The organism is Nitrospiraceae bacterium, assembly GCA_020632595.1.
In the GTDB taxonomy this organism is placed as follows: domain Bacteria; phylum Nitrospirota; class Nitrospiria; order Nitrospirales; family UBA8639; genus Nitrospira_E.
This window is the reverse complement of the sequence record JACKFF010000007.1, coordinates 1-57,671: the sequence shown is the minus strand read 5'-3', so window position 1 is coordinate 57,671 and position 57,671 is coordinate 1. Positions and strand designations below refer to the sequence as shown.

Sequence of the window (57,671 nt, the reverse complement as noted above, 5' to 3'; positions counted from 1 at the left end):
TGTAATCATTGCTGGAAATATTAGCAGGTTGAAAAACGTGGCGACTCTTTGGTGAACAACCACCAAGACTCAATTAGTGCAGCCAATTCCAGTCCGTCCTTTCCATTGTCCCCCGACCTTTAACCAATAACGGTAAGCCGAGTCTACAGTCATTCCCAGGTAAAGGAGGGCGGCAATGGGTAACACAAACCCATAGGTTGGAGGCAGTGCGTAGAGACGCAACGTGGGTTGAAACGTATACATCATAATAAGCCAAGCAAAGAGCGCCAGCCCTCCCCCCAGAGCATTTCCGTGAAGGGGCCAGGTCAAAGCGGCAAGCGGTGGAAGGAGATAGACAATCACCAAACCCATGACGGTACCCAGAAGCATCAAAGGGGAATATCTCAGTTGGGTGTAGGCGGTCCGTTTTACCATTGTCCAGATGTCATGAAGCCCGACATAAGGACGAATGCTGTGCTCTGAATCCGTAAGACCGACCCAGATCTTTCCTACCCGCTTAATTGCTGCCCCCAAAGCACAATCATCAATCACTTCACCGCGAATGACGGCTATTCCTCCTATCTGTATCAGCGCACGGTTCTTCACGAGGATGCAGCCTCCAGCTGCGCCTCCGACAGTTGAATTGTGATCGTTAATAAGGGGAAAAGGATAGAGTTTTTGAAAAAAATACACAAATGCCGGAATCAGCAGCTTCTCCCAGACATGTTGACAATGCAATCGGACCATGAGCGATACCAGATCAAGCCCCTCGCATTCGGCCTTAGAAACCAGTTCACGCAGATTTCCCCGGCTGTGTTCAATGTCAGCATCCGTCAAATATCGATAGACGGCATGGGGCCAGTGCTTCTCAGCGTACTGCAATCCGGTATGGAGAGCCCAGACTTTTCCCAGCCAACCGGAGGGCCGATTCTCAGCGACTTTCACGGTGAGGTGCGCTCCTGCTGGATGTCTGATAGCAAGCTGACGTGCAATGTCGCCGGTACGGTCCTCGCTTTGATCATCCACCATCACAACATGAAATTCCCCCGGGTAGTCTTGCTCTAAGAGAGAGCGCAGCGTACGTTCAATGACATCCGCTTCATTCCTGGCGGGAACCACTACGACGACGGAAGGCCATGGTGTGGCTTTGAAGGGAATTGGCCCATCCCTCCCAAGTCGCTGATCGGCATACCAGAAGCGACCATGCCCAAACGAGAGGTAAACCCAGGTTGCCAGGGAAAGAGAAGTAAGCAAAAAAAGAGAGAACTCAAGCGGAAAGAAAGGTATAAACCAAAAACTCATAAGTCTCCTTATAGATAAATTTCATACGATCATCAATCATGTGAGTCCCCTCAAGAAGCAGAATTTTATTTGCTTCGATTATGTATCGTCTACTTAAAAAATGTTACAAAAGATCGATGTGCGGTTTCCTCAGCAGCAAGAGTTCATCCATTACCGTAATTTAATATCCCACAACATTCCGTATGTGACAACCGGAAAGACGGCAAGGCCTTCGACCCCATTGTCGGCTTTCAACATGTCATAGCCCAAAGCTCTGAGCCGATCCTCCAGCATCACATAAATAACCTCCTGATCATCAACTACCACCCATTGTTGGCGGCAATCGCCCATCGGAACGGTCTGAATTCCGCTTCGGCAATCTGGCTGAACCCACACCCAAGAAATGAACGTGCTGTCTTTCACATCGAGAAAGAATTTTGTGGAGAATGGGATATTTATTCCAGGGAATCGTGCGTAAGGGCTACAGCTTTGATTTGAGCATGCACTTTCTGGCCTGGATGGAGTTGGAGGGTCGCCAATGATTTTCGGGTAATGGTGGCCAGCAAGGGACAACCGATATCCAATTTGATATCGACAAAGGGTTGACCGGACTCAATGGGTCCGATTTCCAGGACGGTGGCCTCTAACACATTCAGTACACTGGTTTGAAAGGCAGGTGGGCTGGCGACAAGACTGATATCCCGGGCCAGAATTTGCACTCGTAAGGATTCTCCTATGGATGAATGTTGATGAGGCACGGATAATTGACCGCCGGGAAAATTGAGTGTGGTGAGCCCGAATTCCAGATCATGTTCTGCCACACGAGTGTCAATGACGGCACCAATGTGGCTGTCCGGAATAACGCGGCGACTGCCTACTTGAGCAAACACTTCAGCAAGAGGACCGATAGCGGCCACGCTCCCCTCCTTCAGCAGGATGAGAGTCCGGGCGAGTTGCACCACTTCATGCAGCGCATGACTCACATAGATAATGGGAATCCTGAATTCCTTATCCAGCCGTTGAATAAATGTCATGATTTCCCGCTTTCGTTGAACATCAAGGGAGCTGAGCGGTTCATCCATGAGGAGTAGCCGCGGGCTGGTTAATAAAGCACGCCCGATGGCCACACGCTGTTGTTCTCCACCGGACAAGTGGGTTGGCCGGCGCTCCAACAACGAGTCTAAACCCAGAATCTCAACAACCTGATCAAGTGAAATCCGGCGCTCCGATTGCGGTATCCGCTTCCATCCGTACAGTAAGTTCGATCGGACGCTCTGATGAGGAAATAAACGGGGCTCTTGGAACACATAGCCAACCGGCCGTTGGGAGAGTGGAAGAAATATATTGTGGGCTTCATCCTGCCAAACCTGTTCTCCCAGGGCGAGAAATCCATCCGGTGACCGTTCCAATCCTGCTAGACAGCGCAAGAGCGTAGTCTTGCCACATCCGGAAGGACCGAATACGACTGTGATCCCTTCGGCGGGTACACTCGCCTTCACCTGCAGGTGAAACGAGGGAAAGACCACCTCGAACCTGGCTGTCAACTCGCTCATGAGACGTGGATAGGCAAGCGGCGGTTCACCGTATAGACCATAAGCAGGACCAGAAAGGAAAAGACGAGAAGTCCTGCCGACAGGACATGAGCCTGGGTATATTCCAAAACTTCCACATGATCGTAAATCGCAATAGAGAGTACCTTTGTTCTTCCCGGAATATTCCCTCCCACCATCAAGACCACACCAAATTCACCAAGGGTATGAGCGAATCCAAGGACAATCGCCGTGAGATAGCCGCGAGAGGCCATGGGGGAAACAATGGTAAGAAATGTGTCGAGCTTTGAGGCTCTGAGAGACCAGGCCGCCTCTAATGGCTTTCGCCCGATTGCCTCAAACGCGCTATGCAAGGGTTGAACGACGAAAGGAAGTGAATACAACGCGGAAGCAATGACGAGTCCGGTAAATGTGAACGAAAGCGCCGATCCGGTTATCGCCTGCGAGGCGCTCCCGATCCATCCATGTGGACCCAATAAGACCAGTAAATAAAATCCGAGCACGGTGGGCGGCAATACGAGAGGCATGGCAACAATTGCCTCAATGGCCGTCCGGGCTCTGGATCGGGTATGTGCGAGCCACCAGGCAAGCGGGGTTCCAATGATCAGAAGCACAATCACGGTCACCCCGGCCAGACGCAACGTCAGCCAGAGAGGTCCCAAGTCCACCTCAGATAGTGTCATGACTTCCTATGTAGCATTATCGCCTATCGAATGAAAGTATTGTTCTCATATGTTGCCATGTATGGTTATGGCAGCTCATAGCCAAATCGCTTAATAATGGCAAGGCTATTATCTCCTTTAACATACTCCAAGAATGCTCTGGCACCGGCATTGTTCTGTCCACTCACTAACAGGACCGCTTCCTGCTCAATTCCATCGTGGAAGGAAGTTGGCACATCCCATCGGCTGCCGCTCCCGTTAATTTTGGGATCCAATACTTGGGAAAGGGCCACAAATCCGAGTTGAGCATTTCTGGAAAACACAAATTGAAACGCTTGTCCGATGTTTTCCCCCTGAACGATCCGATCCTTGAGGGATTTCCAGAGACCCATCTTCTTGAGTGTTTGTTCCGCAGCCCTGCCATAAGGGGCGGTTTTCGGATTGGCAATGGCCAGATGATCGAAGTGGCCGTCTGATAGAACGTGTGATGCCTCGCCCTGAATCACGTTTGCATTTGGACTCCATAAAGTCAGACGCCCCACAGAGTAAACAAACCGGCTTTCCTTGACTGCCAGACCTTCCTCTTCCAACAATTGTGGCCGCTCAGCATCTGCTGAAAAGAAGACATCGAACGGAGCACCGTTCTTGATTTGTGCATACAGTTTTCCGCTCGATCCGGAACTGACCAGTATCGTGTGACTCGTGTCTGCCTGAAAATTCGTGATAATTTCGTTAAGAGTCGATAAAAAATTCGCGGCAACGGCCACCCTGACTTCCTCCGCGGCGGCGGTCGTTACACATACATAAAATAAGAACATAAAGCCAAAAGTAGGGATTCGGAGAAACATTATCCACCTTTCAAGACATAAGGGCCGCCAGACGGCTCATGATAGAGAACGGGCTGCCCCTGTTTAAGAACTGAGCCTGTTCACAATCTGATCCGCATGGAAAGATAAAAATAATCCGTATCCTTGTTCCCGCCTTGAGGCAGATTGGCCGAAGCAGGAAGGCGGTCGAAATACGACCCCTTAAACCAATGATCGTACCCGGCATCAATATCCAGGTTTTGACTTACGACCCAGGATACCCGTACTTCCAGATCATGTCCTAAATAATTTCCTGCCCCTCCTGTGGGATCTTGTAAAAGAATCCCTCCATTCACGGCACTGCCTTGAGCTAAGTACCAGAACCGCTGCTTGATTTGCATGGTCAAGCTTTCGGCAGGCTTCATCACCAACCGCCAGCCGGGAGAACTGATGTTGGATCGGAGAAATGGTCCGAATATTCCTGTAGGCATCAAATCCCATCGTCGGGCCCCAAACAATGGATCAAAGGTTCCATTCTGACTTCCTCCCGGGGTGCGGGTTCCGCTTGCATAGGAATACTGAACAAGAAATTGAGGCGTCCAGGGCGCATCAAACGTATAGCCAACTTGCACATTGGGATTATAGGCAAAATGATCGACCTGCCCTAATTGTCCCACTTGAATGGCTCCCTCCAATTCATAATCGAATTCACTGACTGCAGGATTCTTCAACAGCCGAAATCCGTACGTCCCATAGGTACGATGAAGATTGGCATTTTGCTGTCGTTGATCGTTGAGACCGTAATAAAAAGCATTGATATTCATCCAGGGGATTTGAAGGTTTTCCAGATACGCGCCCCAAAATAAAAACTTCTTATTCTGCTCGTCGAGTTGAACCTCGTCCCGGATAACCGGTTCGGTGATAAAAGCGCGGAGTCGCCATGTATCCGGTTTTCCAATCTGCCAATGGACACCGTCAAAGGCATTCGTGGTATTGCGAAAGTCATTGCGGGCAACGTACCGACGGCCGCCCATGTCCAGAGTCATGCGACCGAAATGCAGGTCGGTTCGCAACCCACTTCCTGCAACATTATCTACGGTCAATGATCCGAATAACTGTAAAATATCCCATTCATCGACTGTGGTATTATTGACAAAACCCCCAATTTGGGCACCGTATTCCCGAGAATCCTGTCCCTCAAAAAGAAACCGGAAAGGACCATTACCCAATCCGAAGCGCACTCTGGACCGGAGGAGCCACTGAGAATCCGTTCGCCCCCCTCCAATTTTTGCAGTAGATCTCCACGGATGACTGACACTTTCAAAGCGCGTGCGATTTTCAATCCCCAAATCAACGAAATCCGGCAGGCCCAACGCCGACTTCAGATACCGATTCCATTGAGTCTCTTTATCTTGGATAAGGACGGCATCAGCCGTTTCCCTCCAGTTTCTTCCGTTCTGTGCTTCTGCCCGATCCTTAATCCGTGTAAAAAACTCTCCATACGGCGAACCCTTTTCAACGGCTAAGGAGGAGGAACTCGAAGAGACGGGCTTAGCCGCCAAAACCGAAGTGGAATTAATCAGCATAGCCATTCCCAATCCCAATCCAGCCATCATCAAGACATTCACATTACTTGCCTTTTTCTGATCACGACACATTCTTCCTGGACGTTTAACTGACCAAAAAGTGTTCCCCCAAAAATTTTGGGTTTAATGTAATTTTAAAATGTATTTATGTCAAGTTAAAGATACATCATTCCGGGAACCCCAAAAGACCTCCTGGCTGGTGGAATATTGTTACACAGGGGAACACATCTCGAGGAATTTTAGGAACGGGAGAAAAACCAAAGAGAGCCCGTTACTTGTGAAAGCAAAGGAGACCTATTCGAACGATTGTCCCCCTTCTTCGATAGTGTGCCAGCCTGTAATTGTCAGGATGAGTTCGTTGACAGATCCGGTCGGGACATCCTGAGAGACACATCCCCTTTGGGAATCGGGATATTCGCTGCATATCCTCAGCAACGCAGCAGACCTATCGCCGTGCGAGACAATTACGACCGGCTTTTCCGGGGATTATTCAGCCTGCTTTTTAAAGCCAGCCTTAGCATGAAATTTTCCATCTGCGAGAGACTCTCATCCTTCATGGCGTGAACCCTGTCCTAAAGCCCACTGCTTCATGAATAGCCCTTGAATGACACCCCATAAAAAAAATTGGGTGTATGAGCAGAAGAATTTTCACCGTTGATCGAAGAGGCTTTCTTGAAGGAAGCTGATCTAGGTGCGGGTGTTGAGGGGTATCTCCTTAGAAACCGGAATAATTTTTGTACCTGGCCTAATTTCGTCAGTTCCCCTAAACACAACGAGATCATCCGATTGGAGAGCGCCAAACACTTCAACCATGAAGCCACTCTTTGCTCCCTTTCGAACGGGGATCCATTCCACCAGGTTTTCTTTGACCAACAGCACAAAAACGTTTTCCGTCGTGGTGACAACGGCCGTGGCCGGAACAAACAATGTGGGAGTGGATCGGCGAATCGGCCAGCGGACCTCTGGGAACATCCCTGCAGCCAACCGCATAGTCGGATTGTCGACGTCCATTTCCACGGGCATAGATCGGGTTTTAGGATCGACCGATTGAGAAATACGAGACACCACTCCCTGAAAAATTTCCTCCGGATAGGCCGGCACGCTAAATGGCACGGTTGCCCCTTTATCAATTGACCCGGCATAGGTTTCCGGAACCGGAACGATCAATCGCAAGTGCACAATTTGCTCTAACCGTAATAATGATGAGGCGCGGCCGCCTGCGGCGTCAGGCCCCACAACCGCTCCCGGATGAATATTCCGTTGTGTGATCACACCATCGAATGGCGCCGTCACCCGCAAATATTTTTCCATTTCTTGTAAGGATTGGAGACGAGCTGTCAGGGCTTCCTGATGGTGCTGGGCCAATTCCACATCGTTTCCAGCCACGATACCTGGTGTAGAGGCCGCAGCTTGAAGACGGGTATACGTGATGTTTGCCGCACGAAGTTGAGCTTCCGCTTCCCTCATCTGCGCTTGCAACTCTGGGGCGCGTAATTGGATGAGAATATCCCCTTTCTTGACTTTTGCACCACGATCCACGTTGACGGATTCCACGATTCCCACGATTTTTGGTGAAAGGTCGACACTCAAAAAAGGAAGCAATTCTCCCGGCAAGGGTATCGTCTCTTGCAAATATTGGCTGGAAACGGCCACCACTTCGATTGAAACCGGTTGAGTACTGCCCGCAGGAATTCCTGATATTTCCAGGGAATGAGTTGAGGAAGAAGAAACCGTGGGGTCCTGAGGAACATGCCTTTCGTTGCTCAGAACCATCACACCTGCCGCAATAAGTCCCAGCAACACCAGCCCGATTCCGATCATCTTGCCTGACATAGCAACTCCCGGCTAATTGGGAACGGTGACGTCCGATGGTTCATAGTGAATACTTGATGGATCGTCGGGATCTAATGACGGAGACTGGATGCCTCCCCGCTTTTCCAGAATCGCATACGCGGCAGGCAAGATCAGCAAACTGGAGACGGTGGCGAACAACAATCCTCCAATCACTGCCTGTCCGAGAGGGGCCACCTGTTCCCCTCCTTCCATGATCCCCAATGCCATCGGCAACATGCCAACCATCATAGCCAATCCCGTCATGAGAATCGGACGAGCCCGGCTTTGTGCCCCTTCGCGAGCAGCTTCGAATGAGGAGTGTCCCCGTTTCCGATATTGTTCGGCAAACGACACCAAAAGAATCGCATTCGCCACAGCCACCCCCGTGGCCATAATCGCCCCCAAAAACGACTGAATATTCAGTGTGGTTCCGAAAAATGTCAGCCCAAGCACAACTCCCATCAATACGGCAGGCGTCGTCAGCAACACCACCAAGGCGCTTCGCCAGGATTGAAAGTTTGCGGCTAAGAGCAGGAAGATGGTCAGTAATGCCAGGGCTAATCCCAGTTGGAGGTTGACGAACATTTCCCTCATAGGGGCGATTTGCCCTCGAACGTCCACCCGAACCCCTTTCGGAGGCGGGCCGACCCGATTTAACGCGGCCTCAATATGTTCCGCTGCCCGTCCTAAATCTTTTCCCGTCACATTAGCCACAATCGTAACCATTCGTTGCATGTTATACCGTGCATACTCTCCAATAGAAGTTCCAGGAATGACCTCCGCTACGTCACGAAGCAACGGCCCCCGCCCGCCTTCTAACTTCACCGGAAGATTCAGCATATCCTGCACGGACTGAAATTCCGATTGGGGAATTTCCACCTGCACCTGATAGGCTCTTCCAGATTTGGGATCACGCCAATAAATCGGTTCCACAAAACGGGTTGAGGAAGTCGCCGAGACCACCGCCCTGGCCACCTCACCGGCCGTTACACCAAGCTGGCCCCCTCGCACTCGATCCACGTGCACTGCCAGGGTGGGATAATCCAAGGGTTGTCCGAAGCGCAGATCTCGGATGGCAGATAGATGCGAGAGTTCCTCTCGCACTCGTTCCCCATACGCCCGGTTAGCCTCCATATTCGGTCCGCTCATCGCGATTTCAATCGGGGTTGGAGATCCCATGCTCATGACCTGCGTGACAATATCGCCGCTCTCAAAGGTATAACGTGTCCCGGGAAAACGCTTGGGTAACAATTCTCTCAATCGTTCTTTCACCTGCTCCAGGGAAACATCGGAACCCCGTTTCAGCGCCACCAACAATACCGCTTCATGAGGTCCGCTGCTCCACATATACAAGGTATTCACCGGGTAACTAGACGGATGAACTCCCACAAACCCCAGACTGATATTAATCCGTTCCGGGCCGATTTCCTGTTTGATTGTCTCCAGAATTTCCTTCGTCAACACTTCCGTCCGTTCGACACGGGTTCCATTCGGAGCCAAAATTCGTAATTGAAAGTGTCCGGTATCGACCCGAGGAAAGATATCCAATCCCAGCCTGGCACCTACAACTACCACGGTCGCCATACTGAGCAGCAAATAGCCGACGAGGACCAGTCCCTTATGGCTCAATGTCCAGTTCAAGGCATTGCTGTACCAGGCAGGGATGGTCGGACCTTCTCTCCCCTCGGCCTTGGGATGCCCACCCAACAGCCACACAGCCAAGACGGGCACTAAAGTCGTGGAAAGGACGTAGGAGGCCGCCATGGCAAAGCCCACTGCCAATGCCAATGGCACAAACAAGGCTTTCGCTACTCCACTCATAAAAAAGGACGGAAGAAACACCGCTAAAATACTCAGCATAGCCAGGAGAAGAGGCACCACCACTTCACCACGTGAATCCTTAACGGCCCTCCCCAAGCTCTTCCCACGAGACAAATGGGCATGCACATTTTCAATCGTGACCGTGGATTCATCCACCAAAATACCCACTGCCAGGGCCAAGCCCCCTAACGTCATAATATTAATGGTCTGCCCTGCTGCCCACAAAGCCACAACGGCGGATAAGAGGGCAAATGGAATGGTCATCACAACTATCACCGAACTCCGCCAACTCCGGAGAAATATCCACACCACTAATCCCGTCAAGACCGCTCCCAGGGCACTTTCCACGACGACGGCCTTTACCGCATTCGTAACATAGGTTGATTGATCAAATTCAAAACTAATCTGAATATCGTCAGGCACCGCATCCCGAAAAGTCGGGAGTGAGGCTTTAATGCGATTCACCACAGCCATGGTGGAGGCATCGGCCCGCTTAGTGACCGGGATGTAGACCGTGCGTCGCCCGTTCACCATGGCATAACTGGTGACAATGTCCTCCCCGTCTTCCACGGTTCCCACGTCTTTCAAAAAGACCGTGGGCCCTGACCCCAAACGTATAGGCAGTTGCTCCAATTCTGCGATGTTTTCGACGACAGAATTCACAGGGGTTAGATAGGACAAATCTCCTATGCGGACATTGCCTGCCGGCATGAGCATATTACCCGTTCGCACAGCCTGAACCACTTCCTCTGGAGACATTCCAAATGCCCGCAACCGTTCCGGGTTCACCTTAATCACGATGGTTCGAGCCGTCCCTCCAAATGGCGGAGGGGCAGACACACCAGGAACTGCGGAAAACATCGGGCGCACTCTGAACAACGCCAGATCTTGAATGTCTTTCAGACTGCGTGAATCGCTCTGAAAAACCAAATACCCAACCGGCACACTCCCGGCATCAAATCTCGAAATAAAGGGTGGCACCGTGCCCGGAGGCATAAACGCACGGGATCGATTTACATAGGCAACGGTCTGCGCCAAGGCCTGATCCATATCCGTATCCGGATAAAAAAACAATTTCATCAATGCAGCACCCTGGATGGATTTGGATTCGACATGCTCGATGCCGGTAATATAGAGAAAATGATATTCATAGAACGAGACCAGATAGGCCTCCATTTGGGCCGGGTCCATGCCTCCATAGGGTTGGGCAACGTAAATGGCTGGCAGACCCAAATTCGGAAAGATGTCGATGGCCATCCGTTTGACCACCAGATAGGAAAATAAGGCCATGGCCGCGACCAGCACCATAATGGTCACGGGTCGCCGGAGGGCAAAGAGAAGGAGCTTCATTTAACGGCCAGGTGACGAAGAAGACGGGCGCGCAAGCCGTAAAAATTCTGATAGCTCGCCCTGAACTCCTGAAAAGGCCAACAAGGCTTTCCACACACCGAGACGCGCCCGCGCATCATCCACTTCTGCCTGAACCACAAGCCGCTGCGCCTCAGCCACATCCACGACTGTGGCCAGACCGGCTTTAAATTGCGCGGCCGCTTGGGATTCCGTCAGGCGAGCGGCTTGGAATTGGATGGGCGTGTTTTCGGCAATGCGCTTGGTACTCTCCATGAGCGATCGAGCTTTTACCTGCTGCGCGGTCAGTTCTTGAATCACTCGATCGTAGCGGGCCATTTCGGCCAGATTGCGATAATGCTCTTGTTGCTTTTGTGCGCGGATGGTCGAAGAATCCAAAAGGGAAAAGGTCGCCGTCAGGCCGACCGACCAATTCGGCACATCCGGCAATAACCCTTCTCCTCCACCACCTCGATTGCCCTGGTTGTCCCATCCGCTACCACGGCCGAAAAAGGCGCTTTGCAAGTTGAATTTTGGCACCCAGGCATGGGCTAAGGCCTCCTCCCTCATTTTCGGAATATCGGCTGCGGCTTTTTGGACTAAAGCTAAGGGGTGCTGTGCTGGATCCTTCTTATCGGAAACTGATCCTTGAGGGAAACGGCTCAACACGGGATCTTTGATTGAAATTTGCGTGCCGGCCATTCCCAGCACTTGTGATAATGTGGCCATTCGTGATCGTTCAACCTGCTCTGCTTCCAATAGGTGAGTGCGTGCCACCGCCGTCTCGGCTTGTGCACGGGATCCGTCAACTCCTGCCCGCAACTGATTACGGACGAGAACCTCGACGGTCTTAGCGAAGACAACCCGGCGTTCCAAATTGGCTTGTAGGGCCTGGCGAGACTCCTGGGCCATGATGACATCGATATAGGCGTCTCCAACAGCCAATGCCACTTCAAGCTGGGTAAGAGTGATAAAGGCTTTCGAATGACGCTCCATGGTCTGGGCGGCACTCACCTGGGCCGACCGCAAACCAAAGTCAAAGGGTTCCCATTCCAGCAGAATGCCGGCGGCACTGCCCCAGCTACTACTATAGGAACTTCGTCCTAGATCAGGACCGGAAATCGGTTGAAAAAAAGAATTCGGGAAAAACATCCCGGAAACATTATTAAAGGTCGAGCGAGTCCCTTGAACGCCAATTTCCACCCGAGGAAGATAACTGGTCTCCGCGAGATCAATGCCCGACTGGGCTTCTTTTTGCTTGGCAAGCGATTCCCGCACGGCAGGATAATGTTCCAAAGCATATTCAATAGCTTGAAGCAAGCTATATTGAAAGGAGGGCTGTTCGGGCTGTTTGGCATGACCAGCTTCTGTCCCCAAAGAACAACACAAAAAGAACACTGACCCAAAAATTGTGATCAGATTCAACTGATTCTCTCGTCCTTTCAGAGAATGTTCATTGACGGTATAAGTGTTTAGGAATGGCTAAAGTGAGGCCTCAATTGCATCTTGCCCCCTCCAGGGTCAACCCGGAACTCATCCCATAGTGGCTTCACTGAGGGTTTCTTCCACCCCAGTCCGTCAATCCCGTGGTCCCTTCAGGACTTCCACGGTCAATTCTCGTATTTGCTTCCGGGCTTGAGCCAATGCCTGCCGGCCAGCCCTGGTGATGACATAGATCCTCCGCCGGCGACCCGATTGAAGCTTCAGATGACATTGGAGATATCCTGCCGCTTCCAGCCCGTGCAAGGTTGGATACAGCGTCCCCGGACTCAGCTGGTACCCATGACTGCCTAATTCCTGCGCCAAATCGACACCGGAGACCGGTTCCTCGGCAGCATGGTGCAAAATATGAATTTTCACAAACCCGAGAAAAAACTGACGAACCATGTCCCGGGTCGGTACCTGATTTTTTGGTGACATAACAAATTTTAGAATAAAATTTTATTATCGATATTAGATATCGAAAACCGATAATATGGAACCAGATTAAATATGTCAATATTTTTGACCTCTTGGATGCAGCTTCATCTCTTCGGAGGGAAACCATTTCGGATCTTAGGATTCGAGACATGTAGACTTACTGCAAAAATCATATACCTGATTCATCCACCTTCTCCGTCTAAACCATTTGCTGAATCCGGCCATATTTCTTATTCCAACTCCGTCAATTAAGGTGCACATCACGATGCTGTTTCTCTGCTTCGAATCGTCTTAACATGGACAAAAGTCAACATTCATCCTTATTCCCATTTTGGCTGGCCTTTCGTTACTGGCTGTTGTTGGGCTTTATCAACTTTGGAGGACCGGCCGGACAAATCGCGCTGATGCACCGGGATCTGATGGAACGCCGCGGTTGGATTTCCGAGTCACGGTTCCTCCATGCCCTGAATTTTTGCATGCTGCTTCCTGGTCCGGAAGCCCAACAATTGGCCATCTACATCGGTTGGTTGCTCCATGGAACGCGGGGAGGCATCGTAGCCGGAGTGTGCTTCGTGCTCCCTTCGGTTTTTGTTCTGCTCGCATTATCGTATGTCTATGCCGCATACGGTTCAATCTCCATAGTTGCCGGCTTGTTCGCGGGGTTAAAACCGGTGGTTGTCGCCATTGTCATGGAAGCTGGATTCAAAATCGGAAAACGCGCTTTGATTGGCCCACCCCACCTCTGGACAGCAGGGATCGCCTTTCTTGCCATCTTTATCTTTAAAATTCCTTTTCCCCTCATCGTCGTGATTGCCGGGCTTGTGGGTTGGAGAGTCGCTCGAGCAAGACCTGAAATTTTTTCCTCATCTGAGACGAAACGGTATGGGGATAAGCATAAAAGGGAACTCGATCATAGTGCGCCTCAAAAACGAATCACTCCCTTACATCAAACCTCCCCGAAACGGATTATTTTTGTATTCCTTGGACTATGGCTTATCCCCTTTCTGGCCCTCATTATGCTATCGAATCCGAACAATCTCTTTTTACAAATCTATCTCTATTTTACCCAGGCAGCCTTTGTCACCTTTGGAGGGGCCTATGCAGTATTGGCCTATGTCAGCCAATCCGCCATCGATACCTATGGATGGCTCACGCACGGCCAAATGATGGATGGATTTGCGCTGGCGGAAACAACCCCTGGTCCTTTAATCATGGTTCTTCAATTTGTCGGGTTCATGGCGGGCTGGAACCATGCTGGGAACCTCAGCCAAATCAACAGCGCCGTCCTGGCTGCGGTGGTAACCACCTACTCGACCTTCCTCCCCTGTTTTCTGTTTATCTTTTTAGGCGCACCTTATATCGAAATCCTCAAAGGAAACCGGGATCTCTCCGAAGCGTTATCGACCATTACCGCAGCCGTTGTGGGAGTGATCATGAACTTAGCCATAGTCCTGGGCCTCTCGGTATTCTGGCCACATGGATTAGAGGGATCATTCAATGGAATGGCTTTAGCCCTTTCGATTGCTGCGTTTGTCGCACTTTATCGATTGAGATTGAATATCCTCTGGGTTTTGCTCATTGGGGGCATCCTGGGCCTCGCCCTACCATTCGGAGATTGATAATATTTCCTTAGCCCCAGAAAATTTTGGATTTCGAACCTGCGGAGAGAATTGGTTGTTATGTTTGCGACCAGAAAAGGAGAGACTTACATGCATTGTCTTCTACTTCGCCATGGCATTGCCGTTAACACCGAGGAATGGGAGAGCTCTGAACGCGAACGCCCTCTGACCAAAGAAGGGATTACCAAAACCAAACAGGTGGCGGCAGGGCTCAAACGAATCGGCATAAAACCCTCACACCTTTTATGCAGTCCATTAATCCGTACGCAACAAACGGCGGAGATTACCAAGGAGGCACTACAGATCAAGGCAACCATTCAGCTTTGTCCCGAGTTGGTCTATGATCAATCACCCATGCTGCTATTCGAGATTTTACAAACATTGCCAAAGGATGCCTTCGTCATGTGCGTCGGACATGAACCTCATCTTGGCCAAACAGCCGCATTGATGATTTTTGGCAAGAACACCTCAGGCCTTTCGGTCAAAAAGGCTGGAGGCTGTCTAATTTCTTTTGATGGAAATGTCGGAGTAGGGCGGGGAAATTTAGAATGGTGGATGGCCCCTGCGCAGCTCAGAGCGCTACGCTAAGGGCCTTGTGCACGACACAACATTCACCACTCGTCACCCTTATGAAACTTATGAAAAATAGAACAATTCGCTTTCGATGCCATGACTGTTACTCGGTGCATTGGCTAAATGTAAACCCTTGGTTTATGAGACCGCAGGGCGCACCATTCCCATTTTCACCAGTCCATTGACGAAGACACCTTCTTCCAGCAGAAAAACCGGTGCATCGATTTTCCCCTCCAATGTCGCAGGGGCCAGTAACTGGATTTTCTGGAGAGCGACAAAGTCCCCACGAAGAGGACCCTGTGCGACAATGTCCTTAGCCTTTACTGTGGCTTCAAGCTTTCCATCTTTACCCACTTGAATCAGATCGCTACCATAAATCTCCCCCTCAACAAATCCATCGATTCGCGCCATCCCCTGAACTTTCAACACACCGCTCAATCGGCACTTCTGGCCTAAATACATTTGATACCCTTCCTCTTCAAGCCCAACTGTTGACACTTGCAATGCGCCCATTTGATAGGATTCTGCCATAACTCCTCCTTTTGGTTACAATTCCACGGATTGTGTGAAAGGAAACCCGCGACTCAATCTTTGAACACGTCAGACTAAAGGGAGCAATACGAAAGGAACCATCCCCAATTGGAGGGACCGTAGAGCCAACTTCCACACAACCCATCTCTTGAGATGAAATCGATGTGACTGTGACCACAAAACCGGGCAGGCCAATGGTTCTGCAAAAGAGGAGCAAACAGAGGAGAGAAGAAACGGAGATAGGCCTTCACGTCAAGATCCATGGAACAGGAAATCTGAAACTATCAATTCAGCAAAAACAGAATCTTGGGGATCACAGAAACTGAAATAACAACGAACAACTAGAAGAATGCGGACAGCAGGATGTAAAAAGCAACAGCTAAGAACGCCGAACCGGGAAGTGTAAAGATCCACGCATAGGCAATTCTCCTGGTGACCCCCCAACGAACCGCCGACAACCGATTCACCGCTCCCACGCCCATGACCGAAGAGGTAATCGTGTGAGTCGTACTGACTGGCAATCCAACATGAGCCGTAACCATCAACACCACACCGGCCCCGGTTTCGGCGGCGAACCCATGCACAGGATCCAACTTGGCGATTCGCATCCCCAAAGTTCGAATGATCTTCCACCCTCCGAGGGCCGTCCCCAAGCCCATAGAGAGTGCGCAGGAAATAATCACCCATTTGGGCACTTCCGCAGAAGGAATATGCCCGGCAGAAAGCAGAGCCAAGGTAATAATTCCCATCGCTTTTTGTGCATCATTAGCTCCATGACTCAACGCCATAAACCCCGCTGACACCAATTGAAGACGTCGAAACAACCTCATAGCCCTTCCTCGCGAAGTCCGAAAAAAAGCCCAGCTCAACCCAACCATGAGCACAAAGGCCGCAAGGAATCCCAATAAAGGAGAAGAGACCATCGCTTCCATGACCTTTAACAATCCGGCACCCTGCAACACCTCGACACCACCATGAATAAAACCTGCACCGACCATGGCTCCAATCAAGGCATGGGAGGAACTTGAAGGCAACCCCATATGTAAGGTCATAAAATTCCAAACGATAGCTCCCCCTAACGCCGAAATAATGACCACATCATTGATCGCGGCAGGATCGATAATTCCGTTTCCCACCATCTTGGCTACCGCGGTAGACATAAAGGCCCCGATCACATTCAAGACACCGGCAAAAAGAACAGCCAAGACGGGGCTCAGGACCCGAGTGGATACGACGGTGGCCACGGCATTGGCACTATCATGCCAACCATTTGAAAAATCAAACAGAAGTGCGAGAGCGATAATTAAAATAAGAAGAATGCTGAATTCGGCCACGGAAGTGCTTTGGGGAGGGGTGTCAAAAAAATCGGAAGGATTGGGCTACCGCTTCATTATCCATGTTTGAGTGCGATCCGTTCCAGAACATTCACAACATCCTCACACGAATCGGTGCCCATCTCAAAATTCTCATAGATCTCTTTCCACTTCATCACCATTTTAGGTTCCGCTTCTTCTTCAAATAACCGGGAGATCGCTTCTCGACTCACCCGGTCAGCTTCGTTTTCCAAGCTATGAATTCGAATCGCACAGTCCTTCATATCCCAGTTTTGATGACGAAGAAGGTCAATCCCTTTCCCGACTTCTAAAGCGGCATCATGAAGGATTTCCGACAACCTGAGTGCCGTGGGCGTCGGGTGGTCAATTTTAAACACCATGAACAATTCGGCCACCGCATCAATTTCGTCCAGAATATCATCGAGCGCGCTGGCCAATGCGTGAATATCCTCTCGATCTAACGGTGTAATAAACGTTTTATTGAGTTTATACACAATATCACGGGTGAGATCGTCACCCTTGTGCTCTAAATTTTTGATGTGTTGAATTTGAGTATGCGGCTGATCAAAGGACTTCATTAATGCTTTCAAGCACTGTCCTGCTTCCACGACGTTTTGAGATGCTTGCTCGAATAAATCAAAAAATCCGCTTTCCCTGGGCATAAAACTAAACATAAGGATTCTCCTTAAACTGGAAAGCCCAGAATGGTCAAATCTCTTTTTTGGGACTCTGCAGGCCAGGGATCAGAATTTCCAAGCCGAAACCAGGTTAGCCTGACAGTTATTCGTTTTTCTTGGTGAGCAGTAATTGGGAGTCACCCGCCATGATCCAGAAGGAGAAGTCGACACCCTCGGGCCGCAGCTCTACATTCGAACCTATGCTGGAGCTCTAAAGTGCGCAAGTATCCCACAAATGCCTGAACAATTTCCAGAGAAGGGTTTAGGCATAGGATAACCCGCTAGGCGACAGTTTGCATGGCAATGGTAGCCGACTTCAATTCAATCCGGCAATGGAATATTTTTTCAAAGAGTTTCATTCTTCGTTCCGTTGTCCATAATTCCAACTCCGGGTCATAGCGAAAAAATACATGGAGGCGTAGGGGCTTCCCGGGCTCAAGGGAAATTTTCCTGACCACGGAAAAATGACTCCGATCCAGACCATCGGCAATTCGTAAAATCGCACTGAGACGTGTTACAACTTTTCGGTGCTCGCGACTTAAGAGTCGAAATCCTTTATGCCTGCTCGTTGGTTGGCCGCGTCGATGATATCTGGCTACGTTGGCCATAATGTCTACTTCTTCAGACGAAAATCCGGGGAGATCGGCATGGGTGATCAAATAGTAAGTGTGCTTGTGGTGTTTGTTCTCACTAATATGATGCCCAATATCGTGCAGTAAAGCCGCATATTCCAACCACTCCCGTTCCCTGTCGCCAAGTTGATGCAACGCTTGAGTCTGATCGAACAAACTTAATGCCAACTTGGCCACATGATGCGCATGGTTTTTTGGATATTGATATCGTCTGGCCAACAATAGGACCTGTCGCCGTCGAACATGAGGAATTTCCTGTTCCGCCCGCAACCCTTCCTGATGCTGTTGGATGAAATCGTAAATAACCCCCTCCCGAATCGCTTTATCACTGATGCGCGCTTGTTTGACCCCGATCCGTTCCATCAATGTGCGCAACACCAACACACCCGAATACAGCGTATCCACGCGCCTGGGGTCCAGGCCGGGGATCTTCAATCGCGCCGGTGTATCTTTTGTCCGCAGCAGTCGTTCAACCTCTCGAACTTCATCCAACTCGACCGTGGCCATATCAATTTGTGAGAGCGGCCGTCCGGTCCGAGCCAAATAAATGATTTCCGCGAGGTTTCCCGCCATTCCCGATGTGGCCACCAGTTGTTTAAATTGAGAGTCACGTTTCTTTGATGACAAGGATTTCTTCAAGGTTTGACTGACCAGATTTTCCAGACGTTGGATCATTTTTTTATCAGGAATATCGGCCTTGAGGAATTGATCCTTCAACCGGATCGCACCTAATTTGAGGCTTCTCACAAATTTTAAGCGCGTTTGCGTACAAGCCATCAATTCCACGGATCCGCCCCCGATATCCACAATCATGGCGGGAAAATGGGCGAGGTCCATACTATTCCTTACCCCTAAATAGATGAGGCGGGCCTCTTCCTCACCGGTGATGACCCGCACTCTAAGCCCAAGCTCCTTGCGAACAAGCTTTAAAAAATCCCCTCCATTTTTTGCTTCCCGGACCGCACTGGTGGCAATCGGTAAAATAGGATCAAATCCCTTATTCTTTGCCAGCATGGAAAACCGTTTTAGGACAGTCAAGCCACGGTCCATGGCCTCTGGAGACAGCCGCTGAGACGTAAAGGTTCCATCACCCAGCCTGGCCATTTCCTTAATACGGTCCACAATCTTGTAGGCGAATCCTTTTCCAATTTCGGCTAGAACCATGTGGATGGAATTCGTTCCAATATCAATAACCGCAAGCCTTTTCATGGGGCTGAACTCCTTCAAAAATAGAACGGATCTGCCTGTTCATTTCCACAGATATTCCGTGGTCAATATCGGGATCAGAATTTGCAAAAAGGAAACCTTCAGGAGGGAACAGAACAATCATCAGTGATACGAATACGATATCCCACACCCCAGACAGTTTCAATAGTGGGGCCTTGCTCCCCCAAACGCTGCAGTTTTCGCCGGAGGCGGACTATATGAGAATCTACGTTCCGAATTTCGACAGAGACCTGCGGTCCCCAGACCCGGTTCAAGAGATCCTGGCGATACAGAGATCTGCCCTCGCCATCAAGCAATTGTTTCAATAACCGAAATTCAAGTCGTGTGAGAAAGACCGCTTGTGCTCGAAAGACGACCCGGAAGGTTTGTGGTTCAAGGACAAGATCCCTCCTACTCTCGCATGACACGCTCGGATCATCTGCTCATTCCCCCATGAACAAACCCGATTCACCAAAAAAATTTACAGGTCTGCTATCCGGCCCTACGGAAACGGTATCTGACAAACATTTCCTCCTCGTTAAAAGAATGTGACAAACAGGTAAATCTCAATTAATGGCCTAGGGAGCATTCGAAACACCGGAGGCATTCATATGATAGGCGCCCGATACGGCACTTCGGAAATGCTTCCTGAAAAAAAAACATCTGCGGGCAAAGTCCCGAAAATTTCAAAAGGAGAGTTCCCGAGCAAGATGCTGAACGAGCAAACGGTTCCCAAATACCGCATCAACCTTTCCGGATACTTTCGAAGGACGAAGGATTACCACCCCTCCGGCCTCCTCAATTAACACTTGAGTAGCCAGAATATCCCACGGGTTCAAAGCAGGATCCACCATTGCGCCAAGGGCTCCACTGATCACCAGGCCATGTCCAAAACAATCGGTATACCCTCGCACATACCCGGACATCTTTAACAGTTGATGATAATCCGCCTCCCGATTAACACTGGAAAACTGAGCAAAATCGCCCACCCCGATAATCGCCTTTTCAATGGGAAGATCTTCTGGAAGATGTAAGGGTTTTCCTTGTCGGGTGGTCCCTTGTCCCCTACCCGCGGCATAGGTGATTCCGAGCATGGGAAGGTGAATCACTCCAAGGACAGGAAATTGTTCACGAGTATCAACCAAGGCGATAATGGTGCCGAATAACGGAATCCCATGAATAAAGGATCGCGTGCCATCAATAGGATCCACGACCCATTGCCATCTTGTTCCCGTTCCCTGCAACCCTTCTTCTTCACCAAGAATATCGAGAGGCCCGATTGCGGCATTGGAAAGCAAGTGAGTGCGGATGAGTGCTTCCCCCTCTTGATCGGCTTGTGTCACCGGTGACCCATCGCTTTTTTCTCTGACACGGAGATCCTGCTTCTCAAAATAGGCTCGAATTGGAACAGCCGCCACCTGAGCCGCCTCGACAGCGGTTTGCAACAATTGAGTCAGTTGTTTATTGGGCAAGCCTTCATACATCAATTATTCTCCTGGGTATTTTGAATCCCACTTTCCCCCTGGTAGTATATCGAAATTTCTGTGTTGGTGACACAGATTCTCTCGAATTCCGGACCACAATATGAAATCTAACAGTCCTATTCAGACTCATTCGCCCATCGCATGCAACAGAGCCTGCAGGAAAGAGATATCCGTTTCCTTAGATCAAGCGCGCTCAAGAAAAACATCCCGCGATCACCGGAGCATGAAAGTGTCCCTATAGGCCCTGCAGGGAATACCAGGACATTTATCATGTCAAGACAAGGAGTCACACGAAAACTTCACACTTTCTTGCGATCCATTCAGGTAAAATGAACCCGATTATTTCCTTTTCTTTATTAAAGGTTTTCTGAGAAAGTAGCACGTTCTTATATTGTGGAACTCTAACCAATCCCGTGAAGATTTCCTTCAAACGGCCCACGGCAAAATGAATAATGCAGGATGAGTTGTTATGCCATGGAATATTCACCAAACGATTGAAGACGAAATTAAGTTCCGGATTCCACCCGGCTTTCAAATCCCTCCCGACATGGGGGAACCGATCCCAACCCGCGTCTTCACATCCACCTATTTTGACAGCGAGCACCATCGACTCGGTCAATTGGGTCTGACTCTCCGAAAACGAGTGGAACAAGCCCGTGGGGTCTGGCAATTAAAAATCCCCAGCGGTGCCGTTCGACTGGAGTTGAACATTGATTCCGGCAGCCGCAGCATTCCCTGGGAATTTCTGGACTTATTAACGGCCTTTTTTAGAAAACAAGAGGCCATTCAACTCGGAAAACTCCGGACAAAGAGAAAAGGGGTTCGCATTCAGAAAGACAGCCAGGTTATCGCTGAAGTCGTCCTGGACTCCGTGGCCCTCATCCGAGACAAAAAAACTGTGCATGCATTTCAGGAATTGGAGGTTGAATTACAGGACGGCACAGCCGCTCAACTCAAGCCGATCCGCAAGATCCTGCTTCAGGCGGGGGCGGAGGAGAAAGCATTACAACCCAAGATTTTTCAGGCACTACAACTTCCCTATCCGCTTGCCCTCGAACTCAGTGATCCTTCAGCACCAGCGACAGAACACATTCAAGAAAGGCTTCATTCCCAATTTCTTCAGATGTTGCAACATGATCCCGGGACCCGTTTGGGTCGGGACAGCGAAGCGCTTCATCGCATGCGAGTCGCAACCCGCCGCATGAGAGCCATTATTCGAGCGGTACGGACTTTTCTCGCACCGGAATGGACAGAGCATGTCCGCCAGGAGCTGGGCTGGGTTGGTTCTTTGTTGGGCGAAGTCAGGGATGGGGATGTTATTTTGGAATCATTTCGTCATCATTTCCATGACCTCTCCAGACAAGAACAGCGTGCCTTTCAATCGATTCTTAAGAAATTTGAGGATCAGAGGTCTATGGCCCGCGCCAAACTTCTGGAGGGATTGCGTAGTGACCGGTATCTCACTCTCCTGAATCATTTTGAGGACTCACTAACCCGTTTACCATTTCAGCCGTCTCCACTCACCATTACGGAATTAGCGAGAAAAGCCTTTCACAAAGTTCAGGATTTTGTGAGGGCCTCACACAACTTTTTCCCGAAAGCTGAACTGCATCGCACTCGAATACTCTTGAAACGGGCGCGATATGCCCTTGAACTCGCCGAGCCCTTGCTCGGCAAGCGTGTCAAACGGTTTCTTGAACAGGCGAAACACACGCAGGATCTTTTGGGATACCATCAAGATGCGGTGGTTGCTGAACAACGGCTCCTCGCCATCAAACAACACTCACGGGGAACCGGCATCGCCTATGTCACCGGACTGATGGTTGAACGGTTTCGAAACCAGCAATCCCAGGTGCATCAACAAATCCCGAAACAATGGCAAAAGCTTCAAAAACAAGGGAAAAAGCTATAAAGGCTTATCCCAATCCTCCTTGATGCGTTTAGGTCGGGATAGACCCGTTGCATTGGACTAATGATGGGCCTCAGGAACCTCAATCAGGTAGAATAATTCTTCATCCATAACAGGAATCATAGGAGATCTGGTCATGACTCATCAGATAATACCGAAGGCACCCAACCTGCCTGAGGTCATCGATAATCTTGATGACCCCAAGCTGTACCTGAACCGGGAACTGAGTTGGCTGGAGTTCAATAAACGGGTACTGGAAGAGGCAGAAGATCCGAGCCATCCATTACTGGAACGCGTCAAATTCCTTTCGATTTTCTTCAATAATCTTGACGAGTTTTTCATGATCCGGATTTCCGGCTTACGCGAACAATTGTCCAGCGGAGTCCTGGAAGCCGCACTGGATGGGATGAGTCCGTCCGATCAATTGGGGCAAATACGGGATGCACTTCTCCGGAGTTTTTCCCGTGTCACCCAATGTTGGCAGGATGATCTCCTGACGCGTCTGGCCCAAGCACATATTCGCATTCTGGCCTATCAAGACCTCAAACCCAAACAACGATCCCTACTCCGCCGATATTTTCGAAAAGAAATTTTCCCCGCTCTGACGCCCTTGGCCTTTGACCCCAGCCACCCTTTTCCCCATATCTCCAACCTCACGGTCAACCTGGCCGTCGTGGCGAACGACCCAGAGCGTGGAGAATGCTTTGCCCGCATTAAGGTTCCGTCGTTGTTTCCAAGATTGATCAGAATTCCAGACGAATCACAGGTATCAGACGATGAACAACTGGGGTTAGCCACCGGAACCGAAAGCACCAACTTTGTGTGGCTGGAGGACATCATCTCCGCCAATCTGGACTTATTGTTTCCCGGCCTGACGATTCAGGCCTCCTATTATTTTCGCATTACCAGGGATGCTGATTTTGAAATCGAAGAAGATGAGGCCGGCGATCTGCTGGCTGCCATTGAAGAACAAATTGATTTACGCCAATTCGGTTCGGTAGTGCGATTGGAACTGGACCGGCATATGCCGGATTCCATCAAAGATATCCTGGTCAGAAATCTGAGTTTAGCTCCCTATCAAGTTTACACCTATGATTTCCGTCTCGGCCTTTCGAATCTCCTTGAACTCACCGCCATTGATCGACCGGATCTGAAATTTTCGCCCCATTTCCCCAACATTCTGCACGACCCCACCTCAAAGGAATCATTATTTTCACTCATCAAACGGGAAGACATCTTCCTTCATCACCCATACGACAGCTTCTCAACCGTCGTGGATTTCATTCGACAAGCCGCTCTGGATCCGAAAGTGTTAGCCATTAAGCAGACACTCTATCGAGTGGGCATCAACTCCCCTGTGGTGGACGCTCTCATGGAAGCCCGCCAAAATGACAAGCAGGTTGCCGTACTCCTGGAACTCAAAGCCCGGTTCGATGAGGAAAACAATATTGAATGGGCAAGAAAATTAGAAGATGAAGGCGTGCATGTGGTGTATGGTGTCCTGGGCCTGAAAACACATGCCAAGGTCTGCATGGTCGTTCGTCGTGAATCAGATGGCATTCGTCGATATCTGCATCTCGGAACCGGCAATTACAACCCCATCACCAGCAAATTTTATACAGATTTTAGTTTATTTACCTGTCATCCGGTATTCGGCGAAGATGTCACTGATCTGTTCAATGCCTTGACCGGGTATTCTAAAAAGGACTCCTACTCGAAACTTTTGATTGCGCCGGTCGGGATTCGAACGAATATCATCGAGCGAATCAATCGGGAAATATCCCGGCAACAACAACATGGAGACGGCTACCTGGCATTCAAGGTGAATTCTCTCGTCGACAAAGCCTCAATTCAGGCCTTGTATCGTGCCTCTCAAGCGGGGGTCAAGATTGAACTTATGGTGCGAGGGATGTGCGGGCTCCGCCCTGGGATTCCTGGACTCAGCCAGACCATCACGGTCAGGTCTCTTGTCGGACGATTTCTTGAGCATTCACGCTGTTTTTATTTTCGGAACGGAGGGCAGGATGAATTATTTCTGGGAAGTGCGGATCTCATGCCCCGCAATATGGACCGGCGGGTTGAAATTTTGTTTCCGATTGAGAATCCCACACTCCGAACCTTCATTGTTGAGACCGTCTTACGTCCCTACCTGAAAGACAACATGCACACGCGACAACTCCAAGCCGATGGAACCTATACTCGCGTGAAGCCTTTGGAGGATGAAGCGCCATTTCAGACCCAGGATTGGTTTATTGCAAATTGGAAAGGGAAGTACACCAAGCCGCCTTCTTTTTAAAGACGGCCAATGACACGTGGTATGTTTTTTTTAGCTATGCCAAATCATCTCCCCGCCTCTGCCCAAATTATCTGGTGACTTCACTAGGTACCAAAAACCAATTTTCAGAAAGAAATACTGTTTCCAACTCCCTCAGCGGACATTCCTCTTGATAATAAGCGGGCTCCCACTCCAGACCACAACTACGGCACCGCAATTGGATCGTACGGGCTTTGTCTTGCGACGAAGCATTTGGAGCACGGTCTCCCTCACTTTCCAATCTAACTCTCCTCATACATTCCCTCCTCTTTTTTGGCACCTCTTTATCAACCCAGCCCCGATAACCGGGGCTGGCGCTTCACCCTCATCCGGGCCATCAGAATATTTTCGACTGAAAGCCTCATACTCAACCCTCCAGCCGACACTTAAATCGCATTGAGTCAACAGATTCTCTATCCCAGGACACCGGTGAATTCCTCCTGAACCGTTTCCTTCTGACGGGACGTCATCCAAACCCCGCCAACCGATTCGCTATTAACTCCAAAGAGTTCACCTTGTCTCATACACGCAATGGTCTCCTGAATGCGCTCAGGCATTCCCCAATCACTCCAACAGACCCCGGTCAGATCCATCATGTGTAATTGCTGAGGAATCAGCGAGAGGAGGTCACTCGAGAAATTTCTCGTGGGCATCGTTCGATAGAGATGCAGCAATTGTTGATGTTCACTTGAGGTCCCGATCCCGCCCGCATGTTCTTCTAGAGGCAGCACGACTTCCGGGATACACTGACGACCGGCTTCCCATAAGGTCTGGACATTGGCAATCAACACCAACGTATTCCATTGCCCTCCACTCAGGGCAATGTCCTCAAGCTGGGCACCCTGGGGTTTCTCCACAAATCTTCGCACTTCCCTGACCCGGATCCCTCCCGGATGCCGGAGACGACTACCTGGAATCACCCATCCATAGTCCTGCTCCCGCGACTGAGGAGGAACAGTCAACAACACCATACGATGCGGTTGTTCCTGGACCAGGGCCGCCGCATCACGCACCACCTGAATCATCGGTTCAACGGGGAAAATGAAATGATCAGAAGGCCACAGAACAACCGTGGCATGAGGATCATGCGCTCGAATATAGGAGAGGGGCAAAAACACACCGGGACCGGTTCCTCGATTATCAGGTTGCCAGACCACCCGGCCCAGGGGTTCCTGGATTAATTGTGTCCGTACATAGCCCCAGTGTGATTGATCCATCACCGTCACAACCCGGTGAGGAAGGCAAAGGGCTTTCGCCCGCCTCCACGTATGTTGGATCATCGATCGTTTTCCCATAAACGCACAATATTGCTTCGGTCGATACGCTCCGAAACGCTGTTCGGTATATTCCCGAAGGCGCTCCCCATGTCCACCTGCCAGGACCAGAGACCACAGGGAACCAGGACCCTGTGAACGTAGCTGCGTAGTCCGACCTTGAGAATACCGTGGGGAACCTCCGCGAGTGTCAATCCATTTTTGCATACCATTCTCCTTCCGCATGCGCTGGTGTATGTTGATGATTATTCTTACCCAGACAATACCTCTGAGAAATGACACCCCTATCACAGACAGGTAAATTTTTTGTGACAGAGGCGAAGAGGGTGAGCGGGAAAAACCAACTAAAGAATGGGACGAAGGGAAAAGAGCAGTGAGGGAGACAGACTCAGGTCGGATTCAAATGGCGGATAATTTTTCCTTCAACCCGATACACGACCAATGGGGCCACATCCGTCGCGTGATCGGTGCAGGGATGATCTCAAGAATTTTTGACAGAGTGTTCCGCTACAATTGATGAACAATGATTGGGCATGGATTTTGAGTCGAATCCGTGACCCGCCCCAATTTTTTGGCCAGTTGGAATGTTAATTTTTCCGGATCTTGCTAGGTTCCTGTTTACTAGGCCAGTTGGAGAAGGAGTTTTCCGGCTGAGTTAATCTTTCCCATCCTCTTCTTGACGGCGTGGTTGCCGGGAATTCTCCTGGCGGCTGATCGTTCAGCGCCCTTTGAGGCCGACTCATATTGTTATTGTAATCCTCTCGACACCGATCCAATTGCTGATGCGTATCGGTAAGGGATTGGAACCTCTGGGTTAACAAACATCCTATTAAAACGACTCGATATATGCATTATCCGTGAGTTTCCCGGATCAAGAGAAATCCAGTTTGGCTTGATGTTAATTCGCCAAATGGTCCATGATCTGATGGGTGATTTCCCTGCCATTATCGCTTCCTGGGCGTGCCCCGGACCCTCCCAATCTCTTTGAGTACCTCACCGTGTCAACGTTGGATCGAGGACGACCCGTTTGAGCCACGCCGTCCTCCCGGAGGGGCCTGCATCTGGAGTGCTCACCGAAAATTGGACCAGGTAATATGTTAGGTTTTCCTCAACCCAAGGAGGACTGGCATGAAGAAGACGCGGTTTACGGAAGAACAGATTATCCGGATTTTGCGGGATGCCGACACGAAAACGATTGAGGCGGCCGCTTGGCAACCCGGGGTTTCGGAGCAATCCATTTATCGGTGGAAACGGCAGTTTGGCCAGATGGACGTGGCATAGGTGCGGGAACTCCGGCACCTGCGGCAAGAAAACGCCCGCCTGAAAAAAGTCTTGGCGGAACGGGATCTAGAAGTGGAAGTGATGAAGGAACTGCAGGCACAAAAGTGGTCAGCCCAAGGGCACGCCGAGATGCGGCCCGAGCCGCCTGTGCGCGTGGGGGTGAGTCATCGGCGGACCGCGTGGCTATGTATGACGCCTCGCTCGGGGATCCGGTCTGAGGCCAAGGGGCCCCGACGGGATGTGCGCCTGGCGCAAGCGCTCCTCGGGGTGGCCAAACGGTATCCGCAGTGGGGCTATCGACTCGCTGGGGGCTTCCTCCGACACCGTGGGTGGCGGGTGAATGGCAAACGGGTGTATCGGGTATGGTGCCAGTGCAGTTTGCAGGTGCCCAGACGCAAGCCCCGCAAGAAAGTGGTGACGGGGGCCACACTACAGCCCACGGCCACCCAGAAGAACGACGTCTGGAGTTGGGATTTCGGTCATGACGCGACCACGAGGGGGGCGGCCTTCCGTTGCTTGACGGTCAAGGATGAGGCCACGTGCTTCTGGTTAGCCATTGAAGGGGAACGGAATGATCCTTCTCGCATCAGCAGGTGCTGGCCGTTTTGAACCGGCTGGTGAGGCACTACGGGCGCCTTGCTATCTCCGCAGCGACAATGTGCCTAAACTGCGGGCGCAGGCATGGCTCACCTTTTATGAACGCCACGGAATTATCCCGAGTCGGATTCGGCCGGGAAAGCCCTGGCAGAATGGAGCCATGAGAGATTCAATGGGGCGTTTCGGCGGGAATGTTTAGATGCAGAATCGTTTCGGCACCTGACGGAAGCGCAAGTGGTGATCGAAGCGTGGCGCCATCGGTATAATCAGGAGCGGCCTCATAGCACGCTCGGGTATCAGACGCCAGCCAGGGTTTACGGGAAGGCCGCAAGGCAAGGATCCGGTTCCGAAGTGAGTTCGGGAGCCGTGCTGAAAATTTCGACGCCCATCTTTGACCATCACGCCACGATCGGGACACGACCCGATTCAGAGGCCGGAAAAAAATCAACCATTAGGGGCAGCAGCGACCAAGACACGATCACTCGGAAAACCTAACATTCCCAGTGGCCAAAAAACGCGGGCACATCGAATCAAGGCCGTGGCCTGTTTTTTTAGTGAGACAAATTGGGATACAAGGTGAGTCGTCATCCGAAGGAGGAAACGACACTGGAAAGAAGAGAACTCGGAGAATCCTCACCCCGGAACAAAAATTTTGGGAATCGAAGAATATCGAAGCCTGTCAACCGTCAAAGAGGGATTGGGCACGGTTGATCTATGAGTTATTCAGAACATTCCCGTTTATCCGGCTGATTTCAAGATAGAGGAATACAAGCACTGGCCGCGCCAGGAAAGGCCTAGGCGATGGTGGTGAGTTTTTTCCTTCACCATTTTCAAACCTAACCCTTCCCCCACTAGGTTTTAGAAAGCAGGTTTGCCAGCGGAAAAAATGACAGGACAAATATGGTACTGAGGTAGGTAAATATGTAGAATTGCAAATTAAAAATAATAGGATAAGATCATAATGAAAACTCATCAATCTTTGGCGAAAAAGCACTTAGAATACTTGATTATGGCAAAAGCAAGGGCGCGCTCATGAGGGTCAGGCCTGGGGACTTCGTTGTTTTCAGCAAGAGCAAAAATTCGTCCCATCCAAGTCCGCGAGCCAAAGCCATCCACCCTACCCAACACGGGGAATGCTATTCCTACATCATTGAAAAATTTTGGAAGGTGGTGCAGGTAATCGATAATGAAATTATCGAAGTGGAAACTCGGCGAGGGAAACGACACCGTTTGGATATGAATACGCCGCTGGTGCGCAAGGCGGGCATTTTGCATCAATTAATTTACCGAGATCGTTTTTTTTAAAATCGAATAAAAAAGATTCGGTACAATATGTATTTTTGCGCGATCTGCCGTTAGCGAATTTCACCTACACCTAACATCCCAATCATGCACTTACTCAATGAGCCTGGCCCCTCAAGGGGATTGGCATTGTTGTGTTATGGGTTATTAGGAGCATTCCGGGTTATCAGGCAGATATGAGAAAGTAAGGAGACATTCCTCGTGGCACGCTCTGGTGCTTGCAGATAAAAGCCATTCCAGAGACCAATTCATAACCAACCATCAAAAGGAATGGTCATTCTATTCCTTTCTTTCCTTAGGATGCAGTTTGACTGTCTTGGTGTTTTGTGTGGCCTACTAACTCTTGTCGTGCACGGCTGTGCGCGCCTTCCGACCTTCCCAATTCCAGGAGTACCAATCATCAAAACTGCAGAGGATTATGATGCAGCCAGGAATTATCCGATGCAGTTTCAAGACCGACACGTTCAACTAGCCGGACGTATCGTACGTGCCGAAACGACCACAGAAGGTGTGCCTTTTAAGGCAGAGTGGTTACCCTTTCCTGAGAACACCTATTCAGGACCGGAGACACGGTCGACTCCAGAACTCCACCTCCATCGTCTCTTCTATATGCATTTTCCCGGAATTGTTGACGACGACGGCAAGAGGCAAGGCAACGAATTTCTCCTGATTGGCCACATGGCAGGGTTGGAAGACATGGTAACTCTTCAAGGACAAACGAAAGCCATTCCCTCCTTCAACGTCCAATGCTTCCACATTTGGAAAACAGCTGGCACGGATCTTTACGAGTTTATCTGGATGGCTCCCCTCAATATGCGATATCCCCCTCCTTTAGAGGAGACCTATTGTGTTGACCAACCCATTTCTAAAAACGGCTCTTCTCCAAAGTGAGTGGGTGATTTTGGGTTGTTTTTCAGATGGGCTTGAGCATACAGGTCAAGACTTTCAGGCGGAGATACTCCTCATCGCGTAACCCATACGCCCGGCGTTGAATCACCCGGATCTTATTGTTGAGTCCCTCCACGAACCCAAGCGAAACTTTATTCTCAGCCTTGGCATAGGCGGCAATCCCATCCCAGTGCCGCTCGATCATCTCCGCAAAGTCTTCGAAGGGTTTCAGGCGCTGCCTCTTCAATGCGGCTTTCCAGTTCTCGAAAAACCTCCGCGCCCAGCCTTCGGTCTGGTACTCCCATAACTGGCCGAAGGATTCCTTCAGCACATAGGCCGTGTGGAGTCGCTTGTTCGCATCGAGGAGCTTTTTCAGCGCCTGTCGTCCCTCAAGGGTCAGATTCTCCTTTCGTGACAGGAGGGTATACTTTTGCCCCTTGATAAACGACCGGTCCCTCTCCGTCAGCCGCTTGTATTCCTGTTTGCGCACCGTATCGAGCGCCTGACCGAGATGCCGCATCACGTGAAATTTGTCATACAAGATCGCGGCCTGAGGCGCATGCTTCACGGTCGAACTCTCGAAGGCCCGCCACATATCCATCACCGCCAACTGAATGCCAGCCACTTTCTTGGCTTCCAACCCCTCGTAGAACCGATCCAGGCTCTCTTCGGAGCGATCGACGCCTCCGAACCAGATCGGCCGCCGCCTCACCAGATCGCTGACCACAATCCGGTAGGTCTGCCCCTTTTTGATGGAGAGCTCGTCAATGCCAATGGCCTTGGGGCCCGGCGTCCCTGTGCGCCGGAGCTGCTCCTGCATATACTCCTTCTCCAAGCTCTTCACGGTCTTCCAATCGAGCTTGAGCTCCCTGGCCACGTCCTTGACGGCCGTTTCCCGACAGCGGCGCCCCACATACCAGGCAAATCGCTTCGTGTAAAACGGGTTGGTCGCCAGCCAGGGAAACGTTTCCTGCTTCACCTTGCCACACCGGCGACATCGAACCCGGCGGACCTCCACTTCCAGGTAGATGCGCAGCTCCCCACAGGACAGGTCCCGAATGTGCCGGACCCTGCGATCGTAGAAACTCCGATGGAGGGTCCCACAACATCCACACGCGGTTTTTTTTGACGCCGCCCCAGCCGAATAATCCGGGCCTGCGGATCGCCGAATATTCCCTTGATCGTGGCTCTTGGACAAAACCCAGGGAAACGGTATGTGTCCAGCAGGCTCTTGCTCGTTGACATCCGGTGATCATGACAGATTTTTCTCGTGTTTAAAACACTGTATCCCCTTGCCCTACTCGCCTTTCCCAGCCGCTACGGTCTAACTTTTACCCACTCGTTTGGGAGAAGACCCCTAAAAACTAACAGGGTTGGTCCTGTTCTGCATTCAGTTGGCAGAAACCACCCGCAGTGCGTACGAATACCTATCCCCCTGGACCATACCTGTGGCTCGGGACCAGCCATCTACTTGAACGCTCCAAGAGCGCTTCACGATACATTCTGTCAGGAATGACAAGTAAAATTCCATTTGATTACAGAACAGAAGAAAAGCCAGAGAGTAACGTGCCTGCCACGATGACTAACTTTAAGATGCAGACATATGGCGGATGATTTTTCCTTCCACCATATATACGACCAATTCCGCTACATTCGTCGCATGATCGGCAATCCGTTCAAGGTATTTCGAGATAAACGATAGCCGGATCGCACGCGAGATCGTTTGGGGGTTTTCCATCATAAAAGACAACAGTTCGCGAAAGATTTGTTCATTCAGTTCATCCACGTAGTCATCCTCATTGAGGACCTGTCTGGCAAGAACCGAATCTCCCCGCACAAACGCATCCAGGGCTTCTCCCACCATTTTGATGGCACGCTCAGCCATGCGCGGAATATCAATATACGGCTTCAATTGAGGCTCAGCATGCAGTTCAATGGCACGCTCACAGATATTTTCGGCCAAATCGCTCATACGCTCCAATTCGGTGGAAATTTTCATCGCGGTCGTGACAAACCGAAGGTCTTTCGCCGCGGGTTGGTGGAGCGCCAACAATTCGAGACAGAGTTCGTCGATGACCACATCCATCGTATTCACCTGACGATCATTCTGAATGACCTGATTCGCGACGACATCATCACGATCCACAAGCGCGGTAAGCGCTTGACGAATTTGCCCCTCAACGAGCGCTCCCATTCGCAAAATTCTCTGCCTGAGATCCGCCAACGAATCATCAAAATGTCGCTTCATCGTGATCCTTTATACCGGTCTACCGGAAATCAGCCGAACCGCCCCGTCACATAATCTTCCGTTCGGGAATCGCCCGGATTGGTGAAAATTTTCCTGGTTCCATCGAATTCGATTAATTCCCCTAACAAGAAGAATCCTGTCAAATCAGAGACTCGGGCAGCCTGTTGCATATTATGTGTCACAATAACAACCGTGAGCCGCTCTTTTAACGAATGCAGAAGTTCTTCAATCCTCCCGGTGGAGATCGGATCCAGTGCGGAACACGGTTCATCCATTAACAACACTTCTGGATTCACCGCAAGTGCCCTCGCAATACAGAGTCGTTGTTGTTGACCTCCCGACAAGCCCAAGGCGCTGGTATGCAATCGATCTTTGACCTCATCCCACAACCCTGCTCCCTGAAGACTTGCTTCAACGATTTCGTCAAGAATGGCACGTTTGCGGATCTTCTGCAATTGCGGGCCATAGGCCACATTCTGCCAGACTGTTTTCGGAAACGGATTAATCTTCTGGAAGACCATACCAACCCGGGTTCGAAGATCGGTCGCATCGACTTCAGGTCGATAAATGTTTTCCTCATCCAGAAGAATGGTTCCTTCGACTCTGGCGCCATCGACCAGATCATTGAGACGATTGAGACAACGCAAGAGAGTTGATTTCCCGCAACCTGAAGGTCCGATAAATGCCGTCACTTTATTGGCGGGAACGGTCATATTCACACATTTGAGAGCCTGAACATTTCCGTAGTAAAAGTTCATATCCTGAATGATGATTTTCGCAGGTCCATCCGTCAATGAATGTTGAGCCATTTCGGATTCTACAAACGTCTTCTTCATGGGATCCGTCTGCCTTGTTTCAACCACCAGCCTCAGAGGCTTTGCCCCGGAGGTCTTGACCAGAGGCATAGATTGTTCCAGAAAATTCTGCTTGATTTCCATAATTGTACCTCATTTAGACCGAAGCACCAGCATAGCGCTTTCGCATCCGGGTCCGGAGCGCAATTGCCGTCATGTTCAAAAGAAGGACGACCAGAACCAGGACCAGGGTCGTGACGTAGACCATGGGTTTTGCCGCCTCCACGTTAGGGGATTGAAATCCCACATCATAGATATGAAATCCCAAATGCATAAATTTTCGATCAAGATGCAGAAAAGGAAACTGACTATCAACCGGCAGGGCCGGAGCAAGTTTGACCACGCCGGTTAACATGAGTGGCGCCACTTCCCCCGTAGCCCGGGACACCGCAAGAATCAATCCGGTTAAAATCCCCGGCATGGCGCATGGCAGCACAACCCGCATGAGCGATTCAAATTTTGTCGCGCCCAACCCCAACGACCCTTCCCGATACTCCCTGGGAACTGCCGATAATCCTTCTTCCGTCGCAACAATCACGACTGGAACGGTCATGAGAGCTAAAGTCAGTGAAGCCCATAACATTCCCCCGGTCCCAAACGTCGGATTCGGCAGCGCGGCAGAAAACAGTAATTGATCAATCGTTCCTCCCACCGCATAGACAAAAAACCCCAGGCCGAACACACCAAAGACAATTGACGGAACCCCTGCAAGATTATTCACCGCAATCCGGATCATTCGAGTCAGCAGACCCTGCTTGGCATATTCCTTTAAATACACGGCCGCCAGGACCCCGAAGGGCACCACCACCACACTCATCACCAAGACCATCATGACCGTACCAAAAATTGCCGGAAAGATCCCACCTTCGGTATTCGCTTCCCGTGGCTCATCTGTTAAGACATTCCAGAAGTTTTCCACATACATCAAGGTCTTGTCCCATACACTCATGGCATTCGGACGCCACGCCTTGACAATACCGCCAAACGGAAATGTTTTTTCCTCGCCGGTGACATCAACAAGGGTGATGCGGTACCGGTTCAATCGCTCATACAACCCCACCAAGCGTTCGATCTGTTCCTGATAGGCCGCTTCCCGTTGTTGAATCTCCCGTTGAAGCATGTCGGCTGAATCCTGAGAAATTTTCCCTTTTGATTCCAAAACCTTCAGATTCAGGCGCGCGCGTTCCATGTCAGCGTTTATAGCGCCAATTACATCGCGTTCAATATGATGAATGTCCTGGTGATGAGCTTCGGCCTGCTCCAGGTAGGGATACCAAACATCCCATTCAATTTCCCGGCCCTGAGCCAGACGCGTCTCCCCGTCCCACACTTCCGTGACCCAGCCATAAAAGTTCCCCCACTCACGTCGTTCAAACGCGATGACATCCTGAGGCCAGGCCCGTTGGGCAATGTCGGCTTCATCAACCCACCGGAAGTCCAGTCCGTACACATCCCGGTTGCCCACCTTCAATTGGATGCGAGACTGCCCATGGGGAAAATCTGCACTGACGGTTTCCGGAATGCGCTGGGTATCCACGATTTCCCCGAGTACCCTGGTGTCATTCTTGAGCGTCAACTGCACAAGATCCTTCGGCCAAAAATAGCCCATGCCATTAAAAAAAATAATCGTTAGCAGACCGCCGATCATGAGCAGAGAACAGGCCAAGGCACCGCCTGCCAACCAGATAAATAATGAGCCGGATGCAAAAAACCGTTGGAAAAATTTCATGGCCGTTCGACTTAAAACTGAGAATATTTTTGGCGGAGCCGTTGCCGGACGATTTCGGCAATCGTATTGATCGTAAAGGTGAAGCCAAACAAAATCAGACCGGACAGAAACAACACACGATACAGGGTCCCGCCATGAGGAGCTTCAGGCATTTCCACTGCAATGTTGGCCGATAGCGTACGAAAACCATTGAACATGCTCCAATCCATGATCGGGGTATTTCCGGTGGCCATCAGCACAATCATTGTTTCGCCTATCGCACGCCCAAACCCGATCATCAATGCCGAGAAGATCCCCGGACTGGCCGAAATGAGAACTAACCGGGTCAAGGTCTGCCAACGCGTCGCTCCCAGGGCCAGAGATCCGGCAACAAGTTGCCTCGGCACATTGGCAATGGCATCTTCAGCAATACTGAAAATAATAGGAATCACCGCAAAGCCCATCGCAAAACTAATGACAATGGCATTACGCTGATCATACGTTAATCCCAAATTTTGCATTAACCATTGTTTGAAATTTCCTCCAAACAACCAGCCCTCAATCGACTGATTGGCCATCAAACAGGCACTCACCGTGAGAACGATGGCGACCATCATGACCATCAGATCAAGGCCATACGCCTCAAAGCGCTTTACCCGAATAGGAACAAATTGCCACGCCAGACAACAAACGGCAATCACCAGAGGCAGCAATCCCACAATAGCCACCACCGCAGGGAAAATTTTTTCTAAGAGAGGAGCAAACCAGAGGCCCGCGAGAAAGCCCAATACCACCGACGGGAGAGCCGCCATCAATTCCAGAGACGGCTTCACCACAGCTCGAAGATGGGGATGCATGAACATCGCCGTATAAATGGCTCCCATGACCGCAAGAGGTATGGCCAACACCATGGCATACAACGTCCCCTTCAACGTCCCAAACATGAGTGGGATGAGACCTAATTTCGGCTCAAACTCATCCGACCCGCTGGAGGATTGCCAAATCATCTCCGGACGGTCATAGCCTTCATAGGTCACCGGAAAAAATAAGGATTGGAACGTCACCTCCGGATGCGGATTATCAATAGCATAGGTCTGCAGCGTGCCACCTTCCTCCAACCATACCACCCCATCGGCTTTTGGAGCATAGCGTAGCGATTCGATGGCTTTGCCCCTGCCAGGAATTTCTAAAATCGTTTCTCCAGTCGTGGAATAATGCAGCAACACCGTTCCCTGCTCATCAGCCGTGAGAAATCCTTTATCCCGTTGGGACACGGAGAGCCTTGTCACCGACCGGGCATGAGGAGTGAAAGTATGGACTTTTCTCAAGATTTTCCCGGACGGCCCGGACTGATCGGCTGAGAACGCCCATGTACTCACGCTACCAGAGGTGGTGCCAACCACCAACGTTCGTTCACCTAACACATATGAGAGAGCAGTCACGCCATCCCCGGCAGCACCAACGGGCACGGATTGAGGCAACGCATCAAATCCCTGCCCTTCCCATTCCCATGCGAGGAGATGTCCATTGTTCGTCCCGGCTACCAATCGTTTTCCCACACTATCCAGGGCCAAAGCCCTCAGATGAGCCTTCGGCGGAAGGACCAGCCGATTGGTTGTGACAACGACGTCATCCGAAAAGGAAAAATCCCCTGGTTCTTCAATCCTGGTCACCCAAAGCTCCCCGCTTCCGGTGAGAGCCACGACGGTTTGCAATTCATCTCCTCGAGTCACATGCGCATGGAGAATAATCTCTTTTCCGTCAGGAACCACCCGCACAGGATCGTTGACCTTCACACTCGGGAGAATGGTCCGTTGATCCCCTTGGAAATCCGAGCGATACAGTATCTTGACCAGGTAAACGAGTCCCCGATCGGTCCCAACACTAAGTGTATGGCCTTTTAATCCGACACGCACCACAGACGTCGGCTCACCTTCGATCGACAACTCCCCTCCCGCCTCAGGCATGGGAGTGCCATTGGGTAGGGAAAGAAATTTGAGCTGCTTCCCTTCCAAAATAAATGGAATTTCACGGTATTCATCAATCCCCACCATGATGTGAGTCTGTTCGGAAACTTGAGTCCCGGGAATGGCCACGGGCAGAGTCAGTTCAGGAATGACGGTCGCGGGTTGAAACAAAGGAATGACTTCCCACACCAGATACACAAAAATTCCTAGGATACTGGCAATCGTCGCCAGGCCTCCCGCCCCAACGACATATTTGGCCACACGATCAAACAGATGACGGATCCGTCTTCGAGTGCCAGTATGGGAAGCGCCAACCAATGATGGTCTATTAGATTCCAAAGAGGAGGAGGAAGATACGGGTGGCATCATGTGTGATCGTTGGGAAGGGGAAATGAGAAACAGGGCTGAAATAATATCAGAACACCCGACCGCTCTCCAAAAGGTTTCTCCGGGAGGCGGTCAGGTTGTTCCTTGGGATATTCCTACTTGAGGTGCTCCGACTGTTTCCCAATAATCTTTTCCGAAATGGGGAAGTAGCCATCTTTAATGACGACCTTCTGTCCTTCACGGCTATACACATATTTCAAAAATTCTCGAACAATCGGCGACAACGGTTGATTGGGAGCTTTGTTCACATACACAAACAAATATCGTGACAAGGGGTACTCCCCCTTGGTGGCATTTTCATAGGTGGGCTCCACAAAGGATTGCCCTGCCTTCATAGAAAGAGGAAGCGCATGGACACTAGAAGTTCGATATCCAATACCGCTATATCCGATCCCTGCCTGATCCTCAGTCACCCCTTGCACGACAGAAGCCGAACCGGGCTGTTCCTTCACTTCATCTTTATAATCACCATTTTCCAGCACCACTTCTTTGAAAAACCCATAGGTCCCAGACGCCGAATTCCGGCCATAGATGCTGATCGGCATATCGGCGAACATGCCGGTTAAGCCCAATTGGCCCCAACTAGTAAGGTTTTCCTTATATCCGTGCTGCCGGGTCTTGGAAAACACCGCGTCGACTTGCTCTATCGTCATCCCTTGAATGGGATTATCCTTATTGACATAGACCGCCAACGCATCGATCGCAACAGGAAAGGCGGTAGGTTTATAACCAAACTTCGACTCAAAGGCATCGATTTCTTTCCCCTTCATTTTACGAGACATCGGCCCCAATTGAGCCGTTCCTTCAATGAGAGCAGGGGGAGCGGTGCTTGATCCTTTTCCCTCAATTTGAATTTTGACATTCGGATATTGCTTCCGGAATCCTTCAGCCCACAGCGTCATAAGATTATTCAGGGTATCCGAGCCAATGCTATTGAGATTTCCGGATACGCCACTCACCTTGGCATAATTCACCCAATTGGGATCTTCCATCTCATCCTTAGCCAAAACTGGAGAAACCCCGAGGATCGCGGTCCCGGTCCAACCCAGGAACAGTCCTATGCCCAAGCGCAACACCCACATTTGCCTTCGTTTCTGATTGTGTTTCATCAATCGTGCCTCCTCAAGTGAATAAATAGTGTAGGTCTAACAGGTTTCCTCTATGTAACGGCAATGTTACGAACGTGTTAAATACCCATCCACCGATCTCCCGATTTTGACGGCATAGAGCCCGTCAGGACATCCTCCTCGTGTCCGCTTGACGACGAATGAATGGCCCGGACTTCAAATTGAAACTCCTTCTGGCACAAGATTACCGACCCTTCTTGCAGGCATTCCCCAAGGATGGAAAATAAATGCCCCCACCGCATCCATGGCAAATGCTCCAAAAGAGCTTCTATCGTCACCCCCGGACTGGCAGAAATAACCGCTAACACCTGATCATGATCTTTCCGTTCCACATCAACCGGAGTAATCCATTCTGTGCTTTTGGTTCCCATGGGCTTCTCCCGTCATTGTCGTCTCACGTTGAGACAGTTCCAAAGCTCGGCAGTCTGATTATTTAACCCTGCCATCGAATCCTAGCGAATGACTATTTCACCTCTGTGAGGTTCGGGTTACAACTGTGTAACGTTTTAAAATGAATGAGGGAAGAACATCCCAAGCGATAAGATTTCAGAAGAAGAAACTCAGAATCTACCAAAAGGTTATTTGAGAGATCTTGGAAGTAAAAATGCCAACAATCCACTTCCGTCTCTCAAATCATTTTTTGATAGTTGGTACCGACCTCTTCGAAACGGATCCTTCATGAAAAATCCTCAAACATGGGCTGGGGAGTCGCTATGCAAAAGGCCTTTTGCCAACAAACTGGCGGCAGGGTCTTCAAAAAACCAAAATTTCCTGGGAGCATACGCGGAGGGAGTCACCTCGGCCTTTGTGCCTATCGGTCGAGAAGCGACTCAAAACCTCTTTTTCTCAATTCGTTTCGTTTAGATATTGCTTTTTTAAAAACAGCGCGGGACACCCCTTAGTTTGCTGTCGAAAGTTTCACCCGTGGCAGCAGAAAGCCTCATAAGATTTCATTCGGCAACGCATGGGCCAATCGCAGCTCCCTAAGCATGGCCCGCTTTTTGGCCTGGTGCGCCTGCATACGCCGAAGAATACCGTCCAAAACACATACCGCGTTGACTATATAGGGCCCTTTGTTGAGCATGACACACTCAGCTCGATGTCCCATAGCCGCATCCGTGATCTCAGCGCGGGACGGCATCCCTTCCTTGGCAAGGTTTTCCAACACTTGGGTAGCCCAAATCACCGGAACATGAGCGGCCTCACAAATCCAAAGGATTTCCTCTTGAACTTCCGCGAGACGTTCAAATCCGCATTCAACGGCCAGATCCCCACGGGCGATCATCACGCCGCAATACGCACCCCGCATGGCCGCAAGCAACATGTCCGGTAAGTTCTCGAAACCCCGACGCGTTTCGATTTTCAATACGATGGCAGGCTGCCGATTCCCGAAGCGACCTAGATGCCTCTGGAGCATTTCCACATCTCTGACCGAATTGGCAAAAGATAACTCCACAATATCGGCATGCTTGGCCACAAAGGACAAATCCGCCACGTCCTTGGAGGTCATAGCCGACAGGTGAAGGTCACTGTCGGGGAGATTGATGCCCTTATCGGCTCGCAACTTCTCAGTCCGCAGGCGTGGGTAAGTCACTCGAACAAAAACACGCATATCCTCAACCTTCTCGATAACCCCGCCGATCCTACCATCGTCAAACCAGATTGATTCCCCAGGTCGGACGTTCTCGAGAACCTCCGGAATCGTGCAACCGATCACGGCGGGGGCCAAAACCTTTCCCCCACTGTCGTAGGTTTCCGGATGGCCAGCCTGAAGGTCCCGGCTCAAGATGAGTACGTCGCCTTGCCGCAAAGAGATGGCGTTCTCACGAGGTGGAAGCTCGCCCACAGAGGCCTTACAGTCTTTTCCATTCGCTAGACCGCGCTCGTGATGCAGAACCGTGCCCGGGACAACATAAGTCGTCTTGGTTGCCTCCACCCAGCACCCATTACCGGTCACATCAACGACAGTAAAGATCCTTCTGGAATTCCGGGCATCAGTGAGTTTCACCTGCTCGCCAGAGCGCAGGCCGGTCAGCCAAGTAGCCGGAACTGGTAGGGAAGCATCTGCCGGCAAGGGTGGCGGGGAAGGAGAAGACTCCGCGGTCAGCCACACCCGCGCAGGCTCGATGACACGCCCATACACATCGCGGCGGGGACGAATCCTGACCACGGCCTGACCCGGCTCAATCGGCCCGGTACGCAACTTCGGCCCAGCCAGGTCCATGACAATCCGGCAGGATCGTCCCAAAGAGTGTTCGGCTCGCCTCAGATGCTCGATCATCCGCAACCACGCTGGGGCGTCGTCATGGGCGCAATTGATGCGCATGCAATCCATGCCTTGCTGGAGCAGATTGTGAACGAGAGTGTACTCACTCGCCGCCTCGGCGGGCATGGTGACCATAATCCGGACTCCACGCTCGGGAGTGGCCTGGCCCAAAAGACCTTCGGTGTGCTCGGCCAGTAGCTGATCCCCATGCCGGAAATCAACCACTGCCGCCTCTTGCGACTCCACCTGCCAAGAACATCCCCTCAGGCGATGTAGAACTTCAAGAACTGCATCGACCGTGGCCAGAACATGTGACTCGGCCCGCCCGAGGGATGAAAGTCCCAACGCGGCTAACTGCAACTGCAACGGGCGGAGGTCCCGGCGCCGGAGGGCAAGATAATGCAGTAGATTTCGAGCACTCTCTTGGTAATTGGTATGAACCTTTTTGAGACGTGCCAGAGACCTGGCCGTCTCGGCGACCATATCCGTACGTATGGCGATGAGTTCCTTGAGGACCCTATCGATTTGCCCATTTCCCGAGTAAGCGCCGTCCTTGGTGTTCCCCATTGTGCTTTTCCAAATATGGAAAACGATGCCTCATCACATACAAGGCAGGTGAGGCAAACATTTTCCAATTTTAACCGGCGGACTGGCGGAAATCACGGCTCATGCCGCATCACGAACTTCCAACTCACCAAAAATCCCGGCATTCCATGTTTTTGCTATCTGCTGCCATAACCCAATCTTCTTTTCACCGTCCAATGCTGGGCCACCGCCATCCAGCGGATTTTGTGACTAGCGAAGTATTCACCAGAATCCTACCCCAGAGACAGTTTCGTCGCTATGTGTTTTACGTTACAAGTGTGTGGTATTTTTTTTATTTTGGAGTCAAGAGCAACCAACTAAAGGAGTTACGGAAGAAGAAAATTGAAATACTATAAAAGGTTGGTTGTGAGATCTGGCGGGGAAACAGGCAAAATCACGTCTACGGTGGTGCCTTTTCCTAATTCACTCTGTATGCGAAGTTTGCCATCGAGCAGTTGAAGCAGATGCTTGACGATGGAGAGCCCAAGGCCCGTCCCGCCTTCTTCACGGGACCGCGCTCGATCCACCCGATAAAATCGTTCAGTAATCCTTGGAAGATCCGTTGAAGGAATGCCCTGGCCGGTATCTTTAATCTGTAGTGAGATCCGCTCATCTCCCAACGGGATGGCCTGAAACGATATGGTGCCTCCGTCAGACGTATATTTAATGGCATTATCCACGAGATTCACCAGAATCTGAATCAACCGGTCTCTATCAACCCAGGCACTCAATTCGACGCCGATCTTATTGGAAACCTGCAGATTTTTTTTCGACAGTTGATGTTGAAACATCTCACAGACATCCTGCGCCACTTCACCCAACGGCACCGATTCACAACGCAATACGACTTTTCCCGATTCAATTTCCGAGAGGCTTCGTAAGTCTTCTACTAACCGACTGAGCCGCACCGCATTCTGGTGGGCAACCTGCACAAATTTCCGATTGTTCGGAGTGTCCAATGACGGTTCATCCACAAGCGTTTCCAAATATCCGACGATGGCCGTCAGCGGGGTGCGCAATTCATGGGAGACGTTCTCAACAAACTCCGTCCGTACCTGTTCCAGGCGACGCAATTGGGTGACATCGTGCAACACCAGCACACTCCCCTTCTTCTGATTGGAAAAGGGAAAAGGGAGGGCATAGACCTCTAACACCATGGAGACGGGAGGATGCAATTCTACCTCTGCCTGTCGTCGTTCATGCCACGCCAATTCCTGACAACCTTCAACCAGACCTGCCAGTTCTTGATTTCTAATGATTTCCCACAGCGATCGTCCTTGAATCGCCTGAGCGTCCAATCCCAATATTCGATGGGCGCTGGAATTGGTGAACAAGACCTTTCCCTTTGGATCGAAGGCCACCACTCCTTCCACCAGATTTTCCATGATGGCGATAATTTTCGTGCGTTCTTCCTCGAGGCCGGTCATACGTTTCTTCACGTTTTCCACCAGGCGCTGGATATGGCTCCCCAAGGCATCGGATTCCACCGCACGAGAAGTCCTCGCCTCATCAATTCCGCTGAGCTGTTCAAGTTGACGAACGCCTGTCATGACATCTTCATGATTTTCTCTCGTCTGATCCCAGATGTCCCGGGTCAGCAACACCGCCAGGCCAACCAGGCCAGCCCCCAAAAAAACCATCACCCAGAATGGCCATGCCCAGGCAACCGCCACCCCCGCCCCGATCATGGCCGACACCATCCAGCCCGCAAGAATGAGCGAGGGATTACGCATTGATGAAGGTCACGTTCATCATATTCACCTTAGACCGACCCCGATTCAAAACGATAGCCCACACCTTTGACCGTCACGATTCGTGTGCATTCGCTTCCTAACTTTTCCCGGAGCCGCCGAATGTGCACATCCACCGTTCGTGATTCAATATCCACGGCATTGGAATAGCCCCAAACTGTTTCCAATATTTGCTCCCGGTTCAGGACCCGGCCATTCGCCCGCATCAACGCACAGAGCAGATCGAATTCCTTGACAGTTAACTCCACCACGGTTCCCTCCACCGTCACCTGGTGTTTGCCTTCATCAACCTCGAGGGTTCCAACCCGTTTGAGCGCCGGCATGTCCTGCCCCTGTCCCCGCCGCAACACGGCTTTCACTCTGGCGAGGAGTTCCCTCGGACTAAAGGGTTTCACCATATAGTCGTCGGCCCCCATTTCCAACCCGACAATCCGGTCCACTTCCTCGGCCTTCGCCGTCAGCATAATAATGGCGATCGAAGACGTTTTCGGGTCTTTCCTCAACTTCCGGCAGACCTCTAACCCATCCACCCCCGGCAACATCAGGTCCAGGACCATAAGATCCGGGGTACGTTCCCTGGCCATTTGCAAAGCCGTTTCCCCATCACGGGCTTCCAGGCACTTGAGCCCCTCCTTTTCCAAGTGATACTTGACCAACTCCACCAGATCCTTTTCATCATCAACGACTAATACCGTTGCAGCCATAAGACGTTCTCCTCAGCAGGGACCGTTGAACAATTGAAATTTTCACCAGAATGCTACGCCCCGATCCCATGACGGCTCATCGGAAGCGGGGCGCAACTGCTCAAGTTGAACCGCCCAGTCCAACCTTGAGTTTGATTGCAGAATGGCTTCCAGTGTCCCGGATGCCGCGACCCATTGAGCCAATCGCTTGAGTACCTAGACGTGAAGCCGCTCCGGCAAAGTCAGTGAACGCCACGGACGGACTTTTCCAACATTCTTCCTCAGTGCGTCTGTCCCTCAGCCGTATCCTGACTTTTATGCGAATGATGATCAAAATATCGGGTGATGGCTGCCATGGCATAACAATCATCCTCATTATATTCCAAAATTCTATTCAGAAGCGCTTCATTGGCCGGATTGGCTAAATACTCGTTATACCAGGCAATGGAGTTGGCGCCGGACGGGTCCACGTCTCTCCACTGAAACCCGATAAACTTGGCGATATGTTTAATCCCATAAGAAAATGTCGGCCAATCAGAATATTCCACAATGAGGTCTTGATACAAATCAAATTCACAGGACTTATATTTTTCAAAGGTCTCGGCATCCAGATCATATTTTTCCATCAACCGTTTCAGCGTCGATCGCTCCTTATGGGAATACACATAATACACGGCTTGTTCCGTCGATTGAATAAATCGCCAGAAGTCCCTGACCGTCTGCTCTTCGTCTTCAGGCCTTTTAGCCAGAAAATATGTAAAGTGAGAGGGCCTCTTCCCATCCTGAATGACCATTCCGAACAAATAGGTGACGCCCCGGGTCGGGTCATCTTCAATATCAAAATAGATCTCCCGATCAACCTTCGGGAATCTATAGCCGGGGCGGATCCTCGGCTTCCCCTCTAACAGAACCTGCGCCCGCTCTTTCATCCGGGTCAGGGAGACTTTTCCCATTCGCGGAATCTTATGAGGGGGCTTGAGATAGGTTTGCACATCCATGTGAGCAATATCCTGTATCGTCCGAAGCCCCTGCTCCCTGAGCGCAAATTTTTGCTTGCCCACAAAAAATAAGCCGGTGGGATCGGACTCGTCTTTCACCCATCGGTAACATCGGCTAAACCATCCGCACATGGTACAGTGACTTCCCAGCACCGGTTCCGAAGTCTCGTCCCCGGACACCAGTTGCTGAACGTCCTGCATGGCCTGGTTAAACCGTTCTGCAAAGGGAGCCGGATCAAATTCTTCAAGCTGTTTATCCACATTAATGATCCGGCCACCCGCTGGAACTGTTCCCTGAATCTGCTCAAGTAACAGCCGGTAAAATAAAATCTGAAAGGCGTAATGTTCTTTAAACCTGGGGTTCTTGCCGTCCGCCTCTTCCCAACCCTTTCCAGCCTTAATATCAATCGGCTCATAAAGATAATCCCCGAAGCGAGACGCCCCATCCCCACGTTTCACCAACAGATCCGGTCGCCCCACCAAGTGCTCATGGATCAGACAGCCTTGATAAATCACAGGGGCTCCATGCTCCATGGCCAACAGGGTTTCCTGAAATGCCGGCTCTACCCCAAGATTTTGCAGGTCCACGATCTCCTGATCGCCGAGCGAAGTAATATAATCCCGTTCAGTCTGTAACCCCACTTCCCACAACAATTTCACAAATGAGCTGACCTCGGATTTTTCCGAAGGATCGCCGTTGCTATCCAGATACACGCGATGCAGACACTTGGTGTAGTTATAGAGATCTTGGGCGGTGACTCGGTGCCTGGCCATGTTTCAGGAAGGAATGAAGCAGATGTTCACATTGGGGATAATCCTGCCTTCACTGTTGCCATTAATACTAGCATAATAAAAAGGAAAGCCGGAACAAAAAGAAAAGGGGAAAGATGAGTCGGAGTTCCGGTGCAAGTCTAAGCGGCCTGTACCCGACAATGCCTCATAAATACTGCCGTTGTCACGCCCGAATCAAGTCCTGGGAAAGGTTTTCATCCCGAGCCTTTCGGCAACCTCAGGACAAGTTCCACGAAGGATCTCGCTGAGCGCTGGGATGGAACGAGTGAGCACAGATCCTGGGTTAGATTGAAAAGTTGATTAAAGACTCAGGCATCTGGGACAACCTCATAACCCACAATCTCCCCTGCAATCCTCCTTGGAGTCCTCCGGATACACCATCCTTCCCGGCATTGTTTACATTGATGTGATCGAGGCCTAACAGACTGGCAACTTGGGGCGTTTACTCTGACCTCCATCAGAACAGAGAGATAAGCCAGGAAATGTTGCCATTCCATTTGGGTCCAATTGTCGCACATGTCTCATCATCAGAGGAGGATCCTCAAAAATGTTTTGGGAAGCGGGAATTAAGTTTTTGATCGTATCCATCTATGCATATGTTCGCCACCTGTTCAAGCACGTCAGACATGAAGACCTCACGCGAATTCGAGACTCAAGTTGGGATCTGAAATAACGCATGCATTGATCGAAAGCATGAACTCAATAGTCTTGGGGAAAGGGAACGCGAGGGAGAGTGAACCACGAAGATCCCGAAAAGACGGGAACTTATCACAAACAGCAGAAATCACTACTCCACCACATACGTTCATGACTGACTACCCCAACAACCTTCATTTCTTTGAGCAAGCGTCAGGCTCTCAGAACAAACAATAGTACAACACAATTCCAAAAGGAGATTTCTATGAACTTACGTCAGAATATTTCACGCCCTTGGCCTACATGGTCAGACACAAAGTCTGTCGGACGGGACGTCTTCGCATGCATAGCGGGGTTGGCCATGATCGGAACCGCCTTGACGCCTCCGTTGCATGCCGACGACAGGGAGTCCCGAAGTCCGGAGAAATATTTCCGTCGGATTGCCACATTCCCCGTCTTTCTCAATTCGGACGTCAATACAGAAACCGTCGCAGAAATTGTGACGGCTAGTGAAAATGGGCAACTGCTAATTTACACGGATAGTCAAACGCAGAATATCGGATTTGTGGATATCAGTGATCCATCGGATCCCCGACCTGATGGGACGCTTGCTGTTGGCGGAGAACCCACGTCAGTCGCGGTTGTGCGGAAGTATGCGTTGGGTGTCGTCAATACCAGTGAAAACTTTGTCAATACTTCCGGTGTTCTACAGATCATTAATCTCAACACACGCCAAATCGTACGAAGTATCGACCTTGGGGGACAGCCGGACAGTATTGCCGTCAGCCCCGATGGGAAGTACGCAGCCATTGCGATTGAGAATGAACGAGACGAAGAACTGGGGAATGGAGAACCGCCACAATCTCCACCCGGTTTCGTGGTCATCGTCGACATCAAGGGCAATCCCACACACTGGACCACCCGCACAGTGGATCTGGTTGGGGTCCCCACGCTGTTCCCCACCGATCCAGAGCCGGAATTTATCGATATCAACCAGAAAAATATCGCAGTGGTCACACTGCAGGAAAATAACCACCTCGCCCTCATTGATCTCCAAACAGGAAAGGTTATCAACCATTGGGAAGCAGGAACCGTCGATCTCACGGATATTGATACGAATGAAAACGATCTCATCGAATTGAATAGCAGTTTGAATGATGTCCGCAGAGAACCGGATGCCGTGAAGTGGATTTCGAAACATCGATTGGCGACGGCCGATGAAGGGGATTTAGTGGGGGGAAGCCGGGGTTTTACTATCTTCAATACCACCGGTGATGTGCGCTTTACCTCGGGCCATTCCATGGAACATCTGATGGCTCGTATCGGGCATTATCCTGAAGCTCGCTCGGAGAATAAAGGCAACGAACCCGAGGGAATTGAATACGGAGACTATGGAAAGAACAACTACCTCTTTGTGGGATCCGAACGCTCAAGTGTCATTACGGTGTATCGACTCCGACACAATCACCGTCCTGAATTTCTTCAGGTCCTTCCTACGGGCAACGGTCCGGAAGGACTGAAAGCCATTCCCCATCGAAATTTATTGGTCTCCGCCAGCGAAAACGATGATCGAATCGCTGGATTCCGGAGCGTCATCACCATTTATGAATTGGGACGCGAAAATCCGGCCTATCCAACCATCCTATCGGCCGATGATCAAAACGGGTTACCAATTCCATGGGGAGCGCTATCCACATTAGCAGCCGATCCCACAACCTCTGACCATGTGTATGCCGCGCAAGATAGTTTCTATAAAGAAAGCCGGCTGTTCAAAGTAGATGTGACAGGATTTCCTGCAGTCATCACTCAGCCTATCATTCTCAGAGAAAACGGCCACACCGTCAATTTGGATATAGAGGGTTTGGCCATTCGGCCTCCTGGGGGCTTTTGGGTCGCATCGGAAGGTGGGGGAAGCGTTGATGACCCTGAGCGTCCGGTCACCTCCCTGAATGAGTTATACCAAGTCGCCGAGGATGGAACCCTTCTGGAACGCATTCATCTTCCGGATACCACCAACGCCAAACAACGACGATTCGGATTCGAAGGTGTCGCCACCGTTGAGCAACCCTCCGGCACCGGGGAATTCGTGTACGTGGCCATTCAACGAGAGTGGGTAGACGATCCGGCAGGGAATGTGCGAATTGCCCGGTATGATACGAACACCGGGGAATGGGCATTTTTTTACTACCCCCTTGATCCACGTGAATCGCCGAATGGTGGCTGGGTGGGGCTATCGGAAATTGTCGCGGTCGGTCCCGAGACGTTTTGGGTGATCGAGCGGGACAATCAAGCCGGCCGCGATGCCCGCATTAAAAAAATCTATGCGTTTTCTGTCCTCGGCGTTGATCCGGTTGCCGAAGGGGGTACATTTCCTGTCCTGACCAAAACTTTGGTCCGTGACTTGATTCCGGACCTTCAAGCACCCCAAGGCGCAATCACTGAAAAGGTTGAGGGATTAACCGTCCTTCCGAATGGAAACGCCCTCATTGTGACGGACAATGACGGAGTCGATGATTCAAACGGAGAGACGCAGTTCATCAATCTTGGGCGTCTCAATTAAGGAAATCGCCGGATGTCTCTATATTTCCCAAACAGATTCACTCAACCTCAGTGCCTGTGGAAACCTAACAAGGGAGGCAAGCATGCCCAAATGTGATGATGACAACCAAGTGAGTAATCCTTCTGACAATAATACCTTCATCGAGGTCCTTGGAGCTCGAATGTCCCGCCGCAATATCCTGAGTGGAAGCTTGGCCGTAGCAGCGACACTTTCACTCGGAGGGATTGAGGCCTTACTGCATGCAGTTCCCGTTTCGGCTTACCGATGGGGTCGGAAACAAGATCCGCTTCTCGGGTTTCAAGGCATTCCCGTTTCTTCGGAAGATACCGTCGTCGTTCCTCCTGGATACACGGCGGACGTGCTTATTTCATGGGGCGATCCCGTTTCCCGCGGGCCATCATTCAAGCAGGATGCAAGTAATACTGCCGACGATCAAGCCTTGCAATGGGGCATGCATAACGACGGGTTAGTGTATTTTCCAATTCTCGGTTCTCGACGCGGGCTCCTCGTTCAAAATAACGAGTATACCGATGATGAACTCTTGTTCCCGGATGGAACTGCAAATTGGGACTCGGAAAAAACGAGAAAATCGCTCAATGCTCATGGTGTGTCCATCATTGAAATTCGACAGGGGAAACAGGGATTGAATGATGCTCACGATGAACACGAGGAAAACCAGTTTTTCCACCGGCATGGTCGACGAAAAATATGGCAGGTCGTTCGCCGGTCTCGTTATGCACGTCGAATCACCGGGTTAACTCCCATCACCATTGGCGGACCTGCTGCTGGCGATCCTCGACTCGTCACCAGCGAAGATCCAACAGGTCGAAGAGTATTAGGCACATTGAACAATTGCGCCGTGGGATTGACCCCCTGGGGAACCTATCTGGCATGCGAGGAAAACTTTAACGGATATTTTCGAAAAAACGAGCCGCCCACCGAACTGGAAGCCAGATATGGAATAACCAGTGAGGGTTTTGGGTACCTTTGGCATACCACAGACAGACGTTTCCGAGTGGATGAAGAGCCTCATGAACCACATCGCTTCGGCTATATCGTGGAGATTAATCCTTTTCAGCCTCATTCGATTCCAGTGAAGCGAAGCGCGCTCGGTCGGTTAAAACACGAAGGGGCCAAGGTTCAGGAAACCAAACACGGAAAAGTCGCGGTGTATATGGGCGATGATGAACGGTTCGAATACATTTACCGTTTTGTGTCAAAATTACCCTGGCGCAGCGCCCTCCGACGCGGGATTCACCCTTTAGATGACGGCATCCTCTATGTGGCCAAATTTCATGATACGGGATTTGGCGAATGGATTCCCTTAACACCCGACCATCCGATGCTGGCGGGTTGGGCGTTAACTGACATTTTGATCAATACCCGTGGGGCAGCCGATGCGGTTGGGGCCACGAAAATGGATCGACCCGAATGGATCGACACCTTTCCTGAGTCACTGACCGTCATCGCCACTCTCACCAATAACACTCGACGGGGCACTGGGACAAATCCTCCGATCGATGCAACGAACCCCCGCAGCCCGAATCATTACGGGCACATCATTACCTGGAAATACCAGCACGACTGGACAGAAAATTCCTTTGAATGGGATATATTTGCTTTGTGCGGCGATCCAGCGGAGGCCTCGCATGGATCGACCATCTTTGGGGACAAATACGGTTCGCCGGACGGCGTGTACGTAGCTCCCAGCGGCCGGACATGGATTCAAACTGATGTCTCCGCCAGCACCATCAATTCAGGAGAGTATGCCGGATTCGGGAACAATCAAATGCTGTGCGCCGATCCAACGACACGTGAGACGCGGCGGTTCCTCGTTGGACCAAACGGCTGTGAAATCACGGGGATATGCACCACCCCCGATGAAAGGACGATGTTTGTGGGGATCCAACACCCGGGTGAGGCTCCAACGGTCAACGACCCGGCTGACCCGAAGCACTACAGCTCGTGGCCGGATGGTGAGGCCGGGGAGAGGCCCCGCTCATCGTGCATTGTCATCACCAAAGACGACGGCGGTCCAATCGGAAGTTAGCGTCTCATTCCCTCGGTCCCTCGGAAAGTTGATTCACTTCGAGGGACCAAATCCCCCCGAAGGGTTGAGACAGGAGTCCGTCTGTATGTTCCCATTCTCATCTGATGGCTCTCTGATCCGACGGAGTCAGAGGATAAAGTGACAGTCCATCACTACCAGACAAACTGCGGTGACATGTATCACAAACCGGCCGTGAGCTTCCATCAATTTTTTCGACTGGTATATTCAGCAGGCATATTTCAAAAAAGCGGAAGTCGCTCGTGATCAGACTTGAGGATGAGTAGGCAGTGCGGTAGAAGGCCATGGCATGCTGGTTATTCGCGTTCAGATTGTCCGGCATGTCGGCACTCCAAGGAGACGATTCGGCTCTGTTCCACACCTCATCAGAAACCTTCAAGCACAATCTTGCCCCGCGCCAAGCCGCTTTCAAGCTGGGCATGCACATTGCGAAGCGTCGCCGCATCGATCTTGCCCGCGACTTCGGTCACGGTGGAACGGATGCGTCCCGCATCGACCAGCGCCGCCACTTCGTTCAACAGCTTGCCCTGTTCCGCCATATCCGGTGTGCCAAAGAGCGAACGCGTGAACATCATTTCCCAATGGAGTGACACGGCTTTGCGCTTGAACGGCTTCGCGTTGACCACTTCGGGGTCATCGATCAGGCCAAAACGGCCCTGCGGCGCAATCAGTTCGACGATATCAGCCATGTGCTGACCGGTCTGAGTCGTTGAGAACACAAAACCGGGAGCGCCAAGACCCAGTGCCTTAACCTGGGGTGCCAAAGGCTGACGGTGGTCGAGCACGTGATGGGCGCCGCATTTCCGCACCCAATCCTGCGTTTCAGGACGCGAGGCGGTGGCAATCACCGTGAGATCGGTCAGCGCCCGCAGAAGCTGGATGGTGATCGAGCCGACCCCACCCGCCCCACCAATAACCAAAATGATATTTCCCCCCTGCGGAGTCGGGCGTTTGACATCGAGCCGGTCAAACAGCATTTCCCAGGCGGTAATCGCCGTGAGCGGAAGTGCTGCCGCCTCTGCATCGCTCAGGCTGGCGGGTTTGCGGCCCACGATACACTCATCGACAAGGTGATATTCGCTGTTGGTGCCGGGTCGCGCGATGGAACCGGCATAAAAAACCGCATCGCCCGGTTTAAAATTCCGCACCTCAGGCCCGACAGCCTCGACAACGCCGGAGGCATCAAATCCAAGGACCCGCCAATCGCTTCCTTCGGGCGCAGCACCGAGACGCAACTTGGTGTCCACCGGGTTAACCGAGACGGCAACGATTTTGACAAGCAGATCTCGGCCTTCGGCTTTGGGTTTATCAAGGGTGATATCCTGGAGGGCATCTTCACGCTCAATCGGACCAGGTGTTTTGTAAGCAACGGCTTTCATGGTGAGTCTCCATTTGGGCTGACGTTGTAAATCGGTAATATGCGGTTCATGTAACTACGCATCATTAAAATGATGCTCGCTGTTTCACGAGCACCTAACTATTATTAGACGGTTTGTGTGAAAAAAGTATACACAGGCTTTCTATTTCTGGATAAGACGTTGCCATTTCTTTTTGTGCCCAATCTCTGGTCTTTCAAAGGCAGGCGTTTTTGGAATTATCGCCTATCACGTGTTCGGGTTGGCTCCTATCTTGGACTCTGGAGTAATCGAAAGCGGATTCTCCGTCAATTGGCGAAACATTTCAAGATATGGGACTGGAAAAAGGAAAAGGGAATTGTCAGGAGTCTTGGGATGAGCTTTCTCGGCGAGACCAGATAAGATGCCGGTGTGTCGGCATTAGACAATAGGCGGGGAAATGTATCCCAGTCCAACCGGAGACTTCCGTCAAAACCCCTTCAAACCCGGCATAGTCGTGAGACTGATCAAACAGTAAGAGCACCCACATTACCGTTGACCATATGGAAAGCCAGGCTCGAGGGGCCAGCCGTGAACGACGCGGCAAAAGTCTTTCTTTCCAAACCCGCATGAAGAGTTAATAAACGATTCCTCGCACCTTTTTACCAAAGACACCTAGCCGAACAAGTGAATAATCGAGTGATTTTTAATTCGTCTTAGAACGACCAAGCGGTGTTGCATACCAACGTGGTTGGCCCTGTTTGTTTTTAGTTTCAGAAACAAACCCTCTCTGCAAAAGTGTACCGAGGGTTGCATTCACAATCTCCTTAGGAATGCCTGCATCTTTTGCAAGACCGGTAAGTGAACGTATCGAAAAACGACTCATAGTCATTGCCTTGAGAATCTTAAGTTCATCTTCGGTAATATCGGACTCAGAAAGATTTGCCGAAGCGTGATCGGACATATTCTCTACCGGTTCGATATCTTCTTCAATGAATGGAGCCACAGCGGCTTGTGCATCGGAAGCTTCTTCCCGAGCCTCTTCTGCTTGTTTTTTCGCAGCTTTCACCTCCTGCAATACCCGCTCGGATAGTGAGCGGAGAAAATTACGCGACGATATCGCAGCAAGTAGGCAGAATCCTGTAAAAACTAAAAGCTTTGACAGAATCTTTGCGTCGGAAAGTTGACCAGCAATTTCGCCAATTAGGGTACTGGAGATCATATTGAGAAATACTGGCACCGTGAACGCCGCGCCAATGCCAATAATTACATGCTTCCACCAAGCAAGCGGGACCTCGTTCGTTGGATCAGCTATAAAAAAATTAATTAACCCACCCAATATTCCAGCCATGACCATCACGGGTACCAATAATTCAATGGCATTCATCAAGTTACCTCCGAATAACTAAAGGCAAAAAGGAGGATCGATTATTTTTCACCCCTACGCCAGGTTCCGCCTACCGGACAGCCCCTTGCCTCATATTCCTCGTAGACAAATTTCCAGTCATGTCTCGCATTTGCTCAATTGGAGAAACCACCGTGCTATGATTTTCTATAAGAAGAGAAGCTACAACCACCCTGCACACCGTGTGAATCCGCAACACCAATTCGAGTCACCATAATGTCAGCCGCGTCATCCTGGATATGCTCGGCCTAGAGTCCAAGGTGCAACATTGCGGATGTCCAAGACCATTGGCAGAAAAGAAATCTGCTCCCTTTCCCTTCATCTAGTTGAAACTGTTGTTGGACAACCGCTCTGCTCAACGGCAAATCCCGCAACAAAAACCATAAACATTCCCAGCATCAAAACAACTAGCAACCCATTTCTGAGGCACGCAAACGAGGCTGATAAACTATTAGAGCGCAACATCGCGACACGCTGATTCTGCTCAATCGAATATACGATCACTTTCGCTTCCATGCTTGGGGACACGACTGGTGCTCGGTCAGACAGCATAGGGTAATAGATTTGGCCAATCTTGTATGAACCCAATGACAGGATTCCACTCCCAAATAAGTACAGCATTGCCAAAACGAGGCCTACGGCCGCAACATCTTTAAAAATTAACCCGTGTCCTACGAAAAGCCCATCATCCCCAAGAAGCCCAGATGTTGCCCCAAATACCGCAATCGCTACTGCAATTCCCAGGAGCGTTCCCATTGCCTTGTTCTCGACTCGCTCGAGTCGCTGAATAGAAAGGGTCAACATGACATCAAGATCCTGCTTAGAGAGGTTGAGTCGCTCGTCATTTTCAAATTGATCTATTTCGCACTCTTCAATTTTCTTTTGAACTAGCTTATTAGCCTTTTGCAAAGTAAGACATGAACCAAACAATGCGGAATCTATCCTTCTTAGAATTTCAGAACACATCCAAAGACACCTCCTGCGAAAGGCAGTCCGCAATTGCCTCATCTATTGGAAGCCTTGCCGAATCAACAAGCCAAGCCCATTCCCCTGTGGGATTGATCTCTAAGAAATAGTATTCGCCGTCGCATAACGCAAGATCAATGGCTCCAAAAATCAACCCCAATGCCCTGACGAGCGCGCGGCAACGCTCAACAGTCTCTGGTGGTAATTCAAATGCGCTAAACTGCGCGTCGCTCTTATGCATTCGCCAATCATCGGAAACTGGATTTCCGCCCACAGTAATGGCAGCAGCAAATACTCTTTCTCCGACCACAGTTACTCGAATGTCCAGCTTGTTTGTCAACGCAGCTTGGATTATTGCCGGAGCCGATCTCCATGCATCAGATTCCAATTGGTCGGAGAATTCAAAAGTAGTGAAACCGAAAATTTCATAGCCGTCAGCTCGTAATAGGACAGTGTCGAGTCCTTTGATCGCCACACAGTGGGACTTCTCGCCCAGCATGTAGGGGTGTGGCGAGTTTGTCACTCGGGTTTGTGGCACAGCAAAGCCAAGTCGAGATGCAACCGAGAGCTGGACTGCTTTGTGCTCTGCTTTGTATGTGGCGGTTAGATCATTGACCCAGAGAGCTTCGCTAAAAAACATTAAGTTTCGAACAAACGCCGCCCATTGAAGATTTGAAAACCTATCTTCCGTTGTACATTGATTTTCTCCATATTCACGGAGGAAGACGGGACGCCTAAAAAACACCGATCTGAGACACTGCGGAGTTATGCAATACCTTTTATCCCCACGCTCAACTACGAGCCGCCGCTGAATGGGGTCCAATTCTACATCGGAGTTACTTAAATCCTCGGTGTTAAGGCGGAGGTACAGAATTGACTTTCTCTTAAGCTGGCTTACGACGTAATCGCAGGTCAGATCGTACCGACTCGCGAGAAGTAAGACCTGGGGATGGTAATCTTCGAATCCTCCTCTCACGGCTCTTCACTCACCTTTTTGATCCTCGCCAGTTTCTATATCGTTTTTTTTGGTACGGGGACCCTTATGTCCTGGGGTGTCCACCCATAGTTGACCCGTTTCGATGACACACCAAGCTCCAACGGAGTCATCGTAGAAGCACCCAGCCGGCGACAAGTCGATTTTTTTGCACTGATATTTTTGAGCACGCTGAATCAAAGGATGTTGACTATCCATGAAATCCTCCGGTTTGCACCTAACAACATACGTTTATTCGCCAGTCTTGAACCGCCCTTTTTCGCTACCAAACAAGGATTAGGCAGATCCGCATTAGCTACAGGCATTCGATTTCCTGTATGCTTTGCGCCACCGATTCATCTGAAAAGATACTTTAACTTTTGCAATTTCAGTCTGTTATTGTACATGTGGCCATTTATCACGGCATCCTTATGCGGATCGGATGATATAAAATCCTTAAATAGGCTCATAGCCTACCCACTGGCCTGAATTAAAACCAGACGAATTCTTTGTCAACCGACAAAAATTGTCAAGTTGTGGGTCTGCAAAGAGGACGGGGAATCCAAGAGGTCAGAACATTCTTTACAGAAAGCAGTATCTTCAACTATAGGTTCATGGGAAATTCGGTCAAAATCTCGCTAGCGACGGTTTTTCGTCCGTAGACTAACACCCGATGCTCAACATGCAGTCGGATCGCTCAGGCCAAAACCAGTCCATCAAACCAATCCAGGAAGATGACGGACCTTGCGAACGAGATCTAACCTTCGTGTGCGGGACACCTGTAGACGTACGTCATACAGAATTTCGTCCGCATCGAAGCGATTTTTTGGAAAAAGCATTTTTACGCGTCCTGTTCCCTTTACCTGAATTCAATCCTTGAATTCCTCGGACTCAATGCGCTGGATATCGACCATCGAACGGTCAAGAAAAGCTTGGATTTCCTCATCCCACCCGCTCTTGAATTCAGTTGTCAGAAACGCATCAACGATCTCCTTGGCTTTGTAAGATGCCGTAACCATGCCACCCATGGTGAGTACGTTGGCATTGTTGATGGATCGGGCTTTGGTTGCAGTGGAAGGATCTTCGCACACCGCGGCATAGACATTCGGATGCTTGTTCGCAATGATCGCCATGCCCATCCCTGTACCGCACACCAGGATCCCGCGATCACACTCACCTGCACCCACTTTTCCGGCCAGTTCATGAGCGACATCATAATAGGAACGTGATTCATCCCTTGTTCCGCCCACATCCACGCACACATGACCGAGTGTCAGGACATGTCGTTTCACGGCCTCTTTCAGTTCCAGGCCAAAGGGGTCTGCTCCGACTCCAATTTTCATGACCAGTCTCTCCTTGCGGTTTCCGCCATCGGCACCTCACCCTACATATGCTACGACAGAGCGTGAACGCCCTCCCCGGCATATGTACGTGAGACTATAGTCTACAATTAAGCTTGACTCCCAACACCTCACAAAAATTCTGCGTGCAATCTACTCCATTCGAAGCCGGATGCGGTACAGGCCGTTACTGGAGGGTGGAGTCCACGGACCCGAACCAGAAGGAAACCGGGCGCATACCACATACAGAAGGTTGGCGTCGGTACCCCGCCCAAAATCGAGATTCACTGCCGTCTCCTCGGTCGCCAGAAATGCGAGTCGTTGCCCACTCGGTGCATAGATGTGAACCCCATTGCTACCAGGAGGGCCACCGACTCCCACGTAGATGTTCCCCTCCCTATCCACAGTCATCCCGTCACCCCAGGTCCCAGTGGGAAATGTCACCACCATGTTTCGATAGCGAAGAGAGCCGTCGTCCAGGAGATCATACGCGTGAACCGCGCTTGGTGGACCGCCAACAACCGGAGGCTTCTCCAGGATATTGGTGTTATAGATTCCAACCTCAACGACGTAGAGCGTCTTCTGATCGGGCGAGACGGCGAGGCCGTTTGGCTGCC

General features: G+C 50.7%; 46 protein-coding genes. 12 read left to right on the top strand and 34 right to left on the bottom strand.

Translation table 11 applies throughout. The features are described from left to right. Window positions 1-69 precede the first annotated feature (69 nt). From H6750_13500 to H6750_13455, 10 genes are all read right to left on the bottom strand, one after another. On the bottom strand, window positions 70-1,281 hold the full coding sequence (locus tag H6750_13500; GenBank protein ID MCB9775320.1) for a glycosyltransferase: 1,212 nt from the start codon (window positions 1,279-1,281) through the stop codon (window positions 70-72). Window positions 1,282-1,431: 150 nt separating this feature from the next. After that, window positions 1,432-1,611 carry a hypothetical protein gene (locus H6750_13495; protein MCB9775319.1) on the bottom strand — a complete coding sequence of 60 codons (180 nt, stop codon included), beginning with the start codon at window positions 1,609-1,611 and terminating at the stop codon, window positions 1,432-1,434. A 104-nt stretch (window positions 1,612-1,715) separates the two neighbouring features. Then, on the bottom strand, window positions 1,716-2,813 hold the full coding sequence (modC, locus tag H6750_13490) for a molybdenum ABC transporter ATP-binding protein (protein ID MCB9775318.1): 1,098 nt from the start codon (window positions 2,811-2,813) through the stop codon (window positions 1,716-1,718). Further along, window positions 2,810-3,493: a molybdate ABC transporter permease subunit gene (gene modB / locus H6750_13485; GenBank protein ID MCB9775317.1), complete on the bottom strand. Its 684-nt coding sequence runs from the start codon at window positions 3,491-3,493 to the stop codon at window positions 2,810-2,812. Before modB ends, modC begins: the two co-directional genes overlap by 4 nt. 65 nt (window positions 3,494-3,558) lie before the next feature. Continuing rightward, window positions 3,559-4,320, bottom strand: coding sequence for a molybdate ABC transporter substrate-binding protein (gene modA, locus H6750_13480; GenBank protein ID MCB9775316.1), 762 nt, complete (start codon window positions 4,318-4,320; stop codon window positions 3,559-3,561). Window positions 4,321-4,400: 80 nt separating this feature from the next. Further along, window positions 4,401-5,936 (bottom strand): alginate export family protein, encoded by a 1,536-nt coding sequence (locus H6750_13475; protein MCB9775315.1) that lies wholly within the window; start codon window positions 5,934-5,936, stop codon window positions 4,401-4,403. 615 nt (window positions 5,937-6,551) lie between these two features. After that, window positions 6,552-7,697 carry an efflux RND transporter periplasmic adaptor subunit gene (locus H6750_13470; protein MCB9775314.1) on the bottom strand — a complete coding sequence of 382 codons (1,146 nt, stop codon included), beginning with the start codon at window positions 7,695-7,697 and terminating at the stop codon, window positions 6,552-6,554. A gap of 12 nt (window positions 7,698-7,709) precedes the next feature. Next, window positions 7,710-10,868, bottom strand: coding sequence for an efflux RND transporter permease subunit (locus H6750_13465; GenBank protein ID MCB9775313.1), 3,159 nt, complete (start codon window positions 10,866-10,868; stop codon window positions 7,710-7,712). Then, on the bottom strand, window positions 10,869-12,242 hold the full coding sequence (locus H6750_13460) for a TolC family protein (protein ID MCB9775312.1): 1,374 nt from the start codon (window positions 12,240-12,242) through the stop codon (window positions 10,869-10,871). It lies immediately after the preceding gene. 201 nt (window positions 12,243-12,443) lie between these two features. After that, a complete protein-coding gene (locus tag H6750_13455; protein MCB9775311.1) occupies window positions 12,444-12,752 on the bottom strand; it encodes a helix-turn-helix transcriptional regulator in 309 nt (102 codons plus the stop codon). A 329-nt stretch (window positions 12,753-13,081) separates the two neighbouring features. On the opposite strand from H6750_13455, the gene chrA reads away from it, so the two are divergent. Together chrA and sixA are read left to right on the top strand one after the other, a co-directional pair. After that, entirely contained in the window at window positions 13,082-14,404 is a 1,323-nt protein-coding gene (gene chrA, locus H6750_13450; protein ID MCB9775310.1) for a chromate efflux transporter, read from the top strand. A gap of 90 nt (window positions 14,405-14,494) precedes the next feature. Further along, window positions 14,495-14,992 (top strand): phosphohistidine phosphatase SixA, encoded by a 498-nt coding sequence (gene sixA / locus H6750_13445; protein MCB9775309.1) that lies wholly within the window; start codon window positions 14,495-14,497, stop codon window positions 14,990-14,992. A gap of 123 nt (window positions 14,993-15,115) precedes the next feature. Here the strand turns inward: sixA and H6750_13440 are convergent, their stop codons facing one another. The 6 genes from H6750_13440 to H6750_13415 form a co-directional block, all read right to left on the bottom strand. Next, window positions 15,116-15,508, bottom strand: a complete 393-nt coding sequence (locus H6750_13440) for a polymer-forming cytoskeletal protein (protein MCB9775308.1) — start codon at window positions 15,506-15,508, stop codon at window positions 15,116-15,118. 341 nt (window positions 15,509-15,849) lie between these two features. Continuing rightward, entirely contained in the window at window positions 15,850-16,842 is a 993-nt protein-coding gene (locus tag H6750_13435; GenBank protein ID MCB9775307.1) for an inorganic phosphate transporter, read from the bottom strand. 56 nt (window positions 16,843-16,898) lie between these two features. Further along, window positions 16,899-17,516, bottom strand: a complete 618-nt coding sequence (locus H6750_13430) for a DUF47 domain-containing protein (protein MCB9775306.1) — start codon at window positions 17,514-17,516, stop codon at window positions 16,899-16,901. A 284-nt stretch (window positions 17,517-17,800) separates the two neighbouring features. Continuing rightward, entirely contained in the window at window positions 17,801-19,360 is a 1,560-nt protein-coding gene (locus tag H6750_13425) for a Ppx/GppA family phosphatase (GenBank protein MCB9775305.1), read from the bottom strand. Between the two features lie 98 nt (window positions 19,361-19,458). Next, window positions 19,459-19,785 (bottom strand): winged helix-turn-helix transcriptional regulator, encoded by a 327-nt coding sequence (locus H6750_13420; protein MCB9775304.1) that lies wholly within the window; start codon window positions 19,783-19,785, stop codon window positions 19,459-19,461. Between the two features lie 258 nt (window positions 19,786-20,043). Continuing rightward, the gene (locus H6750_13415) at window positions 20,044-20,841 is read right to left on the bottom strand and encodes a hypothetical protein (GenBank protein ID MCB9775303.1); all 798 of its coding nucleotides are present in this window, start codon (window positions 20,839-20,841) and stop codon (window positions 20,044-20,046) included. A 469-nt stretch (window positions 20,842-21,310) separates the two neighbouring features. On the opposite strand from H6750_13415, the gene H6750_13410 reads away from it, so the two are divergent. Both H6750_13410 and ppk1 read left to right on the top strand, forming a co-directional pair. Continuing rightward, window positions 21,311-22,753 (top strand): CYTH and CHAD domain-containing protein, encoded by a 1,443-nt coding sequence (locus tag H6750_13410; protein MCB9775302.1) that lies wholly within the window; start codon window positions 21,311-21,313, stop codon window positions 22,751-22,753. 133 nt (window positions 22,754-22,886) lie between these two features. Further along, window positions 22,887-25,046, top strand: a complete 2,160-nt coding sequence (gene ppk1, locus H6750_13405; GenBank protein ID MCB9775301.1) for a polyphosphate kinase 1 — start codon at window positions 22,887-22,889, stop codon at window positions 25,044-25,046. A 431-nt stretch (window positions 25,047-25,477) separates the two neighbouring features. On the opposite strand, the gene H6750_13400 is transcribed toward ppk1, so the two are convergent. Beyond that, the gene (locus H6750_13400; protein MCB9775300.1) at window positions 25,478-26,545 is read right to left on the bottom strand and encodes an NTP transferase domain-containing protein; all 1,068 of its coding nucleotides are present in this window, start codon (window positions 26,543-26,545) and stop codon (window positions 25,478-25,480) included. 921 nt (window positions 26,546-27,466) lie between these two features. Here H6750_13400 and H6750_13395 point away from each other — a divergent pair. From H6750_13395 to H6750_13370, 6 genes are all read left to right on the top strand, one after another. Next, complete coding sequence (locus H6750_13395) at window positions 27,467-27,619, top strand: transposase (GenBank protein MCB9775299.1); 153 nt, start codon at window positions 27,467-27,469, stop codon at window positions 27,617-27,619. Then, the gene (locus H6750_13390) at window positions 27,620-28,228 is read left to right on the top strand and encodes a hypothetical protein (protein MCB9775298.1); all 609 of its coding nucleotides are present in this window, start codon (window positions 27,620-27,622) and stop codon (window positions 28,226-28,228) included. It begins immediately after the preceding gene. Next, complete coding sequence (locus H6750_13385) at window positions 28,191-28,415, top strand: DDE-type integrase/transposase/recombinase (protein ID MCB9775297.1); 225 nt, start codon at window positions 28,191-28,193, stop codon at window positions 28,413-28,415. The genes H6750_13390 and H6750_13385 overlap by 38 nt, the downstream gene beginning before the upstream one ends. Beyond that, complete coding sequence (locus H6750_13380; GenBank protein ID MCB9775296.1) at window positions 28,361-28,711, top strand: transposase; 351 nt, start codon at window positions 28,361-28,363, stop codon at window positions 28,709-28,711. Before H6750_13385 ends, H6750_13380 begins: the two co-directional genes overlap by 55 nt. A gap of 537 nt (window positions 28,712-29,248) precedes the next feature. After that, on the top strand, window positions 29,249-29,521 hold the full coding sequence (locus tag H6750_13375) for a hypothetical protein (protein MCB9775295.1): 273 nt from the start codon (window positions 29,249-29,251) through the stop codon (window positions 29,519-29,521). Window positions 29,522-29,959: 438 nt separating this feature from the next. After that, window positions 29,960-30,409, top strand: a complete 450-nt coding sequence (locus H6750_13370; GenBank protein ID MCB9775294.1) for a hypothetical protein — start codon at window positions 29,960-29,962, stop codon at window positions 30,407-30,409. Between the two features lie 22 nt (window positions 30,410-30,431). On the opposite strand, the gene H6750_13365 is transcribed toward H6750_13370, so the two are convergent. From H6750_13365 to H6750_13315, 11 genes are all read right to left on the bottom strand, one after another. After that, window positions 30,432-31,604 (bottom strand): ISL3 family transposase, encoded by a 1,173-nt coding sequence (locus H6750_13365; GenBank protein ID MCB9775293.1) that lies wholly within the window; start codon window positions 31,602-31,604, stop codon window positions 30,432-30,434. A 390-nt stretch (window positions 31,605-31,994) separates the two neighbouring features. Further along, a complete protein-coding gene (phoU, locus tag H6750_13360) occupies window positions 31,995-32,654 on the bottom strand; it encodes a phosphate signaling complex protein PhoU (protein ID MCB9775292.1) in 660 nt (219 codons plus the stop codon). A 29-nt stretch (window positions 32,655-32,683) separates the two neighbouring features. Then, the gene (locus H6750_13355; protein ID MCB9775291.1) at window positions 32,684-33,490 is read right to left on the bottom strand and encodes a phosphate ABC transporter ATP-binding protein; all 807 of its coding nucleotides are present in this window, start codon (window positions 33,488-33,490) and stop codon (window positions 32,684-32,686) included. 115 nt (window positions 33,491-33,605) lie between these two features. Then, window positions 33,606-35,237 carry a phosphate ABC transporter permease PstA gene (pstA, locus tag H6750_13350; protein ID MCB9775290.1) on the bottom strand — a complete coding sequence of 544 codons (1,632 nt, stop codon included), beginning with the start codon at window positions 35,235-35,237 and terminating at the stop codon, window positions 33,606-33,608. 11 nt (window positions 35,238-35,248) lie between these two features. Beyond that, entirely contained in the window at window positions 35,249-37,552 is a 2,304-nt protein-coding gene (locus H6750_13345) for an ABC transporter permease subunit (protein MCB9775289.1), read from the bottom strand. A 113-nt stretch (window positions 37,553-37,665) separates the two neighbouring features. Further along, window positions 37,666-38,652, bottom strand: coding sequence for a phosphate ABC transporter substrate-binding protein (locus tag H6750_13340; GenBank protein ID MCB9775288.1), 987 nt, complete (start codon window positions 38,650-38,652; stop codon window positions 37,666-37,668). 104 nt (window positions 38,653-38,756) lie between these two features. Then, window positions 38,757-39,068 carry a hypothetical protein gene (locus H6750_13335; protein MCB9775287.1) on the bottom strand — a complete coding sequence of 104 codons (312 nt, stop codon included), beginning with the start codon at window positions 39,066-39,068 and terminating at the stop codon, window positions 38,757-38,759. A gap of 569 nt (window positions 39,069-39,637) precedes the next feature. Then, window positions 39,638-41,530 carry a pyruvate kinase gene (locus H6750_13330; protein MCB9775286.1) on the bottom strand — a complete coding sequence of 631 codons (1,893 nt, stop codon included), beginning with the start codon at window positions 41,528-41,530 and terminating at the stop codon, window positions 39,638-39,640. A gap of 368 nt (window positions 41,531-41,898) precedes the next feature. Then, entirely contained in the window at window positions 41,899-43,281 is a 1,383-nt protein-coding gene (locus tag H6750_13325; protein MCB9775285.1) for a PAS domain S-box protein, read from the bottom strand. A gap of 29 nt (window positions 43,282-43,310) precedes the next feature. Next, window positions 43,311-44,003 (bottom strand): response regulator, encoded by a 693-nt coding sequence (locus tag H6750_13320; protein ID MCB9775284.1) that lies wholly within the window; start codon window positions 44,001-44,003, stop codon window positions 43,311-43,313. A 260-nt stretch (window positions 44,004-44,263) separates the two neighbouring features. After that, window positions 44,264-45,754: a TM0106 family RecB-like putative nuclease gene (locus tag H6750_13315; protein ID MCB9775283.1), complete on the bottom strand. Its 1,491-nt coding sequence runs from the start codon at window positions 45,752-45,754 to the stop codon at window positions 44,264-44,266. A gap of 1,015 nt (window positions 45,755-46,769) precedes the next feature. Here H6750_13315 and H6750_13310 point away from each other — a divergent pair. Both H6750_13310 and H6750_13305 read left to right on the top strand, forming a co-directional pair. Next, a complete protein-coding gene (locus H6750_13310; protein MCB9775282.1) occupies window positions 46,770-48,968 on the top strand; it encodes an esterase-like activity of phytase family protein in 2,199 nt (732 codons plus the stop codon). An 82-nt stretch (window positions 48,969-49,050) separates the two neighbouring features. Continuing rightward, window positions 49,051-51,018: a PhoX family phosphatase gene (locus tag H6750_13305; protein ID MCB9775281.1), complete on the top strand. Its 1,968-nt coding sequence runs from the start codon at window positions 49,051-49,053 to the stop codon at window positions 51,016-51,018. A 383-nt stretch (window positions 51,019-51,401) separates the two neighbouring features. On the opposite strand, the gene H6750_13300 is transcribed toward H6750_13305, so the two are convergent. The 6 genes from H6750_13300 to H6750_13275 all read right to left on the bottom strand — a co-directional run. After that, window positions 51,402-52,415 carry a zinc-binding alcohol dehydrogenase family protein gene (locus tag H6750_13300; GenBank protein MCB9775280.1) on the bottom strand — a complete coding sequence of 338 codons (1,014 nt, stop codon included), beginning with the start codon at window positions 52,413-52,415 and terminating at the stop codon, window positions 51,402-51,404. Window positions 52,416-53,076: 661 nt separating this feature from the next. Beyond that, a complete protein-coding gene (locus tag H6750_13295) occupies window positions 53,077-53,757 on the bottom strand; it encodes a hypothetical protein (protein MCB9775279.1) in 681 nt (226 codons plus the stop codon). Between the two features lie 336 nt (window positions 53,758-54,093). Beyond that, the gene (locus tag H6750_13290; GenBank protein MCB9775278.1) at window positions 54,094-54,741 is read right to left on the bottom strand and encodes a hypothetical protein; all 648 of its coding nucleotides are present in this window, start codon (window positions 54,739-54,741) and stop codon (window positions 54,094-54,096) included. Beyond that, a complete protein-coding gene (locus H6750_13285) occupies window positions 54,731-55,216 on the bottom strand; it encodes a hypothetical protein (protein MCB9775277.1) in 486 nt (161 codons plus the stop codon). Before H6750_13285 ends, H6750_13290 begins: the two co-directional genes overlap by 11 nt. Before the next feature lie 1,367 nt (window positions 55,217-56,583). Beyond that, on the bottom strand, window positions 56,584-57,057 hold the full coding sequence (locus H6750_13280) for an RpiB/LacA/LacB family sugar-phosphate isomerase (protein ID MCB9775276.1): 474 nt from the start codon (window positions 57,055-57,057) through the stop codon (window positions 56,584-56,586). 150 nt (window positions 57,058-57,207) lie between these two features. Further along, a partial coding sequence (locus H6750_13275) for an SMP-30/gluconolactonase/LRE family protein (GenBank protein MCB9775275.1) occupies window positions 57,208-57,671 on the bottom strand: 464 nt, incomplete at its 5' end.

What these genes read in the sequence shown, in the direction of transcription:
- H6750_13500 (MCB9775320.1), bottom strand. Translation starts at nt 1,281, where the DNA reads ATGAGTTTTTGGTTTATACCTTTCTTTCCGCTTGAGTTCTCTCTTTTT.
- H6750_13495 (MCB9775319.1), bottom strand. Translation starts at nt 1,611, where the DNA reads ATGGGCGATTGCCGCCAACAATGGGTGGTAGTTGATGATCAGGAGGTT.
- modC (MCB9775318.1), bottom strand. Translation starts at nt 2,813, where the DNA reads ATGAGCGAGTTGACAGCCAGGTTCGAGGTGGTCTTTCCCTCGTTTCAC.
- modB (MCB9775317.1), bottom strand. Translation starts at nt 3,493, where the DNA reads ATGACACTATCTGAGGTGGACTTGGGACCTCTCTGGCTGACGTTGCGT.
- modA (MCB9775316.1), bottom strand. Translation starts at nt 4,320, where the DNA reads ATGTTTCTCCGAATCCCTACTTTTGGCTTTATGTTCTTATTTTATGTA.
- H6750_13475 (MCB9775315.1), bottom strand. Translation starts at nt 5,936, where the DNA reads ATGTGTCGTGATCAGAAAAAGGCAAGTAATGTGAATGTCTTGATGATG.
- H6750_13470 (MCB9775314.1), bottom strand. Translation starts at nt 7,697, where the DNA reads ATGTCAGGCAAGATGATCGGAATCGGGCTGGTGTTGCTGGGACTTATT.
- H6750_13465 (MCB9775313.1), bottom strand. Translation starts at nt 10,868, where the DNA reads ATGAAGCTCCTTCTCTTTGCCCTCCGGCGACCCGTGACCATTATGGTG.
- H6750_13455 (MCB9775311.1), bottom strand. Translation starts at nt 12,752, where the DNA reads ATGGTTCGTCAGTTTTTTCTCGGGTTTGTGAAAATTCATATTTTGCAC.
- chrA (MCB9775310.1), top strand. Translation starts at nt 13,082, where the DNA reads ATGGACAAAAGTCAACATTCATCCTTATTCCCATTTTGGCTGGCCTTT.
- sixA (MCB9775309.1), top strand. Translation starts at nt 14,495, where the DNA reads ATGCATTGTCTTCTACTTCGCCATGGCATTGCCGTTAACACCGAGGAA.
- H6750_13440 (MCB9775308.1), bottom strand. Translation starts at nt 15,508, where the DNA reads ATGGCAGAATCCTATCAAATGGGCGCATTGCAAGTGTCAACAGTTGGG.
- H6750_13430 (MCB9775306.1), bottom strand. Translation starts at nt 17,516, where the DNA reads ATGTTTAGTTTTATGCCCAGGGAAAGCGGATTTTTTGATTTATTCGAG.
- H6750_13425 (MCB9775305.1), bottom strand. Translation starts at nt 19,360, where the DNA reads ATGAAAAGGCTTGCGGTTATTGATATTGGAACGAATTCCATCCACATG.
- H6750_13415 (MCB9775303.1), bottom strand. Translation starts at nt 20,841, where the DNA reads ATGTATGAAGGCTTGCCCAATAAACAACTGACTCAATTGTTGCAAACC.
- H6750_13410 (MCB9775302.1), top strand. Translation starts at nt 21,311, where the DNA reads ATGCCATGGAATATTCACCAAACGATTGAAGACGAAATTAAGTTCCGG.
- ppk1 (MCB9775301.1), top strand. Translation starts at nt 22,887, where the DNA reads ATGACTCATCAGATAATACCGAAGGCACCCAACCTGCCTGAGGTCATC.
- H6750_13400 (MCB9775300.1), bottom strand. Translation starts at nt 26,545, where the DNA reads ATGCAAAAATGGATTGACACTCGCGGAGGTTCCCCACGGTATTCTCAA.
- H6750_13395 (MCB9775299.1), top strand. Translation starts at nt 27,467, where the DNA reads ATGAAGAAGACGCGGTTTACGGAAGAACAGATTATCCGGATTTTGCGG.
- H6750_13385 (MCB9775297.1), top strand. Translation starts at nt 28,191, where the DNA reads ATGATCCTTCTCGCATCAGCAGGTGCTGGCCGTTTTGAACCGGCTGGT.
- H6750_13375 (MCB9775295.1), top strand. Translation starts at nt 29,249, where the DNA reads ATGAGGGTCAGGCCTGGGGACTTCGTTGTTTTCAGCAAGAGCAAAAAT.
- H6750_13370 (MCB9775294.1), top strand. Translation starts at nt 29,960, where the DNA reads ATGCAGTTTCAAGACCGACACGTTCAACTAGCCGGACGTATCGTACGT.
- phoU (MCB9775292.1), bottom strand. Translation starts at nt 32,654, where the DNA reads ATGAAGCGACATTTTGATGATTCGTTGGCGGATCTCAGGCAGAGAATT.
- H6750_13355 (MCB9775291.1), bottom strand. Translation starts at nt 33,490, where the DNA reads ATGAAGAAGACGTTTGTAGAATCCGAAATGGCTCAACATTCATTGACG.
- pstA (MCB9775290.1), bottom strand. Translation starts at nt 35,237, where the DNA reads ATGAAATTTTTCCAACGGTTTTTTGCATCCGGCTCATTATTTATCTGG.
- H6750_13345 (MCB9775289.1), bottom strand. Translation starts at nt 37,552, where the DNA reads ATGATGCCACCCGTATCTTCCTCCTCCTCTTTGGAATCTAATAGACCA.
- H6750_13340 (MCB9775288.1), bottom strand. Translation starts at nt 38,652, where the DNA reads ATGTGGGTGTTGCGCTTGGGCATAGGACTGTTCCTGGGTTGGACCGGG.
- H6750_13335 (MCB9775287.1), bottom strand. Translation starts at nt 39,068, where the DNA reads ATGGGAACCAAAAGCACAGAATGGATTACTCCGGTTGATGTGGAACGG.
- H6750_13330 (MCB9775286.1), bottom strand. Translation starts at nt 41,530, where the DNA reads ATGGGGAACACCAAGGACGGCGCTTACTCGGGAAATGGGCAAATCGAT.
- H6750_13325 (MCB9775285.1), bottom strand. Translation starts at nt 43,281, where the DNA reads ATGCGTAATCCCTCGCTCATTCTTGCGGGCTGGATGGTGTCGGCCATG.
- H6750_13320 (MCB9775284.1), bottom strand. Translation starts at nt 44,003, where the DNA reads ATGGCTGCAACGGTATTAGTCGTTGATGATGAAAAGGATCTGGTGGAG.
- H6750_13315 (MCB9775283.1), bottom strand. Translation starts at nt 45,754, where the DNA reads ATGGCCAGGCACCGAGTCACCGCCCAAGATCTCTATAACTACACCAAG.
- H6750_13310 (MCB9775282.1), top strand. Translation starts at nt 46,770, where the DNA reads ATGATCGGAACCGCCTTGACGCCTCCGTTGCATGCCGACGACAGGGAG.
- H6750_13305 (MCB9775281.1), top strand. Translation starts at nt 49,051, where the DNA reads ATGCCCAAATGTGATGATGACAACCAAGTGAGTAATCCTTCTGACAAT.
- H6750_13300 (MCB9775280.1), bottom strand. Translation starts at nt 52,415, where the DNA reads ATGAAAGCCGTTGCTTACAAAACACCTGGTCCGATTGAGCGTGAAGAT.
- H6750_13295 (MCB9775279.1), bottom strand. Translation starts at nt 53,757, where the DNA reads ATGAATGCCATTGAATTATTGGTACCCGTGATGGTCATGGCTGGAATA.
- H6750_13290 (MCB9775278.1), bottom strand. Translation starts at nt 54,741, where the DNA reads ATGTGTTCTGAAATTCTAAGAAGGATAGATTCCGCATTGTTTGGTTCA.
- H6750_13280 (MCB9775276.1), bottom strand. Translation starts at nt 57,057, where the DNA reads ATGAAAATTGGAGTCGGAGCAGACCCCTTTGGCCTGGAACTGAAAGAG.